This window comes from Pseudomonas sp. Pseusp11, assembly GCF_047304405.1.
GTDB lineage: Bacteria > Pseudomonadota > Gammaproteobacteria > Pseudomonadales > Pseudomonadaceae > Aquipseudomonas.
Window position 1 is genome coordinate 170692 of the sequence record NZ_JBGLZF010000005.1, and the last position, 55253, is coordinate 225944.

Here is a 55253-nt window from a genome sequence, read left to right on the forward strand (position 1 = left end):
GGGCGGCACTGCCGGAAAAGGGTTTGACCAATGCGGTCGGCAAGGCATCGACAAAGCGCGTGTCCCAACCGGCCCATTCCACCAGGTGACGAATCCCGTCCAGACCGAAATCCAGCGCTCCGGATGCTCGCAGCACACCCACGGCGCAGAGCATCGCCACCAGATACGGCAGCAGGTTCTTGGCGACGTCGAAGCCTTCTTTGGCGCCTTCGACGAATGCCTCGTAGACCTTCACCTTGCGTAATGCGCCGATGATCATAAACAGCATGATCAAGCCGAACAGCGTCACGTTGCCGAGGACCGATGACAGGCTCGCCAGCGCGGTCGCCGAGAGCGTCGCCAGCAGTGCCATGAAGCCGCCAAGGGCGAGGGCGCCGGGAATCAGGTACGCCAGCACCACCGGGTCCCAGATGCGCAGGCGTTGCATGAACGCTACGGTCAGGAAGCCGACGATGGTTGAGCAACTGGTGGCGAGCAGGATCGGCAGGAACACCAGCGTCGGATCGGGCGCGCCTTGCTGGGCGCGGTACATGAAGATCGTCACGGGCAGCAGGGTCAGGGAGGAGGCGTTGAGCACCAGGAAGAGGATCTGCGCGTTGCTGGCGATCGTCGCACTGGGGTTGAGCTCTTGCAGCGCCTTCATGGCTTTGAGGCCGATCGGTGTGGCGGCGTTGTCCAGGCCCAGGCCGTTGGCGGCGAAGTTCAGGGTGATCAGGCCGATGGCGGGATGGCCGGCCGGCACTTCCGGCATCAGGCGCAGGAACAGTGGCCCCAGCGCTTTCGCCAGCCACTCGACGATCCCGGCCTTCTCGGCGATCCGCAGAAAGCCCAGCCAGAGGGTGAGGGTGCCGAACAACAGGACCATGACCTCGACTGACAGTTTGGCCATGGCGAAAATACTTTCCACCATCGCCGCAAAGATCCCGGCGTTACCACCGATCAGCCACTGCGCCAGCGCCGATACGGCTGCCACGATGAAGAAGCCAAGCCACAGGCCATTAAGCATCAGTCAAATCCCCCGGAAGATGCGGCGAATGATAGCGGGGTAGGCAGAAACGACAAACCCCGGATTTCTCCGGGGTTTGTTTGGGGCTCTTGTGGGAGCGGGTATTAGTTGCTGGAGGTTTCACCAACCGGCAGCTTTTCCTTGCTGCGCCAGTGCGGCAGGGAGTTCCAGTAGCGCTGGCCCTTGGCGTCGTCGTACATGCCTTCCCAACGCGAGATGACCAGCACGGCCAAGGCGTTGCCGATCACGTTCAGCGCGGTACGGGCCATATCCATGATGCGGTCGACACCGGCGATGAATGCCAGGCCTTCCAGCGGAATACCGACGCTGCCCAGAGTGGCCAGCAACACCACGAAGGACACGCCCGGTACACCGGCGATGCCTTTGGAGGTGACCATCAGGGTCAGCACCAGCAGCAATTGCTGGCTGATCGACAGGTCGATGCCGTACAGCTGGGCAATGAAGATCGCCGCGATGCTCTGGTACAGGGTCGAACCGTCGAGGTTGAACGAGTAGCCGGTCGGTACCACGAAGCTGCAAATGGCTTTCGGCGCACCGTAGGCTTCCATCTTCTCGATCACGCGCGGCAGCACGGTTTCGGAACTGGCGGTGGAGTAGGCCAGGACCAGCTCATCCTTGAAGATACGCATCAGCTTGATCACCGAGAAGCCGAACAGGCGAGCGATCAGGCCCAGCACCACGAAGGCGAAGAAGGCAACGGCGAAGTAAACCAGGACGACCAGCTTGGCCAGCGGCAGCAGGGAGGCGAAGCCGAAGTTGGCCACGGTCACCGCGATCAGTGCGAACACGCCGATCGGGGCGTAGTTCATGATCATGTGGGTGACTTTGAACATGCTTTCCGACACGCCCTGGAACATTTTCACCAGCGGTTCGCGCAGGTCCGATTGCAGGCTCGACAGACCGAGACCGAACAACACGGAGAAGAAGATGATCGGCAGCATCTCGCCGCGCATCATGGCCGCAAAGATGTTCGACGGGATCAGGTTGAGGATGGTTTCGATGAACGCGTGTTCATGCTGAACCTCGGCAGCAGTGGCCTGGTACTTGGAAATATCCACGGTACCCAGGGTGCTCATGTCGATGCCGCTGCCCGGATGGACCACGTTGGCCAGCACCAGGCCGACCAGAATGGCGATGGTGGTGACGATCTCGAAGTAGATGATGGTCTTCAGACCGATACGCCCGAGTTTTTTCGCGTCCCCAACGCCAGCGATGCCGACGATCAGCGAGGAGATTACGATCGGGATCACGATCATCTTGATCAGACGGATAAAGATATCGCCTGCCGGTTGCAGGACGTTGCTGATCCACCAGGCCTTTTCAGCGCTGAAGTGGTTGAGCAGTGCACCTATTGCTATCCCCAGAACCAGACCGATGAGGATCTGCCAGGCGAGGCTAAGCTTTGCCTTCTTCATATCTTTACCCTTACTTGCGTTTGACTCAGGCCGATGCATGAACTGCAACGCTCAATGGCGAAGACGTCTTGCACCGACCCCCGTATAAGGTCCCCGCGAGCGAGCATTTACAGCTCTCTGGCAGCGAAAAAGGCGCAACTATTCCGATGCGGGGAAGCGCCGTCTAATGCCGTAAACGCCTACCCTATGCCGAATCGGCATGAGATCTTTTAACTGAAACCCACGTCCCAGCCGGTTCGAATGCGACATTTCGGCAGGCATAAGTGCCGTGAACCGGCCATTTCAGCGCAGGTTGATGTTTTTCGGATCAGTGAAAACTTAGGAAATGACCTACGTTTGAATGCGATTTTTCTTCTCGTGAAAGTCAGAGCTTTCTCGATATACGGTCACGAAGAAATAGCGCGAAACGGTTTTGCGGGGAATATGCAGCAAGAACAGATGAGCAGAATGCTCTAGATCAACGTTTTGCACGTTGAAGCTCTCCGCAAGTCCGTCGAGCCACTCTGGGCCGACGAACTTGCGTCGCAGCTTCACCTGACCCGGCCCTTGCGCGGGTACTCCCTGTACCCGTAGGTCACTCCGACCCTGAAGCAGTCAGAACGTCCCGACCCCTTGGTCATGCGTCTACCGTCCTCGGGTAGCGCAGTGGAAAGAAGCACCAGGCCTCTTTCGTGTTTCGAACTCGTGTCGCGTGGGCGGCCGCGATCGCCATGGCACTGCCGCCCAGAAGCAGGGCGGCTGCCGATGTCTTTAACGCAATGCCCATATCAACCTCGGCCGCGACGGCCAAAGAAGAAGGAAGCAATGAACATCACCAGGAATACGACAAAGAGAATCTTGGCGATACCCGTGGCGGTGCCCGCGATACCACCGAAGCCCAATACTGCAGCGATGATGGCAATGATCAGGAATGTGATTGCCCAGCTCAACATGGTGATTCTCCTTACGCTTCTATTTAAGGATGTTGCTTGTGGTGCTTTTCCCGGCGCGTTGAGCGCGCCAAGTTCGTTTGCTTAAAACACCCAACGTTCCTGGAAGGGCGTCTCGTCCACAGACCGGGCCTGGTCGACGCCCATCATTCGCATTGAGGCGTTGTCAGCCGGGTTGCTGCTGACGGCGCTGAAGTGGGTTTGGGGGGGATGTGGAATTGAAAGGTGCACTGGCGCCGGTTGCGCGCTTTGCTCCCAACGCATGTACTGCTGGCCACCAATCAGGGTGATCAACAACGCTAACAGGGCAAACAAGCCTTGCTGGACATGCAGTGGCGAAAGACGCAATTGGGCGGCGCTTTGGCGATTCATCCTGAAGTTCCTCCCATACGGGTAGTGATCTTTGGCGGGCGCTGGTTCATTAAATGCCCTGATTACCTAGACCATTGCAGCCTGCATGCCAGCTTTAATAAAGAATAAATACGATAAAAATCAAAAGGTTATTGTGTTTGTAGAAAACGTTTTGGACGCATCCTGCACGATGATCCGTTTGCAGTCGTGCGTAATGCACGATGAGTTCGCAGGCACTTTCAATATTTTTGGAATTGCGGGGAGGGCGTAGATGTCAGAAAGGGACGCAGGCAATCGCTGAAAGAATGGTCTGTAAATAAAAGTTCATATAAATCAGCGTATTAGCTTCACTTTGAGTAGATAGATAGCCTGTTTTGGCTGGAATCGACCAGAATCAATCATGCAACTTGCCCGATTTTTCCGGGACTAACCAAGAACACCTATTAAAGGAGCGTAGGAACATGGAATCAGCCACTGAGCATCAAGGCCGCATTCTGCTGGTGGACGACGAGTCCGCCATCCTTCGAACCTTTCGCTATTGCCTCGAAGACGAAGGCTACAGCGTGGCCACCGCGACCAGCGCCGCTCAGGCCGAAGCCTTGTTGCAGCGTCAGGTTTTCGATCTGTGCTTCCTCGATTTGCGCCTGGGTGAAGACAACGGCCTAGATGTGCTGGCGCAGATGCGGATTCAGGCGCCCTGGATGCGTGTAGTAATCGTTACCGCTCACTCGGCCGTGGACACTGCCGTGGATGCGATTCAGGCCGGTGCAGCCGACTATCTGGTCAAACCTTGCAGCCCCGATCAGTTACGTCTGGCCACTGCCAAACAGCTGGAAGTGCGGCAACTCTCGGCACGCCTGGAAGCCCTCGAAGGTGAAGTGCGTAAACCCAAGGAGGGGCTGGACTCCCACAGCCCGGCGATGAAAGTGGTGCTTGAAACCGCACGCCAGGTCGCCAGTACCGACGCCAACATTCTGATTCTCGGAGAGTCCGGCACCGGTAAAGGTGAGCTGTCACAGGCCATTCATGGCTGGAGCAAACGCCAGAAGAAATCCTGCATCACCATCAACTGCCCGTCCCTGACAGCGGAATTGATGGACAGTGAACTCTTCGGCCACAGCCGTGGCGCATTCACCGGTGCCAGTGAAAGCACCTTGGGTCGTGTCAATCAGGCTGATGGCGGAACGTTGTTTCTCGACGAGATCGGCGATTTTCCCCTGACTTTGCAGCCAAAGTTGCTGCGTTTCATCCAGGACAAGGAATACGAGCGTGTGGGCGACCCGGTGACCCGTCGCGCCGACGTGCGAATCCTCGCGGCCACCAACCTCAACCTTGAAGACATGGTCCGCGACGGTCGTTTTCGTGAAGATTTGCTCTATCGGCTGAACGTTATCACCTTGCACCTGCCGCCGCTTCGCGAACGCAGGGAAGACATTCTGAACCTGGCTGACCGTTTCCTGGCGCGCTTCGTCAAGGAGTACTCGCGTCCGGCCCGGTGTTTCAGCGATGAGGCCCGCGAGGCGCTGCTCAGCTACCGCTGGCCCGGCAATATCCGCGAGCTGCGCAACGTGGTGGAACGGGCGAGCATTATTTGTCCACAGGAGCGGGTCGAGATCAGCCACTTGGGCATGGCCGAAGCTCCGACCAACAATACGCCACGCATTGGCGCCGCGTTGAGCCTGGATGAGTTGGAGAAAGCCCACATCGGTGCGGTCCTTGCCACCGCCGATACCCTGGATCAGGCGGCCAAGACCCTGGGTATCGATGCCTCGACCCTGTACCGCAAGCGCAAGCAGTACAACTTGTGAGCCGCACCCGATGAAACTGGCGATGACGTTGCGCACCCGGTTGTTCCTGAGTATTTCAGCCTTGATCACCGTGGCGCTGCTCGGGCTGTTGCTCGGGCTGGTCAGCGTGATGCAGATGGCCGGCACGCAGGAGGCCCTGATCCGTGACAACTTCGTCAGGCTGGATCTGGGATTGAAGCTGCGCCAGACCCTGGGTGATCAACTGATCATCATGCTCGGCGAGAAGCCTGATCCCGCGGCGTTCGAGGCATCCAGACAGCATTACCTCGAATTGCTCGATGAAGGCATTGCTCACGAGCCGTCCGGCGAGGGCGCCCAGTACGGTTTCAAAAAGGCCAAGACTGATTACCAGAGCTTTCTACAGGCCTACGATCTTTCCCGCGATACGGCACCGGTGCTCACTGGGGGCGGGGATCTCACGGAAAAATTCAACACGCTGCGCAACGGCTTGATCGCCGAACAGAAGCGCGCGCTGGATAACATCAGTGAAACCGAACGTCAGGCCCGGGACCGCGCGTTGCTGATTGCCGGCCTGCTCGGGTTGATCGGGGTGGGGGTGCTGTTCATCGGGTTCATTACCGCCCATGCGATCGCCCAGCGTTTCGGAGCCCCGATCGAGGCCCTGGCGGCGGCCGCTGACAACATCGGCCAAGGCAATTTCGAAGTGACTCTGCCGATTTCCTCCGCAGTGGAAATGAACCAGCTGACCCGACGCTTCGGAATCATGGCCGAGGCCCTGCGACAGCACCAAGCCACTAATATCGACGAGCTACTCGCCGGACAGCAGCGTTTGCAAGCGGTGCTCGATAGCATCGACGACGGTTTGCTGATCATTGATCGTCAAGGTCAGCTCGAGCACCTCAACCCGGTGGCTCAGCGCCAGTTAGGCTGGGACACCGAGCGTCTCGGCCAAGGGCTGGGCACGGCACTTGAGCGCCCCGAACTGGATGAACAGCTGCACCTGGTGCTGCGCGGCGGCACCCTGGAACGAGTGCCGGACGACCTGAGCATCGAGGTTGACGGGGAGTCGCGATTGCTGACGTATAGCCTGACGCCGGTCAGCCATACCCAGGGTCATATTCTCGGCGCCGTGATGGTGTTGCATGACGTCACCGAGCAGCGTGCCTTCGAACGGGTGCGCAGCGAGTTCGTCTTGCGTGCATCCCATGAGTTACGCACGCCAGTCACCGGGATGCACATGGCATTCGGCCTGTTCCGCGAGCGGGCGCATTTTGCCGAGGATTCCCGTGAGGCCGACTTGCTGAACACCGTGAATGAAGAAATGCAGCGCTTGATGCAGTTGATCAACGACCTGCTGAATTTCTCTCGCTATCAGAACGGCCTGCAAAAACTCACCCTGGCGCCGTGCTCCATCGAAGATTTGCTGGAGCAGGCCCAGGCACGCTTTGCCGGCCCGGCGCAGGAGAAGGGCATTGAGCTGTTGGTGGAAGTGCAGGGAACGTTGCCGCGGCTGCAGGCCGATCAGGCGCAACTGGAGCGGGTGCTCGATAACCTGATCGACAACGCCTTGCGCCATACCTCCCGCGACGGGCTGATACGTTTGCAGGCTCGACGTCATGGGGAGCGGGTGATTATCAGTGTTGAAGACAACGGCGAAGGCATTGCCTACAGCCAGCAAGGAAGGATATTCGAGCCTTTTGTTCAGGTCGGCCGCAAGAAGGGCGGCGCCGGGCTCGGTCTGGCGCTGTGCAAGGAGATCGTGCAGTTGCACGGTGGGCGGATGGGCGTGTATTCACGGCCAGGGCAGGGGTCGCAGTTCTACATGGCGCTGGCGGTATAAGCCTGAACCTTCTCAGTCTTCGTCATCCAGACGCCGCGTTGCCTGTCGGCGACCACGGGTAATCAATTCGATGAATTGCACAGCGCTCAATGGGTGCGCGAACAGCCAGCCCTGACCGAACTTCACCCCCTCGCTGCTCAGAAACTCTGCCTGGGCTTCATATTCGATGCCTTCGGCAATCACCTTGAGTTGCAGGGCCTGGGCCATGCGAATGATGTGCGGTGCCACGCCGCTGCTGGCGGCGTCATGACCCAGCGCGTCGATAAATGCCTTGTCGATTTTCAGGCAGTCCACGGGCAGTGTTTGCAGGTAAGCGAGGCTGCAATAGCCAGTGCCGAAGTCATCGATCAGCACCTGATGCCCGACATCGCGCAAGGCCTGCAGGTTTTCTCTGGCCACCACGACATCAACCAATCCGCGCTCGGTCACCTCAAAGGCAATCTGTCTAGCGGCTACACGGTGCAAGGCCAGCAGGCGCGCCATCACCTGACCGATACGCGGCACCATGACGTCGCAGGCCGCCAGGTTGACCGAGATATACAACTGCGGATTGGCGCGCAACAGTTGTCCGAGCTGTTCCAGCAGGCGCTGTAATACGAAATCAGTCATCTGGCGGATCTGGCCGGTGTTTTCCGCCATGGGAATGAACAGCTCGGGGCTGGTCAAGGTGCCGTCCGGCCTTCGCCAGCGCAGCAAGGCTTCGGCTCCGACACAGTTGCGACTGTCGAGGTCGAAGATCGGTTGATACAACACCTGCAATTCGCCTCGCTGTATCGCGCCGTGCAGTTCAGCATCCAGTGATTGACGCTGGCGCACCAGCAGAAACACCAGAATGCCTACGCAGGCACTTAGCGCGAGGCTGGCCGGAAGCAGCCACCACCAAACGGCCGGCACATGCATCCCGGTGCGCGGGGTGATCAGCACCAGTTGGTATTCGGGAGTATTGGTCGGCATTCGGTAAATCAGGCGGGTAGGGGTGACTTGCAGTGCATCGTGATTTTTCGGGGGCCAGGGTTGCGTCGGGGGCCACTCCTGCTCGGCACCGAGCACGGGAATCGCGCGGGTGTCGTGGTCGAGCACCACCAGCAGGCTGCTCCCCGGAGACAGATCAACCATGTCGGTCAAATGCCCGCGAGACGTAGCCACCCGGAAATTGCCACGCCCCAGCATCAGTGCGGCGCGGTTCTCATCGGGTTCGGTGGTGGTGTTCAACCAATAGCTGTAGGTGGGGCCCTCGATGTCCGGTGGCCGGATCACCGACAGCCCTTCCTGGCGGGGGCGGTTGGAGCAGATTCCTGAAGCATCCATGTAAGCGGCTTCGTAAACGAAGCGGTAATTGAAGCTGACTTGCTGCAATGTGGCGATCATTTCATCATCGCAGCCCCGCAGCGGTTGAGCTTCAAGGTCGTCGAGGCTTTCGCGCAGTTGCCCGAACAGCTGCTCCAGACGGACCAGAAAGCGCTCCCCCTGGGCGTTCATCTCCTGGCTTTCGTTGTCCTCGACCTGATGCATCGCAATGAACAGACTGCCGGTCATCAGCAGCGTGGCACTCAAGGCAGCCGCCAGCGTCGCCAGAAACCAAGGGCGATAGAACCAGCTACGCAGCCTCTCTCGAGCAGCCGTCATCATGGAATATCCGAAGGATTACCAATGAGTTATAGCTGCTGATTGGGAAAAGGCCCTGACCGTCGGGCGGGCGTCATTATTTTGTCTGATTCAACACCTGGAGAAGCGCCGCGGTTTGCGCGTCCGGAGTGCCGTCGAAACGGGACGGGCGAAAATGCAGCTGAAAAGCCGCCAGCACATTGCGTGTCGCTACATCCAGTTCGCCGGTCTGTGGCGTGGCGTAGCCCAGGCGGGCAAGTTGTGCCTGAAACCAGCTGATGCTTGGCAGCTGCACGGCGAACTGCGCTTGCTGACGCGCCACAGCCTGCTCGTTCGGCCAGATTCCCAGGCCTTCGGCCGCCAGGCGTTTCCAGGGGAACAGCGGGCCAGGGTCGAGCTTGCGCATGGGGGCGATGTCGCTATGGCCGATGATATGGCGAGGGCTGATGCCCTGGCGCTTGCTGATGTCCTTGAGCAGAAAGATCATCGACTGAACCTGGGCTTCGCTGTAGGGATACCAGAGGCGCCCGGTCGGGGTGTCCTGGAAGCCTGGATTGACGATTTCGATGCCAATGGAACTGGAATTCAGCCAGGTCCGGCCTTGCCATTGGCTTTCGCCGGCGTGCCAGGCCCGAAGATTTTCATCCATCAGCTTATAGATGGTGGCGTGCTCGTCGTCGCCGATCAGGTAATGGCTGCTGACCTCGCCATGGGTCAGCAATTGCAGCGAGTCCACCAGGGATGCGGAGGTGTAATGCATCACCACGAACTGAATACGGCTGTCGTGATTGACTGAAGGGTGGCTGGTGTCAATCCGGGGACCGCTGGCGCAGCCGGCTAATACAAGCAGCGAAGCAATAAGAGCAAGAAATTTCATGGTGGAGGCAATACACGCGAGACAATAATGCAACAGTGTAACGTATTGCCTTGCGCGCCGACCGCAAAAGCGCGCCTTTAAACAAAATGGAACAATTAACTGTCAGCCCAGTTCTATCCGGTTGCGGCCGGTATTTTTCGCGCGATATAGCGCCTGATCGGCTCTTTTAAGCACCAGGTCGCTATGTTCGCTCGGTCTGAAGGCGGTCAGTCCCATGGAAATGGTGATAGTGACTCGCTCGCCCTTGAAGTGGAATGGGCAAGCTTCGATCGATGCGCGCAACGTTTCCAGCAGTTTCGCGCCGACCATCGGCGCCGTGGCAGGCATCAACAGCACAAACTCCTCACCGCCAAACCTGGCAATGAAGTCCGTCCCGCGCAGACGCTTGCGCAGCACACTGGCGATGATTTTCAGCACCTTGTCGCCCGCCAGATGACCGTAGTTGTCGTTGATGCGTTTGAAATGGTCGAGGTCGAGCATCGCCAGCAGCAGGGTGTTGCCGTGCTGTTGCCATTGACTGATTTCATGGTCCAGCCGTTCGCTCCAGGCCGCTCGATTCGGCAGGCCGGTCAACGGATCGATCAAGGCCTTCTGGCGCTGCTCTTCGAGATGCTCGCGGTAGCCCAGCGCTTCCTGCTCCATGTGGGCCACCCTTTCAGCCAGGCTTTGCAGGCGGGCCGCGACTTCCTGTTCGCGCTCGTCGCGTTGCTTCTGGTGCTGGTCCATGGTGCCGAGCAGGCCTTCGAGATGGTCTTCCAGCATGTGCTTGAGGTCATCGAGGTCCGCCGCTTCATGCATGCTGCTTTGCAGGCCGTCGACTTGCTCGCGAATCTGCGTGTCCATCTCCCGCGCGGCAGAGCGGTTGTCGGCGTGGCCTTCGCTGGCCGCTTGCAGGTTGCTCTGAAATGACTCAAGGCGTTCGTTGAGTCGCTGCAGATACGCTTCGAATTCGTGCTGACCGCTGTCGGTAATGGCCAGCATCAATGTTGCCAGATCATCGAGGATTGGCAGCAGTTCATACCAGTTCAAACCGTTTTGAAGACGATTGCGCATCGCTTCGGCTTGCGGTCGATGGCGCTCGGGCAGTGTCAGGTCGTCGAGAAGGCCCAGCAGGGTGTCTTCGATGTGCTTGGCCACAGAGCTGTAGGACGGTTCCGGCGAGTCCGGCAGGGCATACAGAATGTCGTGTTCTGGCGTTTGCGGATCGCTGGCCTCCGGGATCAGTTCATCCGGGTTGATTGCCGACGGAGCCTGGGTGGCCGGTACGGCGATCGATGGAACCGGCTCTTGCGGCTGTTCGAGGTTCGGCTGGGTTTGTGGCTCTGGGGCCTGGCTGCTCGTGGCCTCTGGCTCCAGGGCGGGCGGGACGAACGCCACGACTTCAGCTGTGGGTGCCGTTGTTGCTGTGGGCGCCGGAGTGTCCACGGGCGCAGCGGCGGGCAGGGCAGCTTCAACGGTTGGCATTACCGCTTGCGGTTTGTTGGCGGCTGGCGCGAGATTGACCGTCGCGAGTGAGAGCTCGGCCAGTGGAGCGGCAACCGGTTCGACAGGTTGCGGGGCAGGCATGTGCAATTCGGGGGCGGCGATCTGTGGCGCAGCCTCGTCTGCATCCCGGCTGCCGAACAGGCGCTGCAAAAAACCCGGACGACCCGGTTCCACAGGGTTCTCCAGCAGGCTCAAGGCTTTGCCTTGCAAGCCGCTCAGTTCGCTGAGCAGCAACGGGATTTCGCGAGCCTGGCCGACACGGCCGTCCAGCTGCTTGGCGAAACTCTTCAGTGGCCGGCTCACTTCCCGTGGCAGCGGCAATGCTTGCAACTGAGAGACCAGCGCCGTCAGTGCGGCGCTGACTTGATCAACCCGGGTTTCCCGGCGCTGCTCGGAGTCGAGCACGGCTTTCTCCAGACGCGGCAGCAAGGCCGCCAGGCCGGCGTCCATGTCGTCGGTGCGTACGACTTCGCGCATTTCCTTCATGCATTGGTCAACGGCGCGATCGGTACCTTCGGCAGCCAGGGTGCTGCGCACCAGCCCGCGACGCAGCAGGTCGAGCCGTGCGTCCCATCGACGTTCGAGCTTTTCCTGTTGTTCGATGCTTTTGAGGTATTTCTCTTTCCAGCGCTGTGCTTCGTCGCTCATTCAGGCAGGACTCAACGCGGGGAATGCATCGGCCGTGAGCGAGCCCGGCAGACGAATTTCTACCGCGACCGGCAGGTGATCGGAAATGGGTTGTGCCAGCACCTCGACCTTTTCAAGCGTCAGGGTGGGGCTGAGCAGAATGTGGTCCAGGCAGCGCTGTGGGCGCCAGCTGGGAAAGGTCGCTTCCATCTGCGGCGCGAGCAGGCCTAAATCGCGCAGCGGGGAATGTTGCAGCAAGTCACCGGCGTGGGTATTCATATCGCCCATCAGCACTTGGTGCTTATAACCGCCGATCAACTCGCGGATGTAAGCCAGTTGCATGCTACGGGCGCGAGCGCCCAGCGCCAGGTGCATCATCACCACCACGAGCGCCTCCGGACCTTCGCCGAAGCGCACCAGAATGGCCCCGCGACCCTTGGGCCCCGGCAGCGGATGATCCTCGATCGCCCACGGGCGCAGGCGGCTGAGCACGCCATTGCTGTGCTGGCCGAGATGACCGAGATTGCGATTGAGTTGTTGATACCAATAAGGGAAGGCGCCGAGCTGCGCCAGGTGTTCGACCTGATTGACGTAGCCCGATCGCAGGCTGCCGCCATCGGCTTCCTGCAAGGCGACCAGATCGAAGTCGCCCAACAGATTGCCGATTTTTTGCAGGTTGTCGGCACGCCCGGTGTGCGGCAACAGATGCTGCCAGCCGCGGGTCAGATAGTGCCGATAACGCTCGGTACTGATGCCGACCTGGATATTGAAACTGAGCAAACGCAGACGGCTGTCCACGGGCAACCCCGTCGATTCCAGGTGATGCTCGTTGACCCGCGGGTCGTGCAGGCCAACGATGCGTTCAGTTCTCCAGCGGCGCATGGCAGGTGCCGCGCTTAGTTGGCAACGGCCTTGGTTGCCGCTCGCTCTTTGGCGACCAGTTGGTCAGCCAGTTTCAACGCTTGTTCGGCGCCGCCGGCAGAACCGATGTCAAAGCGATACTTGCCATTGACGATCATGGTAGGCACGCCGGTGATTTCATATTTCTTGGCAAGCTCTTTGGCTTTGTTGATCTGGCCCTTGATGGCGAAGGAGTCGAAGGTGGCCAGGAACTTGTCCTTGTCTACACCTTGGGTCGCCAGGAAGTCCGCCATGTCTTCTTTGTCGGTCAGCTTCTTGTGTTCTTTCTGGATTGCGTTGAACACCGCAGCGTGAACCTTGCTCTCGACACTCATGGCCTCAAGCGTCAGGAACATCTGGCCGTGGGCATCCCAAGGGCCGCCAAACATTGCCGGGATACGCACGAAATTCACGTCGGAGGGCAACTTTTCAACCCATGGGTTGATGACGGGTTCGAAGGCATAGCAGTGCGGGCAGCCGTACCAGAACAGCTCCACGACTTCGATCTTGCCAGGCTCGGCCACCGGGACCGGGTTGCTCAGTTCGACATAGGGCGCTTCAGGTTTTTCGGCGGCTTGGGCAGTCATGCCGAACAGGCTGGCAGCGACGAGTGCGGCGCTGATGATCAGATTACGCATGCTTTACTCCTGGACAATTTGGGCGCCTCGCGCGACCTGTTTTCAGACAGATTCCGGCGGGCTTGAGTTCTGTAGTGTAACGGCAGCGGCCACAAAAAAGGGCAGCCAAAGCTACCCTTTTTATGTTTGCATCGACGGATTAATCGAGAGTTAACGTTGCAAGAGATGTACATCACTCACAACGCTCGATCACAGGCCTTAGTGCAAGCCTTGAATATAGCTGGAGACGGCGGCGATATCTTCGTCGCTCAGCTTTTTAGCGATGCTCTGCATTGGTTTGGTGTCGCCGTCGTTGGTCCGGCCACCTTCTTCTTTTCTGAATTCGGTCAGTTGCTTGCCGACGTACTGAGCATGCTGGCCGCCCAGGTGCGGGAAGCCGGCGGCTGCGTTGCCTGCGCCATTAGGCGAGTGGCAACCGGTGCAGGCTGGCAGCCCTTTGGCCAGGTCGCCACCACGGAACAGTGCTTCACCGCGAGCCACGACTTTCGGGTCGGCGGCACCGACGCTGCCTTTCTGGCTGGCAAAGTAGGCGGAGATATCAGCCAGGTCCTGATCGCTCAGGTTGGTCAGCAGGCCGGTCATTTCCAGTACCGTGCGTTTGCCGGACTTGATGTCGTGCAGCTGCTTGTTCAGATAACGCTCGCCCTGGCCTGCCAGTTTCGGAAAGTTAGGCGCCATGCTATTGCCATCCGGGCCATGACAGGCGCCACATACTGCGGCTTTCGCCTGACCAGCAGTCGCATCACCTGCAGCATGGGCAATACCGGAGATCCCCACGGTCAACAGCAGACTCACGATCAATTTGTTCATCAGCTAATCCAACTACGGCTAAGGGTTAAAGAGTTATGGGCCGGGTTTACTCGCTCATCCACTGGATGATGGCTCGGTAATCCTCGGCACTGCAGTCCATGCACAAACCACGCGGCGGCATCGCCTTGAAACCCTGGGTCACGTGTTGCACCAGCGTCTCCATACCTTTCGCCAACCTCGGCGTCCAAGCTTCCTGATCGCCCTTGCGGGGCGCCATGGGTAGTTGGCCGGAATGACAGGCACCACAAACACGGTTGTACACAGCTTCCGGATCCTGTGTAGCCTGAGCGCTGTAAAGCGGCATCAAGACACCGGCAGCTAGCAGCCATTTCGTCATAAAACGACCTTTTCAGGGTTGAGAGCGTGCTGCGTTCTAGTGCGCAATCAAGGTCAATCGCTCTCGTGAACTTCATCCTACGCTGGGACAAAGCGCACACAAAATCTGCGGCATTATATACTGGCGTCACTGAAACGGAAACGACACTGCTTGCCGCGTCCATTCCCGGCGCCGCCCACATCGGAAATCCCATGCAACTCAAGAATCCCATCCTCGGCCTGTGCCAACAGTCCACCTTTATGCTCAGCGCCGCCAAAGTCGACCAATGTCCCGACGACGAAGGCTTTGAAGTGGCCTTCGCCGGGCGTTCCAACGCCGGCAAGTCCAGCGCGTTGAATACTCTGACGCACGCCAGCCTGGCGCGGACCTCGAAAACACCGGGTCGCACACAGCTGTTGAACTTCTTCAAGCTAGACGATGAACGCCGTCTGGTCGACCTGCCGGGGTACGGTTATGCGAAAGTACCGATCCCGTTGAAGATGCACTGGCAGCGTCACCTGGAAGCTTATCTGGGTGGTCGCGAGAGTTTGAAAGGTTTGATTCTGATGATGGACATCCGTCATCCAATGACCGACTTCGACCTGTTGATGCTCGATTGGGCCGTCGCCAGCGGCATGCCGATGCATATCCTGCTGACCAAGGCCGACAAGCTGACCTACGGCGCGGCGAAAAACACGCTGCTCAAGGTTCAGTCGGAAATCCGCAAGGGATGGGGCGATACGATCACTATCCAGCTGTTTTCGGCCCCCAAACGCATGGGCCTGGAAGACGCTTACACCGTACTGGCGGGCTGGATGGAGTTGGCGGACAAGGGCGCCGAGGCTGCCGAGTAAGGCTCTCGAGACAAATTGGCAGGCAAAAAAAACCCCGGACTTCGTATGGGGAGGGAGAAGTTCCGGGGTTCAAGTTCCGGACCGCTAGGGCGGGGTCCAGATATCTGCCAACACTTAACACAACATAGGAGCATCGAAGGGCTTCACCAGCCATTCAGTATCTCTGAGTGGCGGTTCGCGGATTTAGTTCAGACTATTTTCAAAATCCTTTGGAAATAATCACTGTCGTTTTTCGCTCTATAGCCCTTCGTCATGTGCTGCGGCGCCAGGCCGCAGTACATACGTCTTTTCAGGCGGCTCAGTGCGCCTCATCCCAGTTGTTGCCTACGCCCACCTCGACCAGAAGCGGTACGTCCAATTGTGCGGCGTTGCTCATGTGCACGCGAATCTCCTCGCGTACCTGGTCGATCAGGTCCTCACGCACCTCGAGCACCAATTCATCGTGTACCTGCAGGATGACTTTGGCGTCCAGGCCTGACGATGCCAGCCAGTTGTCCACCGCCACCATGGCTTTCTTGATGATGTCCGCCGCGGTGCCTTGCATCGGGGCGTTGATCGCCGTGCGCTCGGCAGCTTTGCGCAGGGCCTGGTTTTTCGCGTTGATTTCCGGCAAGTACAGGCGACGACCAAAGATGGTTTCGACGAAGCCTTGCTCGGCGGCCTGGGCGCGCGTGCGCTCCATGTACTGCAGCACGCCGGGATAACGAGCGAAATAACGGTCGATGTAGGCCTGGGACTGTTTGCGGTCAACGCCGATCTGCTTGGCCAGGCCAAACGCGCTCATGCCGTAGATCAGGCCGAAGTTGATGGCTTTCGCACTTCGACGCTGATCGTTGGTGACCGCGCCTAACTCAACGCCAAACACTTCTGCGGCCGTGGCCCGGTGGACATCGAGGTTGTTGCGGAAGGCATGCAGCAAGCCTTCGTCCTTGGCCAGGTGCGCCATGATCCGCAGTTCGATTTGCGAGTAGTCCGCGGCCAGCAGTTTGTAGCCTTTCGGCGCGACGAACGCCTGACGAATCCGGCGACCTTCGGCGGTGCGAATCGGAATGTTCTGCAGGTTCGGGTCGATGGACGACAAACGCCCGGTGGCTGCGACGGCTTGCTGGTAAGACGTATGAATGCGCCCGGTGCGAGCGTTGATCTGCTCTGGCAAACGGTCTGTGTAGGTGCTTTTGAGCTTGCTCAGCGAGCGGTATTGCATCAGCACCTTGGGCAGCGGGTAGTCCTGCTCGGCCAACTCGGCCAACACGGCTTCTGCAGTCGAAGCCTGACCCTTGGCGGTTTTGCTGAGTACGGGCAAACCGAGCTTTTCGTAGAGAATCACCCCCAGTTGCTTCGGCGAGCCGAGGTTGAATTCTTCACCGGCAATGGCAAAGGCCTCACGCTCCAGGGCGACCAGTTTTTCGCCCAGCTCGACGCTCTGGATGCCCAGCAGGTTGGCGTCCACGAGTGCGCCCTGGCGCTCAATACGGGCCAGCACCGGCATCAGCGGCATTTCAATCTCGTTGAGCACTTTGACCAGGCTTGGCGTCGCGGCCAGTCTTTCCTGCAAGGCCAGATGCAGGCGGAAGGTGACATCGGCGTCTTCGGCGGCATAGGGGCCTGCCAGCTCAAGGGAAATCTGGTCGAAGGTCAGCTGTTTGACGCCTTTGCCCGCGATCTCCTGAATGTCGGTCTTGCTTTGGCCCAGGTATTTGAGCGCCAGGCTGTCCATGTCGTGGCGGGTGGCCGTCGAATCCAGTACGTAAGACTCGAGCATGGTGTCGTAGGCAACACCCTGAACAGTAATTCCGTTGCTCTGATCGCCACCGATGGCGCAATTGGCGAGGATATTGGTGTCGAACTTCGCATGCTGGCCGACTTTCAGTTTATTCGGGTTTTCCAGCAGCGGTTTCAACGCCAGCAGCACGGTGTCACGATCCAGTTGCTCCGGCACGCCCATGTAGGAATGGGTCAGCGGAATGTAGGCTGCTTCGTTGGTCGCGACAGAGAACGACAGGCCCACCAGTTGCGCGTGTTGGGCATCGCTGCCGTTGTTTTCGGTGACGAAGGCGATCAGTGGCGCCTTGTCGAGCTTGTCCAGCCAGGCCTCGAAGCGCTTTTGATCGAGGATGGTTTCGTATTTCGCTTCGGCGGCACCCGGCTGCTCCTGAGCGACCTCGACGATGTCCTGACCCGAGCGCTTGGCGTCGCGCTGGTTCTCTTCGAACCAGCTTTTGAATTCCAGCAGGGAATAGAGCTCGGCAAGCTTGTCGTGATCCGGTGGGCCCATTTGCAGGTCGTCGAGGCCGATGTCCAGCGGCACATCGATCTTGATGGTTGCCAATCGATAAGAAAGAAAGGCCATTTCCTTATGCTCTTCGAGCTTGGCCGGCAGGGTCTTGGCGCCGCGAATCGGCAGGGTCGGGACGATATCGAGCTGCGCATAGAGCTCGGTCAGGCCGCCATTCACGCCAACCAGCAGGCCGGAAGCGGTCTTCGGACCGATACCCGGAACGCCCGGGATGTTGTCGGACGAATCGCCCATCAACGCCAGATAATCGATGATCTGCTCGGGAGCGACGCCGAATTTCTCCTTCACGCCCTCCACGTCCAGCGCGCTACCGGTCATCGTATTGACCAAGGTAATGTGCCCGTCGACCAGTTGTGCCATATCCTTGTCACCGGTGGAAATCACCACCGGGCGGTTGGCGGCCGCGCTGCTGCGGGCCAGGGTGCCGATCACATCGTCAGCTTCGACGTTGTCCACGCACAGCAATGGAAAGCCCAAGGCCTTGACGCTGGCGTGCAGCGGCTCGATCTGGACCCGCATATCGTCAGGCATGCTCGGACGGTTGGCCTTGTACTCGGCGAACATCGCGTCGCGGAACGTCCCGCCCTTGGCGTCGAACACCACGGCGAACGGGCTGTCCGGGTACTGCTTGCGCAGACTCTTGAGCATGTTCAATACGCCCTTGACCGCACCGGTCGGCAGGCCTTTGGACGTGGTCAGCGGTGGCAGCGCATGAAAAGCGCGGTACAGGTAAGAAGAACCGTCCACCAGGACGAGGGGGGCTTGGCTCATGAGCAGGATCAACCTTTTCGGCGGGTCCGGCGCTAGAATAGCGGGACCGTTGACGACAAAGGGACAAGGTTATCATGCGCACACTAAATCGCTTGTTGCTGGCTGGCTTCTTTGTAATCACCCCATTGGCAGTGATGGCGGCAGATGATTCGCCATCGGCGGAACCGCAAGTCACTATCCGCACGGAAGGCGATAAAACCATTCAGGAGTACCGGCAGAACGGTTTCCTGTATGCCATCAAGGTCACTCCGAAGGGCGGTAAACCGTACTTCCTGGTGCGCGCTGATGGCTCGGAGGGTAACTATATCCGCTCGGATCAGCCGGATATGCTGATCCCTGCGTGGGAAATCTTTAAGTGGTAAGCGGTTCTTAACTTTAATCGGCGCTTGCTATGTAGCGGCGCCCGTACTGGCAGTTTTAACCATGTCTGTGTTCACCCCCCTGGCTCGGCCCGAGCTGGAAACCTTTCTCGCCCCTTACGGGCTCGGCCGCCTGCTTGATTTCCAGGGGATCGCCGCCGGTAGCGAAAACACCAATTTCTTTATCAGCCTGGAGCAGGGCGAGTTTGTCCTGACCCTGGTCGAGCGCGGTCCGGTGCAGGAGATGCCGTTCTTCATCGAACTGCTCGACGTGCTGCACGACGCCAACCTGCCGGTGCCTTATGCCCTGCGCACCACCGACGGCGTTGCGTTGCGCGAGCTGGCCGGTAAACCTGCGCTGTTGCAGCCACGCCTGGCGGGTAAGCACATCAAGGACGCCAACGCCCAGCATTGCGCTCAGGTCGGCGAACTGCTGGCTCACCTGCACCTGGCGACCCAGGCCAATATGATCAAGCGCAAAACCGATCGCGGCCTGGACTGGATGCTGGAAGAGGGCACGCAGTTTCTCTCGCACCTGAACGCCGAACAAAGCGATTTGCTGCAACGTGCCCTGGAAGAAATCACCCAGCAAAAGACGAAAATTCTGGCGCTGCCGCGGGCCAACATCCATGCGGATCTGTTCCGCGACAATGCGATGTTCGAAGGCACGCACCTGACCGGGTTGATCGACTTCTACAACGCTTGTTCAGGGCCGATGCTCTATGACGTGGCAATTGCCTTGAACGACTGGTGCTCGGATGAGCAAGGGCAGCTCGACGGGGCTCGGGCGCGGGCGTTGCTGGGCGCTTATGCCGCGCTGCGACCGTTCACCGCTGCCGAAGCTGAGCTGTGGCCGACCATGCTGCGCGTGGCGTGCGTGCGGTTCTGGTTGTCGCGGTTGATTGCCGCGGAGTCTTTCGCCGGGCAGGACGTGTTGATTCACGATCCGATGGAGTTTCAACTGCGCTTGGCGCAGCGGCAGAAGGTCGACACGCCGCTGCCTTTCGCCCTTTAAAATGTGGCGTGGGGGCTTGCCCCCGTTGGGGCTGGCGCTCCAGTGCGAAGCGCTCCCCTGCAATTCATTGTGCAGGCCTGTTTGGGGCTGCTTTGCAGCCCGACGGGGGCAAGCCCCCTCGCCACAGGGTCTATGGGATGCTTACAACGACTCCAGGCACCCGGCCAAATCATTCCCCAACTTTTCCAGCACCTGCTCATACCCCTGGGCGGTCGCTGGCGTGTACCCGCCCAGCGCGTCCAACTCCGCCAGTTTCACCGGCAGCCCGGTCACCAGGGTTTCTGCCAGGCGCGGGCGCAGCGGCGGTTCGCTGAACACGCAGGTTTTGCCGACTTCCTGCAACCGCGTGCGCATCGCCGCAACGTGCTGGGCACCGGGCTGGACTTCGGCTGCGACACTGAATACGCCGGCGTGTTTGAGGCCGTAGGCGTCTTCAAAGTAGTCGAAGGCTTCGTGGAACACGAAGTAAGGCTTGTTCGCGATCCCTGCCAGGCGAGCCTTCAGGCGTAGGTCCAGGGCATCCAGGCGTTCATCGAAGGCTTTGAGGTTGCTCTGATAGCGCGCCGCGTTAGCCGGATCGGCGGCGCTCAGATCGGCCGCCATTTTGCTGGCGATCACTCGGGCGTTGATCGGCGACAACCACAAGTGCGCATCCAGGCTGCCGGGGCGATGATCGTGGTCATGCTCATCGGCTTCCTCAGCGTGGGAGTGGCTGTCTTCGGCGAAACGTCGCAGCTTCAGGCCAGGCAAATCCTGCACTGCGACGCTGGGCAGCGTGCGACCTTTCAGTACGCGAGGCAGAAAACCCTCCATGTCCGGACCGATCCAGTAAACCAGGTCCACCGACTGCACCTTCCGTACGTCGGATGGGCGCAAGGCATAGTTATGCGGCGATGCACCGGGTGGCAGCAACACTTCCGGAATCGCCACACCCTCCTGCACCGCAGCAGCAATCAGCTGCAGCGGCTTGATGCTGGTAAGGACGTTGACTTCGGCCTGGGCTGATCCGATCAGCAGAAAACTTGCGACAAATGCGACAAAGATAGAAAAAAGTCGGGACACGATGACCACTCGAAGAGGCGAGAACGGGTAACATAATAACGTCTCTCACAACACTCGTCGCCGCTCATGCCTAAAACACCGATTGCCAGTCGTCCCCACGACCACTCTCATTGCGTCCATAGCGCATTGTCTGAGGCCGATGCCTTGTGCGCACGTCAGGGGCTACGCCTGACCGCTTTGCGCCGGCGGGTGCTGGAACTGGTCTGGCAAAGCCATAAACCGCTGGGTGCCTACGACATTCTGGCGGTGCTCAGCGAGCAGGACGGCCGCCGAGCTGCGCCGCCGACCGTGTATCGTGCGCTGGATTTTCTGCTGGAAAACGGCCTGGTACACCGCATCTCCTCGCTGAACGCCTTCGTCGGCTGCAATCACCCGGAACACGCTCACCAAGGCCAGTTCCTGATTTGCCGTCAATGCCACGCCGCCATCGAGCTTGAACAGAAGTCCATCAGCGACGCGATCGTCGGCAGCGCCAGGGACGTCGGATTTATCGTCGAGGCCCAGACCGTTGAAGTCATCGGTCTCTGCTCGGGTTGCCAGGGGGCTTAATGAGCAATGCGCTGATCCGTCTTGAGCAGGTGGCCGTCACCTTTGCCGGGCAAAACGTGCTGGATAACATCGAACTGAGCGTCGAGCCGGGGCAGATCGTTACCCTGATCGGCCCCAATGGCGCCGGCAAAACCACGCTGGTGCGCGCGGTGCTCGGTCTGTTGAAGCCGGACAGCGGCAGCGTCTGGCGCAAGCCGAAGTTGCGCGTCGGTTACATGCCGCAAAAACTCCATGTCGATCCAACCCTGCCGTTATCAGTGCTGCGTTTCTTGCGTCTGGTCCCTGGCGTGGACCGCGCTCGGGCCTTGGCCGCCCTCAAGGAAGTCGGCGCCGAGCAGGTAATCGACAGCCCGGTGCAAAGTGTTTCCGGTGGCGAAATGCAGCGAGTACTGCTGGCCCGGGCATTGCTGCGCGAGCCGGAGTTGCTGGTGCTCGATGAGCCGGTGCAAGGCGTCGACGTGGCCGGTCAGGCCGAGCTCTATAGCCTGATCACACGTCTGCGCGACCGTCATGGTTGCGGTGTATTGATGGTCTCTCACGATTTGCATCTGGTGATGAGCACCACCGACCAGGTGGTGTGCCTGAATCGCCATGTCTGCTGCTCCGGGCATCCCGAGCAGGTCAGCGGCGATCCCGCGTTCGTCGAACTGTTCGGAAAGAACGCACAAAGCCTGGCGATTTATCACCACCATCACGACCACGCTCACGACCTGCATGGCTCGGTGGTCATTGCGACCCCGTCGGCCCATACCCACGTTCATGGAGATAGCTGCAAGCATGGCTGATTTTCTGCTCTTCGCCCTGCTTGCAGGTCTGGCCCTGGCGCTGGTCGCGGGCCCGCTGGGTTCGTTCGTGGTCTGGCGGCGCATGGCATATTTCGGCGACACCCTGTCCCACGCCGCACTGCTTGGCGTGGCGCTGGGCTTTCTGCTGGATGTCAGCCCAACCGTGGCTGTCACCGTAGGCTGCCTGTTGCTGGCAGTGTTGCTGGTGACGCTGCAACAGCGGCAGCCATTGGCGTCTGACACGCTGTTGGGAATTCTCGCACCGAGCACGCTCTCCCTGGGCCTGGTGGTACTAAGCTTCATGCATGAAGTGCGGATCGACCTGATGGCCTATCTGTTCGGCGACCTGCTGGCGATCAGCCCGACCGATCTGGCCTGGATCCTCGGCGGCAGCGCGGCGGTGCTGGTGTTGCTTGTCACGCTGTGGCGACCCTTGCTGGCGATCACCGTGCATGAAGAACTGGCCAGGGTGGAAGGTTTGCCGGTGGCGGCGTTGCGTCTGGTCCTGATGTTGCTGATCGCCGTGGTGATTGCGGTGGCGATGAAAATCGTCGGCGTGTTGCTGATTACTTCGTTACTGATTATTCCGGCGGCTGCGGCACAGCGTCACGCCCGCTCGCCGGAGCAGATGGCACTGGGCGCGAGCCTGCTGGGCATGCTCGCGGTGTGTGGCGGGCTGGCGTTGTCCTGGTTCAAGGACACCCCGGCCGGCCCGTCGATTGTGGTGGCGGCCGCCGCGCTGTTTCTGCTGAGTTTTGTCCTGCCCCGCCGAGGGGTGTAGACTTGCTCGTTTTTTGCGCAAATAGAGAGTCGCAGGAATGAAGCCGTTCGCCTCCCGTTATCTGCTCCTTGTCGCATTTTCGCTGCTACTGGGTGCTTGCCAAAGCACGCCACCGGCGGCCACCGAGGTCCCCGATGCGCGGGCCACGGCTATTGCACAACTGGAACAAAGCCTGGCCAGCAGTGAGCTGGCCACCGCCGAGGATCAATTGGCGGCCTTGCAGGCCGAGTCGCCCAACGATCAATCCCTTGAGCAATACCAGCGGCAATTGGCCGAAGCCTATTTGCTGCGCAGCCAGATCGTGTTGCAAAAAGGTGATGTGAATGCCGCGGCCACTGCCCTCAGCCGTGCCCGGGTATTGATGCCCAAGGCCCCGGCGCTGACCGGTGGCGTTAACAATGCCATCGTTCATGCACGCAAGGCTGAACTGGATAAAGCCGAAGCGGCCCTCAAGGCTGCCGAAGCCAAACCGCAGGCCAAAGTGATCGACCCGACGGCTGAAAGCACCACGGTAGCGTTAAACGTCACCGATATGAGCAAACTTCGTCGTCAACTCGATGCCATCGCCGCCGATGTGGTGAATTATCAGTGCGATGTGAGCATTCAGGTTCCCCGTACTCAGGACTACCCATGGTTGGCCACGTTGCTGACCAAACGGGTGAAGAAGCTGGATTCGGGGTTTGATCTGAAGCTGGAGAAACAGATTCTGCGCAATATTCCGGCGCAGATGGTTTTGAGCCCTCGCAAGCCATAAAGAAAAGATCGCAGCCTGCGGCAGCTCCAACGGACCGTTTAGGAGCTGCCGCAAGCTGCGATCTTTTGCTTTTTCTAAATGCATCAGGCCGGAATTGCCTTGGTCCCAGGTTCCTACCTTTGATCGCCTTATTGCCAAATCGCTGGTTGAAGGCGAAATAAATGCTAAGAACCTCTATACGGACAGGCTAAAATGCGCGCCCGGCTAACCGCTGATCCTTTTCTAACGCGCCCCACAAGGTTCGCTACGTGATCGAGTTTCAAAACGTCCACAAAACTTACCGCGTCGCCGGTAAGGATATTCCCGCCCTGCATCCGACCAGTCTGACGATTGAGAACGGTCAGGTCTTTGGCCTGATCGGCCATTCCGGTGCGGGAAAAAGTACCCTGCTGCGCCTGATCAACCGCCTGGAAAACTCCAGTGGCGGCAAGATCATCGTCGATGGCGAAGAAGTTACGGCGCTGGATGCCAATGGCTTGCGGCGTTTCCGTCAGCAGGTCGGGATGATTTTCCAGCACTTCAACCTGCTGGCGTCCAAGACCGTGGCCGATAACGTCGCGCTGCCGCTGACCCTCGCCGGTGAGCTGTCACGCAGCGAAATCGACCAGCGTGTGGCGCAGTTGCTGGCGCGGGTTGGCCTGGCCGACCATGCGAAAAAATACCCGGCACAACTGTCCGGTGGTCAGAAGCAGCGTGTCGGCATCGCCCGTGCCCTGGCAACCAAGCCGAAAATCCTGCTGTGCGATGAAGCCACCAGTGCTCTCGACCCACAGACCACGGCGTCGGTTCTGCAACTGCTGGCCGAGATCAATCGCGAGCTGAAGCTGACCATCGTCCTGATCACCCACGAGATGGACGTGATCCGTCGGGTCTGCGATCAGGTGGCGGTGATGGATGCCGGTGTGATCGTCGAGCAAGGTTCGGTGGCCGAGGTGTTCCTGCATCCCAAGCACCCGACCACCAAGCGCTTCGTCCAGGAAGACGAGCAGATCGACGAGAACGAACAGCGCGACGACTTCGCTCATGTGCCGGGCCGTATCGTGCGTCTGACCTTCCAGGGCGAAGCGACCTACGCACCATTGCTGGGTACCGTCGCCCGGGAAACGGGCGTGGACTACAGCATCCTGGCCGGTCGTATCGATCGCATCAAAGAGGTTCCCTACGGCCAGTTGACCCTGGCCGTCACCGGTGGCGACATGGAAGCGGCGTTTGCTCACTTCACCGCAGCTGATGTCCACATGGAGGTGCTGCGCTGATGGAAGTCCTGATGAGTTTCTTTGCCAATATCGACTGGTACGAAATCTGGCTGGCCGCCGGCGACACCCTGCTGATGCTTGGCGGTTCGCTGTTGTTCACCGTGCTGCTGGGGTTGCCGTTGGGCGTGCTGTTGTTCTTGTGCAGCCCGCGTCAGTTGCTGGAAGCCAAAGGCGTCTACGCGATGCTATCGCTGGTGGTGAACATTCTGCGTTCGCTGCCGTTCATCATTTTGCTGATCGTGATGATTCCGTTCACTGTGTTGATTACCGGCACTTCCCTTGGTGTCGCCGGTGCGATTCCACCGCTGGTGGTGGGCGCCACGCCGTTCTTCGCGCGACTGGTGGAAACCGCCCTGCGTGAAGTGGATCGCGGCATCATCGAGGCGACCCAGGCGATGGGCGCGACGACCCGTCAGATCATCACCAACGCCTTGCTGCCGGAGGCCCGTCCGGGCATCTTCGCGGCGATTACGGTGACAGCGATTACACTGGTGTCCTACACAGCGATGGCCGGTGTGGTCGGCGCTGGCGGCTTGGGCGACCTGGCGATCCGTTTCGGTTACCAGCGTTTCCAGACCGACGTGATGGTGGTCACCGTGGTGTTGCTGCTGGTGCTGGTTCAAGTGCTGCAAACCGTCGGCGACAAGCTGGTGGTTCATTTCTCCCGCAAATAAACAGTTTTCGTCACTTAAGACATGAGCCGGCCATTCGCTGGCAGGCGCCGAAGACTGGCGCCTCACAAGGAGTTAGCTGAATGAAAAAACTACTCGTCGCGTTCGCTGCCGTTGCAGCCTTTTCCGCCCACGCTGCCGACACCCTGACCGTTGCGGCAACCCCGGTGCCGCACGCGGAAATCCTCGAATTCGTTAAACCGGCCCTGGCCAAAGAAGGCGTGGACCTGAAAGTCAAAGTCTTCACCGACTATATCCAGCCGAACGTACAGGTAGCCGAGAAGCGTCTGGACGCCAACTTCTTCCAGCACCAACCGTACCTGGATGAATTCAACAAGGCCAAGGGCACCAACCTCGTCAGCGTTGCCGGTGTGCACCTGGAGCCGCTGGGCGCTTACTCCAGCAAGTACAAGAAACTGGAAGAGCTGCCGGGCGGCGCCAACGTGGTGATCCCGAACGACGCCACCAACGGCGGCCGTGCGCTGTTGCTGCTGGCAAAGGCTGGCCTGATCAAGTTGAAGGATTCGAACAACATCCTGTCGACCGTCAAGGACATCACCGAGAACACCAAGGACCTGAAATTCCGTGAACTGGAAGCCGCGACCATCCCGCGCGTGCTGACTCAGGTCGACCTGGCGCTGATCAACACCAACTACGCGCTGGAAGCCAAACTCGATCCGTCCAAGGACGCGCTGGTCATCGAAGGCAGCGACTCGCCGTACGTGAACATCCTCGTTGCCCGTCCGGACGACAAGGACAGCGCGGCAATGCAGAAACTGGTTGCTGCCCTGCACAGCCCGGAAGTGAAAGCCTTCATTCTCGAGAAGTACAAAGGCGCGGTATTGCCAGCGTTCTGACTTGAAGGGGACGCCCAAAGCGTCCCCTTCCAGCGAAAAGCAAAAGATCGCAGCCTTCGGCAGCTCCTACAGGAATACGCATTCCTCTGTAGGAGCTGCCGAAGGCTGCGATCTTTTTTGTACCTCAAAAACTATTGGCGGTTGAGCATCACCGGCAGCTGCGCCACCAGTTTCTGGTTATTCAGCGGTGCACGAATGAACCCGCGTTGAGTCCCGTCCGGTCCGATCACCGCGAGGTTGCCGCTGTGATCGACGGTGTAGTTCGGCTTGCTGGTGTCCGCCGGAATGAACGGAATGCTCACCGCGTTGGCCATTTTCTGAAGGTCTTCGACCGAGGCTGCGGTCAGCCCGATGAATTGCGGATCGAAGTAGCCCAGGTACTGCTTGAGTTGCTTGGGCGTATCGCGGTTCGGGTCGACGCTGACCAGGATGACCTGCAACTTGTTCACCGCATCCGCCGGCAGTTCACTCTTGATCTGCCGCAGCTGGGCGAGGGTGGTCGGGCAGATGTCCGGGCAGAAGGTGTAGCCGAAGAACAGCAAACTCCACTTGCCTTTCAGTTCGTTGATCGCCACTGGCTTGCCGTCCTGATCGGTCATCTTCACGTCCGGCAGATTGCGGCTTTGGGGCAGCAAGATGATCCCTGCATCGATCAGCGCCGTCGGGTCGCCCTGGTTTTTCCCGGTCAGTACTTTATTGACGGTCAGGCCCAGGATCAGCGCAATCAGGGCAACGAGGATGAAGACGGTTTTCTGGGTTCGAGTCATAGGATCAACAGTAAGTAGTGGTCTACGAGCAGCGCGATAAACAGCAGGAACAAGTAGTAGATAGAGTACTTGAACGTGTTGATCGCCGCGTGCGGTCGAGTGCCACGGTACAGCACCACGGCCCATTGCAGAAACCTGGCGCCCAGTAAAAGGGCACACATCAGGTAGAGCACGCCGCTCATGTGGATCACGTAGGGCATCAGGCTGACGGCCAGCAACGCAAAGGTATAAAGCAGGATGTGGACTTTGGTGTAGTGCTCGCCATGGGTCACCGGCAGCATCGGAATGTCAGCCTTGGCGTATTCCTCCTTGCGGTGAATCGCCAGCGCCCAGAAGTGCGGTGGGGTCCAGGCGAAGATGATCAGCACCAGCAACAATGGTTCGGCGCCGACATGACCGGTGGCGGCGGTCCAGCCGAGCAGTGGCGGGGCAGCTCCGGCGAGGCCGCCGATGACGATGTTCTGCGGCGTCGCGCGTTTCAGGAAACCGGTGTAGACCACGGCATAACCGAGCAAGGAGGCGAGGGTCAGCCACGCCGTCAACGGGTTGGTGAAAGTCAGTAGCAAGGCCTGGCCGAGCATCGCCAGTATCAGGGCGAAGGTCAGCGCGGCGGCTGGAGATACCCGGCCTTCGGCCAGGGGCCGTTTGTGGGTCCGGGCCATGACCGCGTCGATGCGCCGGTCCACCACATGATTGACCGCCGCGGCACCGCCGGCACACAGGGCGATCCCCAGATTGCCGAACACCAGTACCGTCCATGGCACCCCGGCGCGGGTCGCGAGGAACATGCCGACCAGCGAGGTGATGAGCATCAGCACCACCACTTTCGGCTTGGTCAGTTCCAGGTAGTCTCGCCAGATGGCCTGACTGTGACGTTCGCCGATCAGAGTCGCCATGGCATCTCTCCTTTTATTGTTATGGGCCCGGCCGAGTGTTTACGCAGGCGTAGACGCCAGCGCCGAGGGGGCTGATGCTTGACCCGAACCAGGCTGGTTCGCGCGTGATAATTGACCAGCACCATCGTCAGCAACAGCGCCGCACCGCCGGCGTTGTGGGCGACGGCCACCGGCAGCGGTAAGTGGAACACCACGTTGCTGATGCCCAGGGTGATTTGTGCGGCAAGGGCGATCAGCACCATGACGGCCAGGCGCGTCATGCCGACGACCTTCAGTTGCCAGGCCAGACCGAGCAGAACAAAGGTGACCAGTAATGCGCCGATGCGGTGAGTCAGGTGAATCGCGGTGCGGGCATCGCTGTCCAGCTGCCCGCCCAGATAATTCGGGCCGATGTGTTGGGTCAGGTGAAAGCCGTTGGCGAAATCAGCCGGTGGCAGCCATTGGCCGTGGCAGGTCGGAAAGTCGATGCAGGCTACCGCCGCGTAATTGGAGCTGACCCAGCCACCGAGAGCAATTTGCAGGATCACCAGCAGCAAGGCGGCGGTTGCCCAGTATTGCAAACGTCGAGGCACGGTCAGCGCCGGCAACACGCCGGACAGGCGCAAGGTCAGCAGAAACAACAGGCTCAGGGTCGCAAATCCGCCGAGCAAATGCCCGGTGACCACTTGCGGCCAAAGCTTGAGCGTCACCGTCCACATGCCGAAAGCCGCTTGGCCAATGACCAACGCCAGCAAGAACAGCGGCAACTTCACCGGCTGCCCCGGATGATGACGATGGACCCAGGCGCGGCCCGCCAGCACCGCGATCAGCAGCCCCAGCGTGCCGGCGAAGTAGCGATGGACCATTTCGTTCCAGCCCTTGTGGGCTTCCACCGGGGTGTCTGGAAAATGCAGTTCGGCATGAGCCAGCTGGGCTTCGCTTTGCGGCACGCTGATAAAACCGTAGCAGCCGGGCCAGTCCGGGCAGCCGAGGCCGGCGTGGGTCAGGCGTGTGTAAGCGCCGAGCAACACCACAATCAGTGCCAGCAAGGTGGCAAACAGCGCGAGGCGAAATCCAGGTTTGGCCATGACGATGCCCTTATCCGATGTTCGACAGTTTCAGCAGGTGGCGCAGGTCGTTGAGCAGATCCTTGCCCTTCACCGTCGGGTCGTAACGCAGCACCAGATTGCCGTGAGGGTCGATGATCCACAGGTGCGGCGTGTCATTGCTCTGCGCGCCTTTGATGTAGGACGGCAGGTCCAATGAATAGCGTTGCAACTGTGGGTACTCGCGTTGAAGTTTAGTCTCGTAATCACTGTTCAGCGGCTGCGCGATGGCCAGCGCATGGCTGGCACGGGCGGCATCGCGACCGAGGCCGATCTGGATCTGCCGCGCCAGATAAACCAGCTGCTGGCAATCCACCGAGCAGTCCTTGGGCGCCGTCACCAGCAACTGCCAGCGGTCTTCCTGCACCTGTACGCCAATGTCGGCGCGAGTCTGGCCGTTGCCGATCAGTTCACCGTGATAACTGCGGCCTTCGGGTACCCAGAACTGCAATTTGTACATGCCGGTGGCGAGGATCATCGGACCGATCACCCCCAATAGGATCAGCAGCAACTGCAAGCGTCCGCGCCGCCGATTCACCGGTGTTTTCGCCTCAGACATGCCGGGTGGATTCATGGCCACTCCCATTATTGTTCTCCTTTGCGTTGTGCCATCCGAGATAGAGATAAAGGCCGAACAGCGCGATCGCCAGGGCGAACCACTGCACGGCGTAAGCCAGGTGCTTTTCCGGCCCCATGGCCACCACCGGCCAATCGGCCCGGTAGGTCGCAGGGCCACTTTGCGCGCGTAATTCGTAGGCGAAACCGTCACGTTCAAGCGCCGTCCACAGCCTGGCCGGTTCAACGGCGGTGATCAGTTGTGGCCAGGTCGTGGCGTTGGGGTCAGCGTGCAACTGGAACGTTGCGCCGGGGGAGACATAGACCCAGGCGTCGAGGCTCAACACCTCAGTCGGTGTGGTGAATGACGGCGGTGTGCGCCGATCCGGCCACGGCAGCCAGCCGCGATTGACCAGCAACCAGAGCCCGGTGGCCTGATCCTGAAACGGTTGCAACAGCTCGAGCCCGATCTTGCCGTCGCGCTGCCGGTTATCCAGCAGCAGGCTGTGTTCGGCATCGAACTGGCCGTGCAGGCGAACCCGGCGGAAGGCCGGATCTGCGGTGTGTTGCAGTTCGGTGCTGGCCATCGGTTCGGCGGCCCGGCGCTCGGCGTAATTTTGCAGCAGCGCGCTTTTTTCCGCGCCCCGGCTCAACTGCCAGAACCCGAGCGACACCAGCAAGGGCAGCAGCACCGCGACCACCAGAGTCGGCACAAGGCCCAGCCGGAAGCGCTTCATGGCGTCGCCAGAAAGTCGGTCATCGCGATAGCTATACTCACATGCATCGCCTGTCCCCCGGAGTGTCACCATGCTCAAAGCAGCCATCGTCCTGATGCTGATTGCCACGGTTGTCAGCCTGTTCAGCGGCCTGTTTTTTCTGGTCAAGGACGACAGCAGCTCGAATCGCCTGGTCATCGCCTTGAGTATTCGTGTTGCGCTGGCCGCCATTACTGTCGGCTTGATCGCCTGGGGTTTTTTCAGCGGCCAGCTGGTGTCCCACGTGCCTTGGTAGTCATGAGTACCAGGCTCAAAGTACGTAGACGAAAACGAACAACCCGATCCACACCACATCCACAAAGTGCCAGTACCAGGTCGCCGCCTCGAAGCCGAAATGGTGGTCTGCATTGAAGTGCCCGCGCATGATGCGCATCAGCATCACGAACAGAATGATGGTGCCGATGGTCACGTGGGCACCGTGGAAACCGGTGAGCATGAAGAACGTTGCGCCGTAGATACCGGAACCCAGGGTCAGGCCCAGCTCGTGGTAGGCGTGCAGGTATTCTTTGGCTTGAAAGCCCAGGAAGCCGCAACCGAGCAACACGGTCAGTGCCAGCCAGATTTTCAGCGCCCCGCGATGGCCTTTCTTCAAGGCGTGGTGAGCGATGGTCACGGTGACGCTGGAACTCACCAGCAGCACGGTGTTGAGCAGAGGCAGGCCCCAGGGGCTGATGACTTCCTTGGGGGGAGGAAAGAGTTTCGAGTCCGGGTTGTTCAGCAGCGGCCAGGTGAACTCGAACGTCGGCCACAGCATGTGGGCGATGCCTTTGGTGCCTTCACCACCCAGTGCCGGGCCCGCGATGTTGCGCACATAAAACAGCGCACCGAAAAAGGCCAGGAAGAACATCACCTCCGAGAAAATGAACCAGCTCATGCCCCAGCGGAACGAGCGGTCGAGTTGCGGGCTGTACAACCCCGCGCGACTTTCCTTGACCACCGTCCCGAACCAGCCGAACAGCATGTAGGCCAGCAGCAGTCCGCCGACGAAAAAGATCAGCGGGCCATGGGATTCCGGCCGCGCAGCCTTCAGGTCATTGAACCAGGTGCCCAGGCCGAACACCGTGACCAGCATGCCGACCGTGGCGATGATCGGCCATTTGCTCTGGGCTGGAACGTAATAATGTTCATGAGTTGCCATTTATTGTTCTCCTTATCGGGCACGCTTTAACGCCTAGCCACCTGTGCTTGCTGCAACAGCTACAGGCGGATGACGTGCGGTGATATCGAACAGCGTGTAGGACAGCGTCAGGTGCTTCACATCCTTGGGCATGTCGCGGTCAACGATGAACCGTACTGGCATCTCGATGCGTTGACCGGGCTGCAGCACTTGCTGGGTAAAGCAGAAACATTCGGTCTTGTGGAAGTACGCCGCGGCTGCACTCGGCGCGATACTCGGCACTGCCTGGGCGCTCATCGGCCGGTCGGTGGGGTTGTGGGCGATAAAAATCATCTCGTTCACCGCCCCGGGGTGCGCGGTCAGCTCATCCGTCTTGGGATAGAAATCCCAGGGCATGTCAGCGGCGTTGGTCGACAGAAACTGCACGCGAACCTGCCGCGAGGCGTCGACCGTTTGCTCGCCTTCATACTGCCCGGCGGTTTTGCCATTGATGCCGAATGCCTTGCACATCACGTCGTAGATCGGTACCAGGGCAAAGCCGAAGACAAACATCGCCGCCACCACCAGCAACAGGCGGGTGACCAGTTTCTTCATCGAGATCGAGTCAGCCATGGCTTCGAACCTTTACGCATAACCCGCTAGGAGCAGGCCCTTGTGGCGAGGGAGCTTGCTCCCGCTGGGTCGCGAAGCGGCCCCAAAAGTTTTGCGTCTGCTTCGCAGCCGAGCGGGAGCAAGCTCCCTCGCCACAAAAGCTCGCTTCCACAAAGGCCAGGGCGTTCATTTCACTTCCGGCGGTGTGGTGAAGGTGTGATACGGCGCGGGCGATGGAATGCTCCATTCCAGCCCTTCGGCACCATCCCACGGCTTGGCCGGTGCCGGCTCGCCGCCGCGAATGGTCTTGATCACGATGAACAGGAAGAAGATCTGCGTGGCACCAAACATGAACGCGCCGATCGACGACACCATGTTGAAATCGGCGAACTGCAGGTTGTAGTCCGGAATCCGCCGCGGCATGCCCGCCAGGCCCACGAAGTGCATCGGGAAGAACGCCATGTTCATGCCGATGAAAGACAGCCAGAAGTGCAGCTTGCCGAGGGTTTCGTCGTACATGTGGCCGGTCCACTTTGGCAGCCAGAAGTAAGCCGAGGCGAAGATCCCGAAGATCGCCCCCGGCACCAGCACGTAATGGAAGTGCGCGACCACGAAGTAGGTGTCCTGGTACTGGAAGTCCGCCGGGGCGATGGCCAGCATCAACCCGGAGAATCCGCCAATGGAGAACAGGATCACGAACGCCACGGCGAACAGCATCGGCGTCTCGAAGGTCAGCGAGCCTTGCCACATGGTGCTGGCCCAGTTGAACACCTTCACGCCGGTCGGTACCGCGATCAGCAGGGTGGCGTACATGAAGAACAACTCGCCCACCAGCGGAATGCCGACCACGAACATGTGGTGCGCCCAGACGATGAATGACAGGAAGGCAATACTGGCCGTGGCATAGACCATCGAGGTGTAGCCAAACAGCGGCTTGCGCGAGAACGCCGGAATGATCGAGCTGACGGCACCGAAGGCCGGCAGGATCATGATGTACACCTCGGGGTGACCGAAGAACCAGAACACGTGCTGGAACAGCACCGGGTCTCCGCCACCGGCGGCACTGAAGAAACTGGTGCCGAAGTGGATGTCCATCAGCATCATGGTCACGCAGCCGGCCAGTACCGGCATCACCGCGATCAGCAGGAACGCGGTGATCAGCCAGGTCCAGACGAACAGCGGCATTTTCATCAACGTCATGCCGGGGGCGCGCAGGTTGAGGATGGTCGCGATCACGTTGATCGCGCCCATGATCGAACTGATCCCCATCAAGTGGATGGCGAAGATGAAGAACGTCACGCTTTCCGGCGCGTAGGTGGTCGACAGCGGTGCGTAGAAGGTCCAGCCGAAGTTCGGCCCGCCACCGGGGGTGAACAGGGTCGATACCAGCAGCAGGAACGCGGCCGGCAAAAGCCAGAAGCTGAAGTTGTTCATTCGCGGCAGGGCCATGTCCGGCGCGCCGATCATCAACGGGATCATCCAGTTGGCAAGGCCGACGAAGGCCGGCATCACCGCGCCGAAGACCATCACCAGACCGTGCATGGTGGTCATCTGGTTGAAGAACGCCGGTTCGACGATTTGCAGTCCCGGCTGGAACAGCTCGGCACGGATCACCATGGCGAACGAGCCGCCGAGCAGAAACATGGTGAATGCAAACCACAGGTACAGCGTGCCGATATCCTTGTGGTTGGTAGTCAACACCCAGCGCATCAGGCCTTTGGCAGGGCCGTGGGCGTGGGCGGTATCGGTATGAACATGGTCATCGACTACAACAGTCATGTCCTGTCTCCTGCAAACGGCTGGGCTGGGCGAACCGGGACGTCATGCCCCGACCGATTCCTTGAGTACGCAATAGACCGGGTCATTTGCTTTCCGCCTGTTTCAGCTCCAGCACTTCTTTAGGGGTGACCATGTCGCCTTTGTTGTTGCCCCAGGCGTTACGTTCGTAGGTCACGACCGCCGCGATATCGACTTCCGAGAGCTGCTTGCCGAACGCCGCCATCGCGGTGCCGGGCTTGCCATGGAAAACCAGGCTCAGGTGAGCCTCTTTCGGCCCGGTGGCGATTTTCGAGCCCTTGAGTGCCGGGAACATCGGCGGCAGGCCCTGGCCTTCGGCCTGGTGACAGGCCACGCAAGTGGTGTGATAAATCTTGTCGCCGCGCTCCTTGAGCTCGTCGAGGGTCCATTCCTTGCTGGTCAGCTCTTTGAGTTGCGCGGCTTCCGCCTTGCGCTCGCCCAGCCATTTTTCGTAGTCGGCCTTTTCCTTGACCTCGACCACGATCGGCATGAAGCCGTGGTCCTTGCCGCACAGCTCGGCGCACTGGCCACGGTAGATGCCGGGCTTGTCGACACGGGTCCAGGATTCATTGACGAAGCCCGGAATCGCATCGCGCTTGACTGCGAAGGCCGGCACCCACCAAGAGTGGATGACGTCGGCGGAGGTCACCAGAAAACGCACCTTGGCACCGATCGGCAGCACCAGTGGCTTGTCGACCTCCAGCAGGTAATGTTCGCCCTTGGCTTCCTTGTTGTGGATCTGATCGGCGGGGGTAGTCAGGTTGCTGAAAAATTCGACGTCCTGACCCAGGTATTTGTAATGCCACTTCCACTGATAGCCGGTGACCTGGATATCGATATCCGGCTCAGTGTTGTCGTACATCTTGATCAGTGTGGCGGTTGCGGGGACCGCCATGGCCACCAGAATAAGCAGGGGCACGATGGTCCAGAGGATTTCAACGGTGGTGCTTTCATGAAATTTTGCGGCCACCTGCCCGGTCGAGCGGCGGTGGATCATCATCGACCAGAACATGGCGCCGAAGACGATGATGCCGATCACCACACAGATCCAGAAAATGGTCATGTGCAGATCGAATACTGCGTGACTGATCTCAGTCGCTCCAGGCGCCATATTGACAGTCCAGGCCGCTTGCGCCTGACTGAAAATCGACCACAACAGGAGGCCCATCCAGACATGTGGATGTCGCATCATTGCGGGTTCCCCTTATCGTTCTTGTTATCCCGTAGGCGTAACGCCTGCGGCAAGGGAGCGGCTTTTTCAGACCACGAACTTGAATCGCCGAGCCTTGCTGCATATGCAGTCGGGTGTCATCAGCTAACTCCATTCAGAACCGAGTATAGACAGCGAGTGCCACCTCGCAACGCGATGGGGTAAATCAGCTGAAACAGGTTGGACTTGCGTTCCAGGTCACGAATGGAGAAGGATGCAGACGAGTGGTGGCAAATCGATATAACGCAGGCGTCTCAAGAATGAAATAATTATGACAAATGCGTCTTAGCCTTTTTCCTGAGCCAGCTAAGTTATGTCTTCCCTATTTCATTGCCTTTGTTTCCTGGAGTTTTCATGAACACCGCCGCATTGCGCGAGCAGATCCAAAAAGCCCTGCAACACGAGGCCGAGACCGGCCTGCTGACTCGTCAGCTTGAAACCCAACTGCCGCACCTTCACTCCGCCATCCAATTGCCGGATGTCGACGCCAACGGCGTGATGACGCGTTTTGTGGCCGCGTATATAGAACAAGTGCCAGACCTGCTGGATGCAGCCAATGAAGTCGCCAGGGAAGCGGGCATCGAATCGCAGATCAAGCCGGTGCTGACAATCGCCGAGCAGTTCTTCCTCCAGCCGCCGGCGATCATGGCCGGTCACGTTGGCCTGGACAGCCTGCTGGACGAAGCTTATCTGGCGCACCGCCTGGTCGAAGAGGTCAACGACCTGTACATCAAGCATTTTGGCCAGCCATTGATCCCCTTGGACATGACTGTCGCCAACCTGATTGCCCACCAATTGATTGGCGAGGAATTTGCCAACCAACTGGATGAGGCGGTGCATCACGCCGTGGACGAGATGCTTGACGATGAAAGTTTCGCGCTGGAGTCGGTGGAGGCCTACCGCGAGAAACTCAACAGCCCGGACACCGGCGCCGCGTGGAAGCGCTGGCCGTGCCTGTCGCGCCAATTGGGCGTGGAACTGGAGCTGGATCAACCAGCCGCATAATCTGGACTTCTTAAAAGATCGCAGCCTCCGGCAGCGCCCAACGGGCGCGTAGGAGCTGCCGAAGGCTGCGATCTTTTGCTTTATATCCCGGTGGAACCTACGCCCGTCGTGGTCCGCAACCGTCCTTCCAATCTGCGCTTCAACCCCCGCGCTTCAATCAACAGCTTCGAACCCTTGGCCGCATTGGCCCGGCCCCACTCCTCCAGCAACTCAAGGCACGAGTGATCGATGTAGCTCAGGTTATTGAGCGGCACATGCACCGTCGCGCCTGCCGGGATGCTCCCCAGCACCTGGGTCAACGCCGGCACCTTGAGGAAGGTCGCCGCCCCCACCAGTCGAAGTTCCATCTCGCCGTCCGCCGGCAGATCGATCAGGCTGATTTTCAGTCGCGAAGCCTTCCAGGCCAGTTTGGCCAACGTCAGGCCGAAGCCGATCAGCACACCGGTCAGCAGGTCGGTGAAGATGATTGCCAGTGCGGTCGCCGCATAGGTGAACATCGGCATCCGGCCATAACGGCCCAGGCCGCGAAAGGCCTTGAGGTCTACCAGTTTGAAACCGGTGTAAACCAGCACGCCCGCCAGGCTCGCCACCGGAATGCTTTGCAGCACGCTCGATAGCAGCAGCACGAAAGCCAGCAGCCACAGGCCATGGAACACTGTCGACAGACGGGTGGTGGCGCCGGCTTGAACGTTGGCCGAGCTGCGTACGATCACTCCGGTCATCGGCAGCGCGCCGAGCAGACCACACAACATGTTGCCCACACCTTGCGCCGACAATTCGCGGTCGAAGTCAGAGCGTTGACCGCTGTGCATGCGATCCACGGCGGCGGCCGAGAGCAGGGTTTCGGCGCTGGCGATAAAGGCCACGGCGAAGGCGGCGATCAGCAGGGTTGGGTCAGCCAGGTTGAGCAGATCCGCCGGACGTAGCCAGTCGATGGCCTCCGCGAGGTTAGCCGGAACCTCCACACGTTTGACCTGCAAGGCGAGCGCCAGGCTGGCGATCGTTGCCAGACTGACCCCGAGCAATGCACCGGGAACGAAACGCAATGAGTGCGGGCGGAATTTTTCCCACAGCCACATCACGGCAATGGTCGACAGCCCGAGCAAACCCGCTTGCCAGCCAAACGAAGGCAAAGCCTGAATCACCGCAGCGGGGAAAGCCGCCAGGTTATCCAGACCCGAGGGCTTGGGCACGGCATCGAGCATTACGTGCACCTGTGACAGCACGATCAACACACCGATGCCGGCGAGCATGCCGTACACCACAGCCGGCGCCGTGACCCGAAACCAGCAACCCAGTTTCAAACGCCCGGCTACCAATTGCAGAAAACCCGCCAGTAGCAGGATCGGCCCGAGCATGGCGATACCATGTTGGCGCACCAGTTCGAACACCAATACCGCCAGACCGGCCGCCGGGCCGCTGACTTGCAACGGTGAACCGGCAAGCCAGCCAACTACAAGCCCACCGATGATGCCGGTGATCAGGCCTTTGGCCGGTGGCAGCCCGGAGGCGATGGCGATGCCCATGCACAAAGGCAGGGCAACCAGAAACACAACCACCGAAGCCAGCAGCTCCCGTGGCAGAACAGCTTTTAATTGAGCGGCACGCATGGTGACTCTCCCGAAGTTTTCTTCAGGCATGGCAAAGCCGGGCTGCCTGATCAGCAGCCTCGGCTAAACCACACAGGGATCTGTTGACCTGTCTCGCAAACGTTGTTGTGAGACAGGCTACGAAGAGGATTTAGAAGCGCGCTTTGGGCGTCGCCACCGGAATCGGATGGCTGCCATCGAGCGGCAGGAAACAACCCTGATCCGCGTCGTAAGCCTGGATTTCGCTGGTTTCGATGTTGTACACCCAACCATGGATAAACAGCTGACCGTTGGCCATGCGCGAGGCCACCGACGGGTGCGTGCGCAAATGTTGCAACTGAGCGATCACATTCTCTTCGGTAAGGATGTGCATGCTCTCGCTTTCATTCGAGCAATGGCAGTTGTCCTGAACCATGGTTTTCGCCACTTCCGCATGGCGCAGCCAGGCTTTGACCGTAGGCATCTTTTCCAGGCTCTGCGGGTTGAGTACTGCGCGCATGGCGCCACAGTCGGAGTGGCCGCAGATGATGATGTGCTGCACGCCGAGCGCCAGCACTGCGTATTCGATGGCTGTGGAAACACCACCGTTCATTTGCCCATAAGGCGGCACGACGTTGCCGACGTTACGGGTGACGAACAGGTCGCCGGGGGCGCTTTGGGTGATCAGCTCGGGAACAATGCGCGAATCGGCGCACGCGATGAACATCGCCCGAGGCCGCTGGGCCGTGGCGAGTTTTTTGAAGAGTTCTTCCTGCTGCGGAAAGATCTCGTGATGAAAATGCAAAAAGCCGTCAACGATATGCTGCAGCGCTGCATCGGCGGTTTCCGCCTCGGGTTGGGCTGAAGCCGACGCAGCCAAAGGCTGTTTATCCTTGTCACTCATGATTCATCCTCTTTGGCGGAGTAAGGGAATTTTCCCGTTTTGTCCGATGTGAAGCCAGTGGCTGTATAAAAAACGTCCAGGTCGAAAAGCAGACCAGTCAGTCACTCGATGAACAAGGTAGCGGCCGAAGCTTAACTCAAACTGAATCAAGCGCTCTAGAACGTACGTTCCAGGTCATAAGAAATATGACCAGCTTGAACGCGACGTACTTTTTTCACTACTCCACCATAGGTCCAATTGTCCTTAAATCAATGACATCTGGCGACCCGGCGGACAAAAGGCTTTGCAGTCCAGATCGAAACCTTCCCGACGGTTGAGCCCCAGGCGCTTGATGGTTTTGGCAAAACGCTGCGCCAGCAGATCGGCAAATGGTCCTTCACCGCGCATACGGGCGCCAAACCGGCTGTCGTAAAGCTCCCCACCACGGCTCTGGCGGATCAGGCTCAACACATGAGCTGCACGCTGAGGATAGTGGGCGGCCAGCCACTCTTCGAACAGCGGCGCCACTTCCAGCGGCAGGCGCAACATCATGTAAGCCGCAGTTTGCGCTCCGGCCGCATGGGCTTCAGTCAGCAGGCTTTCGAGTTCGCTGTCGTTGATCATCGGAATCATCGGTGAACACAAGACACCCACCGGAATCCCCGCTTCACGCATTACCCGGATCGCCCGCAGTCGTGCCTTGGGCGCAGCCGTACGGGGTTCGAGGATGCGTTTGAGCTCATCGTCCAGAGTGGTGAGGCTGATCATTACCGCCACCAGTCGTTGCTCGGCAAGTTCGGCCAGCAAGTCCAGATCGCGCAGAATCAGCGAGCCCTTGGTGATGATGGTCACCGGATGGCGATAGCGCAGCAGCACCTCGAGGGTCCTGCGGGTGATTTTGTATTCACGCTCGATCGGCTGATAAGGATCGGTGTTGGAGCCCAGGTTGATCGGCGCGCATTGATAGCCGCGTTTGGACAGTTGCTCTTCCAGCACATCGGCGGCGTTGGTCTTGGCGATCAGTCTGGTTTCGAAATCCAGCCCTGGCGACATGTCCCAGTAGGCGTGGCTGGGCCGAGCGTAGCAATAGATACAGCCATGCTCGCAGCCACGATAGGGATTGATCGAGCGGTCGAAGGGCAAGTCCGGCGAGTTGTTGCGGGTAATGATGGTCTTCGCCGTCTCGATGCGCACCTCGGTGCCTTGGGTGATCGGCGCTTCCTGATACCAGCCGTCATCCTCGGCCACCGAACGGTTCGGTGCGAAACGGTTGTGCGGGTTGGTGGCGGTGCCGCGACCGCGGGGTGGCAGAGGCGTGTTCATCGATAAAAACCCATTGACTGTATGTGTATACAGTATCAAGGGGGCAAGCGACAAGCCAGTGCCGTTCGGCGAGTGAATGTCGGAGATTATATAAAGGAACTAACAAGACAAGTTTATGGATCAAACGCATCGCGCAACTGTCATCACCGGAAATATATATCAAGTAGCGCAATTACAAAGGCTGTTAGTACTATCCTCGTCGCACGAAGTTGTCGTGAATTATTAATTAAAAGGATTTAGTCATGTCGTTTTTTAATCAGCGTGGTATTTTTTTGCAACTGTTGGCGCCCAGCATAACCAATCCTCGCGAAGCACAAGTATCGATGCAGCTTGCCCGTAAAGAGCTGGGATGGGATGCGGTAAATGAAGTGCAGACAGAGGCACTGGTCGATTCCGTCTATGTGACAGCGGTTTCCAGCGATGGTGGTCAGTCCTTCACGATCAAGACCATTAACAGCGATGTGGACGGTGATGGCGATATCGATGGTGACGACAAGGCAAAACTGCTGGCCTTGGCCAAGGCTTATTCCAGTATCGTAAATCCCTGAAGTTGATAGTTGTTGCCAGGCCTGCATGAGACTCCATGCAGGCCTGGTTTTATCGGTGTCTATTAACTCAAGGTCTTGCCGGATAGTGTCTCTCAGTCAACTAGCGATGTCGGACAGTCCGGCTGATCTGAATGACAACCAGCCTCGGGCATTTGCTGTTCTATTCACGATTCTTTGACAGTGCCCTCACAGGTCTTTGACTGTCCCGAGTTCAGGCTATCGATCACTTATCCATCACTTCACGGTCGCCTGAGCATGTCCCTACTGCGCCTTCTACCTGCGACGTTTCTTTTGTCGCTGGCCGCACTTTTCCACCTGACGCTGGCCCACGCTGATGACGCTGCTCTATCCCGGCCTGCGGACTGGGCTCAATCGGTGGAGGTTCAGTACAACCTTTATCAGATGTCCCCGACCCTCTATCGCAGTGCGTTGCCGGACAAGGGGGCGGTGCCGTTGCTGGAAAAACTCAAGGTCGCTACCGTAATCAACTTCCTGCCTGAACCGGACTCAAGCTGGTTGTCCAACCCCGGAATCACCCAGATACAGCTGCCCTACCGCACCAATCACGTAGATGACAGTGATGTGCTCAAGGCCATTCGCGCGATTCAGAGCGCCGAGGCCAAAGGGCCTGTGCTTATGCACTGCAAACACGGCTCGGATCGCACCGGCCTGATGGCGGCGATGTACCGGGTGGTGGTGCAGGGCTGGAGTAAGGAAGATGCGCTGAGTGAAATGACTCAGGGCGGTTTTGGCGATAGCACCCACTTCAAGGACGGTATTCGCTACATGATGCAGGCCGATGTCGACAAACTTCGTACGGCGCTGGCCAATGGTGAGTGCAGCACAAGCCCGTTTGCCATGTGTTCGATGAAGAGTTGGTTCAACTCGGCTCACATCGAGTAATCGCGCCTCAGCTACCTACTGCGACTGGGAAAAGATCCTCGGCAAGTGGCCGTTCCAGAAACGCCTCTAGAGATAACAACAGAGAGTGTGAATCCCCAGGTGAAAAAATGGCTTCGCGAAAGGCCTTACCTGTTTGGATATTGAAAACCCAATCCCGCTCAAAGCGTTTGAAGGCTTCGGTGGCTAGTACATCTGACCAGTTGTAGGCGTAAACCGAGGCGCCGTAACCGGTCACCATATAATCGAAACTGTTGGCGAGCCGGCTATAGGAAGACAGTTTCAAGTGAGGAATTTCCCGCTGTACGTCTTCGAATACCCGCTGAACGCTACGGCCATCACCCTGAGAGCGGTGCAATTGGAAATCAAATAAGCCAGCTATCAGCAATCGGGCTGTCTGCCAGCTGCTATGGGCTTGAAGCGATGTCAGTGCTTTATCGATTTGAGCCTCGGTCAAGCGTTCACCGGTGCGGTGGTGGGCCGCCAGCCACTGTAGAAACTCTCGTGAGAAACACCAGCGTTCGAATAGTTGGCCGGCAAATTCCGCCGTGTCGCGTCCCAGCTGGGAGATGCCTGAAAGGGTGTAATGCGGTGAACGAGTCAGGGTGTGGTGCAGGCAGTGGCCAAATTCATGGAAAAGTACCCGCAGATCCAGATGGGTCAGCAAACAAGGTTGATCAGCCAAGACCTCCGTGAAGTTGGCGTGAATAACGGCAATTGGCAGGGTCAACCGGCCTTCGGCGTCCACTCGCCGGTTGCGCGGCGTTGCGGTCCATGGAAAGTCAGGAGCCTCCTTGCGATGGAACGGGTCGAGGTAAATATGCCCGACCACCTGCCCGTGCTCGCTGACTTCAAACAGACGGACACTGTCATGCCAGCGACTGAACGTTGTTTGTTCAACGATCCGAATTCCGAACATACGCTCGCTGAACAGGCAGATTCGGCGCAGGGTTGCGTCCAGGGGAAAATAATCGCGCAGGCTTTTCAGGGGCGTATCCAGGTATTGTTGACGCAGCTTTTCGGCGAGAAACTCGTGGTCCCAGGGCTGTACCTCAGCGATACCCTGGCTGGCCGCGAAAGTCTTGAGCGTTTGCGCATCCTCCTCGAAACTCGATGTTTTAAGCGCCACTTGTCGACGCAGGAATCCGCTGACCTGTGCGGTTGAGTCCGCCATCCGGTTCGCCAGGCTCAATTGGGCAAAGTTTTCATACCCTAGCAGTTGGGCTTTGCGATGACGCTGAACCAACAGCGATTTCAATACCGGTCCATTATCGAATTGTCCGGCGTGCGGGCCCTGATCGGAGGCTCGAGTGTTGAAGGCAACGAAATACTCTTCACGCAGGGGGCGGTCTTCGGCATAGGCCATGACTTGATTGCAGGTGTCCTGATCCAGGGTTATCAGCCAGCACTCATGCCCAGCCTGCCGTGCGTTGAGTGCCAGACGATCTTTGGTCGCCAGGGGTAAACCGTTGAGTTGAGCGACATTGTCGATACGCTTGCTCCAGGCCGAACTTGCATTCTCCAGGTTCTTTAGAAACAGGCTCTCGAGCGCGCTGATTTCGCGATTCAGGTGAGCAAGTTGTTGCTGTCGATCGAGGGGCAACTCGATTCCGGAGAAACGAAACCTGCGCAGAATCTTGTTCAGCACGGCTTTGCGAGACTCATCGAAACTTGCGGCGATCGGGCTTTGTGCAAGCCTTTGATAGGCCCGGAACAGTGCCTGATTGCTCATTTTTTCGGTTTTGTACTGCGCCACGGCATCACGACATGCACCGCTTGCCAACTCCCAGGTGTCACCGTCGTGCTTCACCATGGCGAGGGTTTCGATGATTCCCATGGCTTCATCCAGGCGTGCATCGGTGTCATCGACCGCCAGCACAAGGTCGTCCCAGGTCGGGAATGTTGATTGGCTGGCGATGATGTCGGAAATGGCCTGACGGTTGTCGCTGACGATTTTTTCGATGGCCGGCACGAGATGCTCGGCGCGAACGTGCGAATAGGGCGGCAGGTCCCAGTGCTGCAGAAGCGGATTGGTATCTGGCATGGTGTCTTCCTTGACTGGAGGCTGAATGTGCTCAGCCTAAAAGGAAGCGCAGGGGAAAGGTGGTAGATAGATACCACCTTCCACGGGAGTGAAAGGTGGTGCTCCAGTCAGTTTTGCTCGTCAGGCTTTTTCTTCAGCTTCGGGTTCGGGAAAAACTGCACGGCCTGAACCTTGGCGTCTGGCACCTTGAGTGCCGAGGTGTTAACCCGGGTGCCCAATTCCTTGGGCACCGACAGGCCTTGTTCATTCAGCGTGTCGGAATAACCGCAGGCCACACACTCGCGATGTGGAACGGTATCTTCGTTCCACATCATCAATTTGTCCGGCTCGCTGCAGGCCGGGCAAACCGCCCCGGCGATAAAGCGTTTTTTGGTAATCACAGGTCCCTCACTCATGCTGCCGCGTCCTCGGTCAGGCCGCTGTGGCGCAAGAGTGCGTCAATCGATGGCGCACGGCCACGGAAGTCGACGAACAGCACCATCGGTTCCTGGGAACCACCTCGTGCCAGGATCGCTTCGCGGAAGGCACGACCGGTCTGGGCATTGAGCACGCCGTCTTCTTCGAACTTCGAGAAGGCATCGGCCGACAACACTTCAGCCCACTTGTAGCTGTAGTAACCCGCAGCGTAACCACCGGCGAAGATGTGAGCGAAGCTGTTGGGGAAACGGTTGTAGGCCGGTGGACGCATGACCGAAACCTCATCACGCACGCCTTCGAGCACTTGCAGCACGCTGCGGCCGTCGCCGTGGGTGGCGTGCAGCTCGAAGTCGAACAGCGAGAACTCCAGTTGGCGGACCATCATCAGGCCGGACTGGAAGTTCTTCGCTGCGAGCATTTTCTCCAGCAGATCCTGAGGCAACGGTTTGCCGGTTTCGTAGTGACCGGAAATCAGTGCCAGACCTTCCGGCTCCCAGCACCAGTTTTCCATGAACTGGCTTGGCAGCTCGACCGCATCCCAGGCCACGCCGTTGATGCCGGACACGCCAGCGTGCTCGACACGGGTCAGCAGGTGATGCAGGCCGTGACCGAATTCATGGAACAGGGTGGTCACTTCGTCGTGGGTCAGCAGGGCTGGTTTACCGCTGTCGGCCGGGGTGAAGTTGCACACCAGGTTCGCCACCGGGCTTTGCAGCACGCCATTGATTGTGCGGCGGTGATCGCGGGCGCCGTCCATCCAGGCACCGCCACGCTTGTTGGCGCGGGCATAGAGGTCGAAGAAGAAGCGGCCGACGTGCTGGCCGTTTTCCTTGATTTCGAACAGGCGAACATCCGGGTGCCAGGTATCGAAGCCTTTCAGCTCGGCGATCTCGATGCCGTACAGACGCTGGACGATGGCGAACAGCCCACCCAGAACCTTGTCGATCGGGAAGTACGCGCGAAGGGTTTCCTGGGCGACGCTGTAGCGTTGCTCGCGAAGTTTTTCACCGTAGAAACCGCTGTCCCAGCTTTGCAGGTCCGGGCAACCCTGTTCGGCGGCGTAGGCCTTGAGCTGCTCCAGATCCCGGACGGCGAACGGCTTGCTGCGCTTGGCCAGGTCGCGCAGGAAGCTGAGTACCTGATCGCTGGATTCGGCCATTTTGGTCGCCAGGCTCAGCTCTGAGAAGCTGGTGAAACCCAACAGTTTTGCCAGTTCCTGACGCAGGTCGAGGATTTCTTCCATGATCGGGCCGTTATCGTTCTGACCGGCATTCGGGCCTTGGTCCGACGCACGGGTGCAGTAGGCGGCGTAGACTTCTTCGCGCAGGGCACGGTCCTGGGCGTAGGTCATCACCGCGTAGTAACTCGGGAATTCCAGGGTGATCAGCCAGCCGTCGAGGTCTTTGGCTTGCGCGGCGGCGGCCATTTGCGCCTTGGCCGAATCGGTCAGGCCGGCGAGGGCGGCTTCGTCAGTGATGTGCTTGGTCCAGGCCTGGGTGGCGTCGAGCAACTGGTTGGAGAAGCGACTGCCCAGCTCCGACAGTTTGCTCTGCACGTCGGCATAACGCTTTTGTTCGGCTTCAGGCAGGTCGATACCCGACAGGCGGAAGTCACGCAGGGCGTGCTCCAGGATGGTTTTCTGCGCCACGTCGAAACCGGCGGCCTCAGGACTGTTCGCCAGCGCTTCATAGGCCTGAAACAGTTCACGGTTCTGGCCCAGCTCGGTGGCGTAGGCGCTCAGGGCCGGCAGGCAGGACTCGTAAGCCTCGCGCAACTCAGCGCTGTTGCACACGGCATTGAGGTGGCTGACCGGGCTCCAGGCGGCGCCCAGACGATCGTTGAGTTCGTCCATCGCCAGTACCAGGCCGGCCCAGGTCGGTTGTTTGGCCTGGGTCTTGAGGATTTCGACAATGGCGGCGCGGTTGTCAGCCAGAATCTTTTCAATGGCCGGTTGCACGTGTTCGGCACGGATCGCCGAGAACGGCGGCAGGTCGTAGGACTGCAGAAGAGGGTTGTTCACGCTCACGGTTGGCACCTTGGCTGGAAAACATGCGGGAAGAAACATGCGCCCATCTTAATTACAATCGACGCTCACCGCAGCTATCGGCAACAGAGAGAAACCCTATCGTGACCCTTCGCAAGTATCAGAACTACACGCCGCTGCTGGGCAAAGGCGCTTTTGTCGACGGCTCGGCAGTGGTGATCGGCGACGTCGAAATCGGCGAAGACAGCTCCGTCTGGCCGCTGACGGTGATCCGCGGCGACATGCATCGCATCCGGATCGGTGCGCGCACCAGCGTGCAGGACGGCTGCGTGTTGCACATCACCCATGCAGGGCCATTCAACCCCGATGGCTTTCCGTTACTGATCGGCGACGATGTGACCATCGCGCATAAAGTCATGCTTCATGGTTGCGCCGTGGGCAACCGGATTCTGATCGGCATGGGCAGCATCGTCATGGACGGTGCGGTGGTCGAGGACGATGTGATCATCGGCGCCGGTAGCCTGGTGCCACCGGGTAAGCGCCTGGAAAGCGGTTTTCTTTATGTCGGGAGCCCGGTGAAGCAGATCCGGCCGCTGACGGAAAAGGAAAAAGCCTTTTTCACCTACAGCGCGGCGAATTACGTGAAGCTCAAGGACCTGCATCTGGCCGAAGGTTACGACCAGCTCTAAGCCTCTTGATAACGGAAAGCGTCTCGCTATTGCTCAGGAATTTCCATGCATTACCAAACCGTATTGTTCGACCTCGATGGCACGCTGACCGACCCGCGCGAAGGCATCACCCGCTCCATCCAGTTCGCCCTGAGCAAACTGGGTATCGATGAACCGGACCTGACCAGGCTCGAACATTTCATTGGCCCGCCATTGTTGCAGGCGTTCATGCAGTTCTATGACTTCGACGAACCCAAGGCCTGGGAGGCAGTGAACTTCTATCGTGAACGCTTCAAGGTCACCGGCCTGTATGAAAACCGCGTGTTCGACGGCGTCACGCCTCTACTGGAAACCCTCGGTGGACAAGGGCGGCAGCTGTACATCGCGACCTCCAAGCCATGGGTTTTCGCCCGGGAAATTGCCCGGCACTTCGACTTCGCCAAGCATTTCAAGATGATTTACGGCAGTGAGCTGGATGGCACGCGGACCAACAAGGTCGAGCTGATTGCACACTTGATGGCCGAAGAAGGTCTCGACCCGGCCAATACGCTGATGATCGGCGACCGTAAGCACGACCTGATCGGTGCCCGCAGCAATGGGCTGGACGCGGCAGCGGTGGGTTATGGGTTTGGCAGCCGGGAAGAATTGAGCGCCGAGGCACCGGCGTATCACTTCGAGACGCTGGGTGAGTTGCATCAGGCGTTTCTGCAGCGCTGATCAAATCCCTTCGCGGGCAAGTCGGATCGCCGCACCGCCTGCGAAGGGGCCCGTTCAGCCACCGGAATTCGCTGATCCTGCCAACGCCCTCAACGCCGCCTTGCGCTCCCCAACCGGCAACGTGCCCACCTTCTCCACTGCCGCATAAAACCTCACCCAATCACCATCGACCTGCCTGAACAGTGTGGTAAACGCTGGCACCCACTGGTCATACAAACCAAACGGCAATAATCGGGCGTTGTTCATCGGGGCGTTGATCCATGCATCGTAGCGATTGTTGCCAGCCCATTGGCTGTCACGCAGGCTCCTGTACTCACGGCGCAATTGTTCGAACTCGGCCGCTTTTCGCTCACGCATTTGGTCGGCCGGCAGCGGCAGGGCGTAAAGCCGTTCAAGCCGGGTGCGGGTGTCCAGAATCAATTGGATGAACTGGTCGCGTTGGCGTACCAACGCTCCATTATCCGGCGGCATGTCTCGGAATGCGCGCCATTGGCGAGTGCCTTCCTGTTCGACGAACGTGGCGAAGGACTCGTTGAACTCGGTGTCGTCTTTCACATAAAAACGTTGGTGCGCGAGTTCGTGAAAAATCAGCGTGGCCAACCGTTCGTCGCCCCACGCCATCATCGAGCTAATAATCGGATCGTTGAACCAACCGAGCGTCGAATAGGCCTCGACGCCGCCGATCGACACGTCCATACCTTGCAGGCGTTGCAAGGCGGCCTCGCCGCGAGCAGCGCTCTGACTGTAAAAACCGCGATAAGCGACGCAGCCGGCAACGGGGAAGCAATGGTTCTGTGGCTTCAGCGAAAACTCCGGCGTGGCGAAGACATTCCAGACCACATATGGCCGGCCGATGTCGGCGTACAAGCGGTAGCTCTGGTTGTCCGGCAGATGCAGGTGTTGGCTGGCGAACGTTCGGGCCTTTTGTGACTGGGCCAGATGCGCACGCAATTGCCGATCGCGGGCGGGATCGGCAATCACATTGGCAACCGGCTCCCGAGCCCGCAGCAAGTGCAGCTGACCACTGGCCAATTGGCCGTAATAGCTGACGCTCGTGCAGCCGTTGAGCGACAAAAGAAAAACACCCGGAAACAAAATGCGTAAAACGCGATCAAGTAACCCAAGGCTTGGACGCGGCCTGATCAAAATAAAAAAATCCCTGGAAAGTCTGCCCGCAAGACTATCCCGCCTATTGGAGCTCCGCTATGCGCAAATTGATGCTGACGGGAGGCCTGCTGATGCTGGCCGGCTGTGCCGGATTGCCCACCCCTGATCCTTCGCAGGCCTGGATCGATCTGGACTCACGGCAGGAAGATACCGCGCTGCAAGCGCTGGAAGTCGATGACAAGACTTCCATCGACAAGCGCTACTTCCAGGTGCAGCCCGGCAGCCATGAGCTGAAGGTTCGCTACTTATTCGCGGTCCAGCCGACCAACATTGGCCCCGACGCAGAGCCGCTGTGGCGCGACTGCCAGTTGAATGTGAAATTCAAGGACTTCAACGCCGGGCAGCGGTATCAGCTGCAAGCGGGGAATATCGGCTTTCGGCCGTGGGCAAAGCTTTATGATCAGCAGCGAAAAGTGATTGGGCAGGGTAAGCCAGCGGGCTGCCAACGCACCTGATCGGCGCTATGCTGAATGACCAGTCCTTGGGATATTCATCATGCGCAGGTTGTTGCTGTTGCTCGCTGCAGGTGCCTTTGTTGGCTGTGCGAGCCCGTTGCCGGCGGTCAATCCGCAAATGGCCTGGGTCGACTTCGCCACGCCAAGCCCCGGCGGGAAACTACTGATGGCCGAACGGCTGGACAACCAGCGGTTGCGCGATGGTCGTTACTTCCAGGTCACCCCGGGTAGCCATGAGCTGATAGTGCGTTTCGATTTTGAAGTATTTAGCGGGGGCTTGGGCTTGATGAACGCTCCGCTCGAGCGGTTGTGCTACCTGACCATCAATTACGACCATTTCGAGGCCGGCCAGCGTTATCTGCTGGAAGCTCGCTCCATAGCGCTCACCCCCAGCGCCCGGCTGTATAACGCCAAGCGGGAGATTGTCGCCGAAGATCGCGAGAGCTACTGCCTCATGTGAGGCGAATCAACTGTCATTTTTTTGGTAGATGACTTTCTTCGTGCCACTTTCGCACGTGCCGACCACCATATTCTGATCGTGCACTTCGTCGTTGGTGACGATTTCCAGGGTGTAGGACGAAACGTTATTGGCCTGGATCTTGGCTTCGATCTCGGCCTTGAGTTCTTCACAGGATTTCGGTGCCGCGAGAGCCGATGTGGCCAGCGTGCAACAGATAACCGCCAAGGCAAAACGTTTCATGGTTGAAGCTCCCTTGAGGCAGCGCGCACGGTGATGCGCTAAAGCTGCTGTCATTTATTCGACCACAATTACGCCAGCCAGGTTTTGTTTCAACGCAAAAAAGATCGCAGTTTTCGACAGCGCCTACCGATCAATCAATAATCCAGGCGCTGCCGACGGCTGCGATCTTTTATCGGTTTAGCTGACCAACGTCGCATCCAGGCTGATTTTCGCATTCAGTACCTTGGACACCGGGCAGCCCTCTTTGGCCTTGTTGCTCAGTTCTTCGAATTGCGCCTGGGTCGCCCCGGGGATTTTCGCCTTGAGGATCAGTTTCACCGCGGTGATTGCAAAGCCGCCGTCCACCTGGTCCAGGGTGACTTCGGCATTGGTGTCAATGCTGTCGGCCTTGAGGCCGGCCTCACCGAGAATCATTGAAAACGCCATGGAGAAACAGCCAGCGTGGGCTGCGCCGATCAACTCCTCGGGATTGGTGCCTTTACCGCCTTCGAAACGGGCCTTGAAGCCGTAGGGCGCTTCTCTGAGTACACCGGTTTCCGTGGAAATCGAGCCGATGCCGGTCTTCAGATCACCTTCCCAATGAGCCGATGCTTTCTTTGTAATAGCCATGTCTGCCTCCTCAAGATCCGGCGCTAAACGTCGCGCCTTCGTGGTTTTTCGGTTGCCAGGGTTCTGAGGATAGACCGTCGGGCAAAGTTCACCTCATCTGATCAGTCCTCTAATTGCACAGGAATTTTGTCTCTCCTATTGAAACTCGGGTATATGCCCTCATTGCAGAGAACACGCTTATAGACTCGGCAGGTTTTCGTTCCTGAAAGAACCTGCTTACCCATTGGAGAAGCAGGTTATGAAACAACTGTCTGAGATCAAGTTTTCGACCCTCGATCTGGTGCCCGTGCGCGAGAACGGCAGTGCGGCCCAGTCTCTGCGCAATTCCCTGGACCTGGCGCAGCACGTCGAAAAATTCGGCTACAACCGCTTTTGGGTCGCCGAACACCACAATATGGACGGGATAGCCAGTTCGGCGACCTCGGTCCTGCTGGGCTATCTGGCCGGTGGCACTTCGACCATTCGTGTCGGTTCGGGTGGCGTGATGCTGCCCAACCACGCGCCGCTGGTGATCGCCGAGCAGTTCGGCACCCTTGAAAGCCTGTATCCAGGCCGGATCGACCTGGGCCTGGGGCGCGCGCCCGGCTCCGATCAAATGACCGCCCGTGCCTTGCGTCGCGAGCGTTCCGGAAGCGCCGACGATTTCCCGGAAGACGTGGCCGAGTTGGTGCGCTACCTCGGCCCACGCACGCCGGATCAGCGGATCATTGCCATGCCGGGTACCGGCACCAATGTCCCGGTCTGGTTGTTGGGTTCGAGCCTGTTCAGTGCGCAGCTGGCCGGTGAGCGCGGATTGCCCTACGCCTTCGCTTCACATTTCGCACCGCGCTTCATGCATGAAGCGATTCGCGTCTACCGCAACCACTTCAAGCCATCAGCGGTGTTGGATAAGCCTTACGTGATGCTCGGTGTGCCGCTGGTGGCGGCAGACACCGACGAGCAGGCCGATTACCTGGCCACTTCGGTGTACCAGCGGATTCTTGCGTTGATGCGTGGCCAGAGCCTGGTGCAACGCCCACCCGTGAAGACCATGGACGGCCTGTGGCTGCCCCATGAGAAAGAAGCGGTCGGTGATTTCCTGGGGCTGGCGATGGTCGGCAGCCCGCAGAAAATCCGCGCCAAGCTTGAGGTGCTGATCGAACAGACGCAGGCGGATGAACTGATTTTCACCTGTGATCTGTATGAACATGCCGATCGCGTGCACTCCTATGAACTGTTGGCGCAGGTCATGAAGGGCTGACACTTGAACGGCCTCCACAAAAAGCCGACGCCATGGCGTCGGCTTTTCGTTATCGGCTTTTCGTTATTGAGGCAAGTCAGCCCTGTTTGTAGACGATTACCTTGGAGCCCTTCTCACATTTCCCGACGACTTTTCCGCCGGCAGCAGTGCCTTTGTCGACGATCTCCAGCGTGTAATTGGAAACACCCTTGGCGTCCAGTTTTGCAGCGATTTCGGCTTTCAGCTCTTCACACGACTTGACTTGGGCAAAGGCTGTTCCCGCAAGGCTCAACAAACCTACCGCCAGAATAAACTTCTTCATGGGTTGCACTCCTTGGTCGGATCAATAGAGGAGGGCATCCAGCTACCGGATGCGCTCACTCTGTAGCACTTTGCTGTTTCCTATGGCATTCAGTCATCGCGCAAGTTCAGCCGGCTGGTTCAAACTCAGCTGCTGGCAATCCGGAACCCGACTTTGAGTGTCACCTGGAAGTGTGCAGCTTTGCCGTCCTTGATATGCCCGCGAGTTTCGGTCACTTCAAACCATTCCATGTACTTGAGGCTTTTGTTGGCTTCGGCCAGGGCGTTGTTGATGGCGTCTTCAATGCTGCTGGTGGACGAGCCAACCAGTTCGACTTTCTTGTAGGTGTGATGGTCAGACATGGCGTTCTCCTTGAGGTGTGAAATACAGCCTAGCAGTGATTTTTCTTATTTCTTCTGTCGACCAATCCGTAGCGACGTTCAGATTTACTGCACTTTCTCGAACCCCTGAAGTCCCAACCAACACACGTCACTCATCAACAATGCAGGAGAGCCATCATGGCCAACACGTCGTTACGCAACGCCTCATTGCAAAGCATGGAAGCCGAGATCGAGAGTCTGTTGAAATCGTTGGAAAGCTTGAAGGACGACGCCTCGGACGAGTCGCGTAAAACTCTCAAGACGTTGAAAAGCAACGCCGAGAACGCGCTGAAACACTCACGCCATCTGCTCGCCGATGCCTATGAAGAGGTCAAGGTCAAAACCCGTGAAACCGGGATCGCGACACGTGACTACGCCCAGGAACACCCTTGGACTACAGCCGGTGTTGCCGTTGGTGCGCTGGGATTGCTCGCGGCCTACTTATTGTTCAAGCGCGGTCATTAAGGTGTCTGGCGCAGTTCGTTTTTAAGCCACTGCGCCAACTGCCGAGCGCGCCCGTCCGCGGCGCGCTTGGGGAGCCACAACGCCAGTTGCGCCGGGGTTTCACGGAAGCCCCATGGCGCAACCAGGCGACCGGCCTTCACGTCTTCGGCCACCAGCGGCTCGGGCGCGATGGCGACGCCCAACCCGGCCACTGCTGCTTCCAGCAAATAATACAAATGCTCGAATCCCTGACCGTACTTCAGCGCCTTGTCATCGAGGCCGCTTTGCTGTGCCCAGCTCGGCCAGGCTTGCGGGCGTGAGGTGGTGTGCAGCAATGGTTCGCTCAACAGTGTGCTTGCCGGTGCGTCTCGTAGCCTTTCGTAACCGGCAAATCGAGGGCTCATGACCGGACCGATTCGTTCGCTGGCCAATTCGTAGACCTGCATATCCGCCGGCCACGGCGGCTCCGCAAATACCAATAAAGCATCCAGGCCGGGCCGTCGTGGATCAAGATCGCCTTCGCCAGCCGACAGGTGCAAACGCAGATCCGGCAGGTCCGCATTCAGGCGCCCCAAACGCGGAATGAACCAGCGCGCCAAAAGACTGCCCGAGCAGCCGAGCACGAACGGCGCATCGGCGGTGCTTTGGGTCAGCTCGGCGCAAACGCTGCGCAAACGCTCGAAGGCTTCGCCGCTGGCATCGCGCAAACGAACGCCGGCATCTGTGAGTTTAAGGCCGCGTCCATCCTTGATGAACAGGCTCACGCCGAGGTGTTCTTCCAGCACCTTGAGTTGCCGGCTGACCGCACCATGGGTGACGTGCAGCTGTTCGGCAGCCTGACTGACGCTGTTCAGGCGGGCAGTGGCTTCGAAGGCGCGAAGCGCGTTCAGCGGGGGGAGGTCATGGCTCATGGGATCTGTGAGTTTTCCTGACAGGTTGCGGCGATCTTATCGGTTTTCAGCGTGGGATGTCAGGGGTAGAGTGAACCCCATCGTCACCTCTCGAATACAACTGGAGCGACCCATGACCCAGACTAATCTGCGCAACGGCCCCGACGCCAACGGCCTGTTTGGCGCGTTCGGTGGCCGTTACGTCGCCGAAACCCTGATGCCGTTGATCCTCGATCTGGCCCGCGAATACGAAGCAGCCAAGGAAGATCCGGCATTCAAAGAAGAATTGGCCTACTTCCAGCGTGATTACGTCGGACGTCCAAGCCCGCTGTATTTCGCCGAGCGCCTGACAGAGTTCTGCGGCGGCGCGAAGATTTACCTCAAGCGCGAAGAGCTGAACCACACCGGCGCGCACAAGATCAACAACTGCATCGGCCAGATCCTGCTGGCGCGGCGCATGGGCAAGAAACGCATCATCGCCGAGACCGGCGCCGGCATGCACGGCGTGGCGACCGCCACCGTGGCCGCGCGTTTCGGCCTCGATTGCGTGATCTACATGGGCACCACTGACATCGAACGTCAGCAAGCCAACGTGTTTCGCATGAAGCTGCTGGGCGCCGAAGTGATCCCGGTGGTCGCTGGCACCGGCACCCTCAAAGACGCAATGAACGAAGCCCTGCGTGACTGGGTGACCAACGTCGACAGCACTTTCTACCTGATCGGCACCGTGGCCGGCCCGCACCCGTACCCGGCCATGGTTCGCGACTTCCAGGCCGTCATCGGCAAGGAAACCCGTGAGCAGTTGCAAGCCCAGGAAGGCCGTCTGCCAGACAGCCTGGTGGCGTGCATCGGCGGTGGTTCCAATGCGATGGGCCTGTTCCATCCGTTCCTCGATGACAAGAGCGTCGAGATCATCGGCGTCGAAGCGGCCGGTTACGGCATCGAAACCGGCAAGCACGCGGCCAGCCTGAACGGCGGCGTACCGGGCGTGCTGCACGGTAACCGTACGTTCCTGTTGCAGGACGATGATGGCCAGATCATTGACGCGCACTCGATTTCAGCCGGTCTCGACTATCCAGGCATCGGCCCTGAACACGCCTGGTTGCATGACATCGGCCGCGTCCAGTACACCTCAGTGACCGACGACGAAGCCCTCGACGCATTCCATAAGTGCTGCCGCCTGGAAGGGATTATTCCTGCACTGGAAAGCGCCCATGCCCTGGCCGAAGTGTTCAAGCGCGCACCGACCCTGCCGAAAGATCACCTGATGGTGGTCAACCTGTCCGGCCGTGGCGACAAAGACATGCAAACCGTGATGCACCACATGGAAAACTCTCAACAAGTGCAGTCCAAGCAGGAGAAACACTGATGAGCCGCCTGCAAACGCGTTTTGCCGAACTCAAGGAACAGAACCGCGCCGCCCTGGTGACCTTTGTGACCGCCGGTGACCCAAGCTATGACACGTCCTTGGCGATCCTCAAAGGTTTGCCCGGTGCTGGTGCTGATGTGATCGAGTTGGGCATGCCCTTCACCGATCCGATGGCCGACGGCCCGGCGATCCAGCTGGCCAACATCCGTGCTCTGGGCGCCAAACAGAACCTGGCGAAAACCCTGCAAATGGTTCGCGAGTTCCGCGAA

General features: G+C 59.1%; 59 protein-coding genes (2 of these 59 only partly in view). 24 read left to right on the forward strand and 35 right to left on the reverse strand.

Going from position 1 to position 55253, the window contains the following annotated elements; all coding sequences use genetic code 11:
- From ACCC96_RS06170 to ACCC96_RS06190, 5 genes are all read right to left on the reverse strand, one after another.
- A protein-coding gene (locus ACCC96_RS06170) for a nucleoside recognition domain-containing protein (RefSeq protein ID WP_258671806.1) crosses the window boundary here: on the reverse strand, window positions 1-1006 show its 5' portion. It extends 224 nt beyond the left edge of the window; the window shows 1006 of its 1230 coding nt (coding positions 1-1006); its start codon is at window positions 1004-1006; its stop codon lies beyond the left edge, outside the window.
- A 104-nt stretch (window positions 1007-1110) separates the two neighbouring features.
- Complete coding sequence (gltP, locus tag ACCC96_RS06175) at window positions 1111-2442, reverse strand: glutamate/aspartate:proton symporter GltP (RefSeq protein ID WP_413695223.1); 1332 nt, start codon at window positions 2440-2442, stop codon at window positions 1111-1113.
- 330 nt (window positions 2443-2772) lie between these two features.
- On the reverse strand, window positions 2773-2976 hold the full coding sequence (locus ACCC96_RS06180) for a hypothetical protein (RefSeq protein WP_177324972.1): 204 nt from the start codon (window positions 2974-2976) through the stop codon (window positions 2773-2775).
- A 233-nt stretch (window positions 2977-3209) separates the two neighbouring features.
- Window positions 3210-3374 (reverse strand): DUF1328 domain-containing protein, encoded by a 165-nt coding sequence (locus ACCC96_RS06185; protein WP_003177151.1) that lies wholly within the window; start codon window positions 3372-3374, stop codon window positions 3210-3212.
- Window positions 3375-3455: 81 nt separating this feature from the next.
- The gene (locus tag ACCC96_RS06190) at window positions 3456-3743 is read right to left on the reverse strand and encodes a hypothetical protein (RefSeq protein WP_413695224.1); all 288 of its coding nucleotides are present in this window, start codon (window positions 3741-3743) and stop codon (window positions 3456-3458) included.
- A 440-nt stretch (window positions 3744-4183) separates the two neighbouring features.
- Here ACCC96_RS06190 and algB point away from each other — a divergent pair, with 440 nt between their 5' ends.
- Both algB and ACCC96_RS06200 read left to right on the forward strand, forming a co-directional pair.
- A complete protein-coding gene (gene algB, locus ACCC96_RS06195; RefSeq protein WP_018927282.1) occupies window positions 4184-5530 on the forward strand; it encodes a sigma-54-dependent response regulator transcription factor AlgB in 1347 nt (448 codons plus the stop codon).
- Between the two features lie 10 nt (window positions 5531-5540).
- Window positions 5541-7331, forward strand: a complete 1791-nt coding sequence (locus ACCC96_RS06200) for a KinB sensor domain-containing domain (protein ID WP_413695225.1) — start codon at window positions 5541-5543, stop codon at window positions 7329-7331.
- Window positions 7332-7343: 12 nt separating this feature from the next.
- Here ACCC96_RS06200 and ACCC96_RS06205 read toward each other — a convergent pair whose 3' ends face one another.
- The 7 genes from ACCC96_RS06205 to ACCC96_RS06235 all read right to left on the reverse strand — a co-directional run bounded on the left by ACCC96_RS06205 (window position 7344) and on the right by ACCC96_RS06235 (window position 14610).
- A complete protein-coding gene (locus ACCC96_RS06205; protein WP_413695226.1) occupies window positions 7344-8960 on the reverse strand; it encodes an EAL domain-containing protein in 1617 nt (538 codons plus the stop codon).
- A gap of 73 nt (window positions 8961-9033) precedes the next feature.
- Window positions 9034-9813 (reverse strand): N-acetylmuramoyl-L-alanine amidase, encoded by a 780-nt coding sequence (locus ACCC96_RS06210; protein WP_413695227.1) that lies wholly within the window; start codon window positions 9811-9813, stop codon window positions 9034-9036.
- Between the two features lie 102 nt (window positions 9814-9915).
- Window positions 9916-11946 (reverse strand): diguanylate cyclase, encoded by a 2031-nt coding sequence (locus tag ACCC96_RS06215; protein WP_413695228.1) that lies wholly within the window; start codon window positions 11944-11946, stop codon window positions 9916-9918.
- Complete coding sequence (locus ACCC96_RS06220; protein ID WP_413695229.1) at window positions 11947-12807, reverse strand: endonuclease/exonuclease/phosphatase family protein; 861 nt, start codon at window positions 12805-12807, stop codon at window positions 11947-11949.
- A gap of 14 nt (window positions 12808-12821) precedes the next feature.
- Window positions 12822-13463 (reverse strand): thiol:disulfide interchange protein DsbA/DsbL, encoded by a 642-nt coding sequence (locus tag ACCC96_RS06225; protein ID WP_413695230.1) that lies wholly within the window; start codon window positions 13461-13463, stop codon window positions 12822-12824.
- Between the two features lie 198 nt (window positions 13464-13661).
- Window positions 13662-14273: a c-type cytochrome gene (locus tag ACCC96_RS06230; RefSeq protein ID WP_413695231.1), complete on the reverse strand. Its 612-nt coding sequence runs from the start codon at window positions 14271-14273 to the stop codon at window positions 13662-13664.
- 46 nt (window positions 14274-14319) lie between these two features.
- Window positions 14320-14610 carry a c-type cytochrome gene (locus tag ACCC96_RS06235; RefSeq protein WP_003196231.1) on the reverse strand — a complete coding sequence of 97 codons (291 nt, stop codon included), beginning with the start codon at window positions 14608-14610 and terminating at the stop codon, window positions 14320-14322.
- A gap of 191 nt (window positions 14611-14801) precedes the next feature.
- Here ACCC96_RS06235 and yihA point away from each other — a divergent pair, with 191 nt between their 5' ends.
- The gene (yihA, locus tag ACCC96_RS06240; RefSeq protein WP_030127882.1) at window positions 14802-15443 is read left to right on the forward strand and encodes a ribosome biogenesis GTP-binding protein YihA/YsxC; all 642 of its coding nucleotides are present in this window, start codon (window positions 14802-14804) and stop codon (window positions 15441-15443) included.
- Between the two features lie 298 nt (window positions 15444-15741).
- Here the strand turns inward: yihA and polA are convergent, their stop codons facing one another.
- Complete coding sequence (polA, locus tag ACCC96_RS06245; protein ID WP_413695232.1) at window positions 15742-18510, reverse strand: DNA polymerase I; 2769 nt, start codon at window positions 18508-18510, stop codon at window positions 15742-15744.
- 74 nt (window positions 18511-18584) lie between these two features.
- On the opposite strand from polA, the gene ACCC96_RS06250 reads away from it, so the two are divergent.
- Both ACCC96_RS06250 and ACCC96_RS06255 read left to right on the forward strand, forming a co-directional pair.
- On the forward strand, window positions 18585-18872 hold the full coding sequence (locus ACCC96_RS06250; RefSeq protein ID WP_019651211.1) for a DUF2782 domain-containing protein: 288 nt from the start codon (window positions 18585-18587) through the stop codon (window positions 18870-18872).
- Between the two features lie 61 nt (window positions 18873-18933).
- Window positions 18934-19884: a homoserine kinase gene (locus tag ACCC96_RS06255; RefSeq protein ID WP_018927273.1), complete on the forward strand. Its 951-nt coding sequence runs from the start codon at window positions 18934-18936 to the stop codon at window positions 19882-19884.
- Between the two features lie 141 nt (window positions 19885-20025).
- On the opposite strand, the gene ACCC96_RS06260 is transcribed toward ACCC96_RS06255, so the two are convergent.
- The gene (locus ACCC96_RS06260) at window positions 20026-20946 is read right to left on the reverse strand and encodes a zinc ABC transporter substrate-binding protein (RefSeq protein WP_413695233.1); all 921 of its coding nucleotides are present in this window, start codon (window positions 20944-20946) and stop codon (window positions 20026-20028) included.
- Between the two features lie 66 nt (window positions 20947-21012).
- Between ACCC96_RS06260 and zur the strand changes: the two genes are divergently transcribed.
- The 7 genes from zur to ACCC96_RS06295 all read left to right on the forward strand — a co-directional run bounded on the left by zur (window position 21013) and on the right by ACCC96_RS06295 (window position 26599).
- Window positions 21013-21495 carry a zinc uptake transcriptional repressor Zur gene (zur, locus tag ACCC96_RS06265; RefSeq protein WP_026286509.1) on the forward strand — a complete coding sequence of 161 codons (483 nt, stop codon included), beginning with the start codon at window positions 21013-21015 and terminating at the stop codon, window positions 21493-21495.
- Window positions 21495-22280, forward strand: coding sequence for a zinc ABC transporter ATP-binding protein ZnuC (gene znuC / locus ACCC96_RS06270; RefSeq protein ID WP_007940713.1), 786 nt, complete (start codon window positions 21495-21497; stop codon window positions 22278-22280). Before zur ends, znuC begins: the two co-directional genes overlap by 1 nt.
- Window positions 22273-23061, forward strand: a complete 789-nt coding sequence (znuB, locus tag ACCC96_RS06275) for a zinc ABC transporter permease subunit ZnuB (protein WP_019580298.1) — start codon at window positions 22273-22275, stop codon at window positions 23059-23061. Before znuC ends, znuB begins: the two co-directional genes overlap by 8 nt.
- A gap of 37 nt (window positions 23062-23098) precedes the next feature.
- Window positions 23099-23815, forward strand: a complete 717-nt coding sequence (locus tag ACCC96_RS06280) for a PA5502 family lipoprotein (RefSeq protein WP_019651208.1) — start codon at window positions 23099-23101, stop codon at window positions 23813-23815.
- Between the two features lie 248 nt (window positions 23816-24063).
- Window positions 24064-25071, forward strand: coding sequence for a methionine ABC transporter ATP-binding protein (locus tag ACCC96_RS06285; protein WP_007940716.1), 1008 nt, complete (start codon window positions 24064-24066; stop codon window positions 25069-25071).
- A complete protein-coding gene (locus ACCC96_RS06290) occupies window positions 25071-25745 on the forward strand; it encodes a methionine ABC transporter permease (RefSeq protein ID WP_413695234.1) in 675 nt (224 codons plus the stop codon). The genes ACCC96_RS06285 and ACCC96_RS06290 overlap by 1 nt, the downstream gene beginning before the upstream one ends.
- 80 nt (window positions 25746-25825) lie before the next feature.
- On the forward strand, window positions 25826-26599 hold the full coding sequence (locus ACCC96_RS06295; RefSeq protein WP_204125570.1) for a MetQ/NlpA family ABC transporter substrate-binding protein: 774 nt from the start codon (window positions 25826-25828) through the stop codon (window positions 26597-26599).
- Window positions 26600-26730: 131 nt separating this feature from the next.
- Here ACCC96_RS06295 and ACCC96_RS06300 read toward each other — a convergent pair whose 3' ends face one another.
- The 5 genes from ACCC96_RS06300 to ACCC96_RS06320 are packed head-to-tail and all read right to left on the reverse strand — an operon-like array spanning window position 26731 to window position 30639.
- Window positions 26731-27366, reverse strand: coding sequence for an SCO family protein (locus tag ACCC96_RS06300; protein ID WP_019651205.1), 636 nt, complete (start codon window positions 27364-27366; stop codon window positions 26731-26733).
- A complete protein-coding gene (cyoE, locus tag ACCC96_RS06305; RefSeq protein ID WP_018927265.1) occupies window positions 27363-28262 on the reverse strand; it encodes a heme o synthase in 900 nt (299 codons plus the stop codon). Before cyoE ends, ACCC96_RS06300 begins: the two co-directional genes overlap by 4 nt.
- The gene (locus tag ACCC96_RS06310; protein ID WP_019651204.1) at window positions 28250-29329 is read right to left on the reverse strand and encodes a COX15/CtaA family protein; all 1080 of its coding nucleotides are present in this window, start codon (window positions 29327-29329) and stop codon (window positions 28250-28252) included. The genes cyoE and ACCC96_RS06310 overlap by 13 nt, the downstream gene beginning before the upstream one ends.
- A gap of 10 nt (window positions 29330-29339) precedes the next feature.
- Complete coding sequence (locus ACCC96_RS06315) at window positions 29340-29933, reverse strand: hypothetical protein (RefSeq protein WP_026346030.1); 594 nt, start codon at window positions 29931-29933, stop codon at window positions 29340-29342.
- A complete protein-coding gene (locus ACCC96_RS06320) occupies window positions 29899-30639 on the reverse strand; it encodes an SURF1 family protein (RefSeq protein WP_413695235.1) in 741 nt (246 codons plus the stop codon). Before ACCC96_RS06320 ends, ACCC96_RS06315 begins: the two co-directional genes overlap by 35 nt.
- A 70-nt stretch (window positions 30640-30709) precedes the next feature.
- Between ACCC96_RS06320 and ACCC96_RS06325 the strand changes: the two genes are divergently transcribed.
- Window positions 30710-30913, forward strand: a complete 204-nt coding sequence (locus ACCC96_RS06325; RefSeq protein ID WP_018927261.1) for a twin transmembrane helix small protein — start codon at window positions 30710-30712, stop codon at window positions 30911-30913.
- Window positions 30914-30928: 15 nt separating this feature from the next.
- Here ACCC96_RS06325 and ACCC96_RS06330 read toward each other — a convergent pair whose 3' ends face one another.
- From ACCC96_RS06330 to coxB, 4 genes are all read right to left on the reverse strand, one after another.
- Window positions 30929-31816: a cytochrome c oxidase subunit 3 gene (locus ACCC96_RS06330; protein ID WP_019580291.1), complete on the reverse strand. Its 888-nt coding sequence runs from the start codon at window positions 31814-31816 to the stop codon at window positions 30929-30931.
- A 33-nt stretch (window positions 31817-31849) separates the two neighbouring features.
- Entirely contained in the window at window positions 31850-32407 is a 558-nt protein-coding gene (locus ACCC96_RS06335; protein ID WP_018927259.1) for a cytochrome c oxidase assembly protein, read from the reverse strand.
- Window positions 32408-32572: 165 nt separating this feature from the next.
- Window positions 32573-34165: a cytochrome c oxidase subunit I gene (gene ctaD / locus ACCC96_RS06340; protein ID WP_018927258.1), complete on the reverse strand. Its 1593-nt coding sequence runs from the start codon at window positions 34163-34165 to the stop codon at window positions 32573-32575.
- 82 nt (window positions 34166-34247) lie between these two features.
- Window positions 34248-35375, reverse strand: a complete 1128-nt coding sequence (gene coxB, locus ACCC96_RS06345) for a cytochrome c oxidase subunit II (protein ID WP_019580289.1) — start codon at window positions 35373-35375, stop codon at window positions 34248-34250.
- A 372-nt stretch (window positions 35376-35747) separates the two neighbouring features.
- Between coxB and ACCC96_RS06350 the strand changes: the two genes are divergently transcribed.
- Window positions 35748-36398 (forward strand): hypothetical protein, encoded by a 651-nt coding sequence (locus tag ACCC96_RS06350; RefSeq protein WP_019580288.1) that lies wholly within the window; start codon window positions 35748-35750, stop codon window positions 36396-36398.
- An 80-nt stretch (window positions 36399-36478) separates the two neighbouring features.
- On the opposite strand, the gene ACCC96_RS06355 is transcribed toward ACCC96_RS06350, so the two are convergent.
- The 3 genes from ACCC96_RS06355 to ACCC96_RS06365 form a co-directional block, all read right to left on the reverse strand.
- Window positions 36479-38008, reverse strand: a complete 1530-nt coding sequence (locus ACCC96_RS06355; protein WP_413695236.1) for a SulP family inorganic anion transporter — start codon at window positions 38006-38008, stop codon at window positions 36479-36481.
- 130 nt (window positions 38009-38138) lie between these two features.
- A complete protein-coding gene (locus ACCC96_RS06360) occupies window positions 38139-38870 on the reverse strand; it encodes a carbonic anhydrase (RefSeq protein ID WP_018927254.1) in 732 nt (243 codons plus the stop codon).
- 243 nt (window positions 38871-39113) lie between these two features.
- Entirely contained in the window at window positions 39114-40172 is a 1059-nt protein-coding gene (locus tag ACCC96_RS06365) for a PA0069 family radical SAM protein (RefSeq protein ID WP_019651195.1), read from the reverse strand.
- A gap of 242 nt (window positions 40173-40414) precedes the next feature.
- Here ACCC96_RS06365 and ACCC96_RS06370 point away from each other — a divergent pair, with 242 nt between their 5' ends.
- Together ACCC96_RS06370 and ACCC96_RS06375 are read left to right on the forward strand one after the other, a co-directional pair.
- Complete coding sequence (locus ACCC96_RS06370) at window positions 40415-40720, forward strand: hypothetical protein (protein ID WP_019651194.1); 306 nt, start codon at window positions 40415-40417, stop codon at window positions 40718-40720.
- A gap of 255 nt (window positions 40721-40975) precedes the next feature.
- Complete coding sequence (locus ACCC96_RS06375) at window positions 40976-41623, forward strand: dual specificity protein phosphatase family protein (RefSeq protein WP_413695237.1); 648 nt, start codon at window positions 40976-40978, stop codon at window positions 41621-41623.
- 7 nt (window positions 41624-41630) lie between these two features.
- Here the strand turns inward: ACCC96_RS06375 and ACCC96_RS06380 are convergent, their stop codons facing one another.
- The 3 genes from ACCC96_RS06380 to prlC all read right to left on the reverse strand — a co-directional run bounded on the left by ACCC96_RS06380 (window position 41631) and on the right by prlC (window position 46107).
- Window positions 41631-43664: a M3 family metallopeptidase gene (locus tag ACCC96_RS06380; protein WP_413695238.1), complete on the reverse strand. Its 2034-nt coding sequence runs from the start codon at window positions 43662-43664 to the stop codon at window positions 41631-41633.
- 107 nt (window positions 43665-43771) lie between these two features.
- Window positions 43772-44059 (reverse strand): YheV family putative zinc ribbon protein, encoded by a 288-nt coding sequence (locus ACCC96_RS06385; protein ID WP_019651191.1) that lies wholly within the window; start codon window positions 44057-44059, stop codon window positions 43772-43774.
- Window positions 44056-46107, reverse strand: a complete 2052-nt coding sequence (prlC, locus tag ACCC96_RS06390) for an oligopeptidase A (protein WP_413695239.1) — start codon at window positions 46105-46107, stop codon at window positions 44056-44058. The genes ACCC96_RS06385 and prlC overlap by 4 nt, the downstream gene beginning before the upstream one ends.
- Before the next feature lie 101 nt (window positions 46108-46208).
- Here prlC and ACCC96_RS06395 point away from each other — a divergent pair, with 101 nt between their 5' ends.
- Together ACCC96_RS06395 and ACCC96_RS06400 are read left to right on the forward strand one after the other, a co-directional pair.
- Window positions 46209-46754, forward strand: a complete 546-nt coding sequence (locus tag ACCC96_RS06395; protein WP_019651189.1) for a gamma carbonic anhydrase family protein — start codon at window positions 46209-46211, stop codon at window positions 46752-46754.
- A 45-nt stretch (window positions 46755-46799) separates the two neighbouring features.
- A complete protein-coding gene (locus tag ACCC96_RS06400) occupies window positions 46800-47450 on the forward strand; it encodes an HAD family hydrolase (RefSeq protein WP_258671833.1) in 651 nt (216 codons plus the stop codon).
- Between the two features lie 54 nt (window positions 47451-47504).
- Here the strand turns inward: ACCC96_RS06400 and ACCC96_RS06405 are convergent, their stop codons facing one another.
- Window positions 47505-48596 (reverse strand): aminopeptidase, encoded by a 1092-nt coding sequence (locus tag ACCC96_RS06405; protein ID WP_413695240.1) that lies wholly within the window; start codon window positions 48594-48596, stop codon window positions 47505-47507.
- 59 nt (window positions 48597-48655) lie between these two features.
- On the opposite strand from ACCC96_RS06405, the gene ACCC96_RS06410 reads away from it, so the two are divergent.
- On the forward strand, window positions 48656-49072 hold the full coding sequence (locus ACCC96_RS06410) for a hypothetical protein (protein ID WP_413695241.1): 417 nt from the start codon (window positions 48656-48658) through the stop codon (window positions 49070-49072).
- A gap of 40 nt (window positions 49073-49112) precedes the next feature.
- Complete coding sequence (locus ACCC96_RS06415) at window positions 49113-49532, forward strand: hypothetical protein (RefSeq protein ID WP_258671836.1); 420 nt, start codon at window positions 49113-49115, stop codon at window positions 49530-49532.
- Window positions 49533-49538: 6 nt separating this feature from the next.
- On the opposite strand, the gene ACCC96_RS06420 is transcribed toward ACCC96_RS06415, so the two are convergent.
- On the reverse strand, window positions 49539-49772 hold the full coding sequence (locus ACCC96_RS06420; RefSeq protein WP_019580280.1) for a DUF1161 domain-containing protein: 234 nt from the start codon (window positions 49770-49772) through the stop codon (window positions 49539-49541).
- Window positions 49773-49949: 177 nt separating this feature from the next.
- Window positions 49950-50381, reverse strand: coding sequence for an OsmC family protein (locus tag ACCC96_RS06425; RefSeq protein WP_007940742.1), 432 nt, complete (start codon window positions 50379-50381; stop codon window positions 49950-49952).
- Window positions 50382-50619: 238 nt separating this feature from the next.
- Between ACCC96_RS06425 and ACCC96_RS06430 the strand changes: the two genes are divergently transcribed.
- Window positions 50620-51621 carry an LLM class flavin-dependent oxidoreductase gene (locus ACCC96_RS06430; RefSeq protein ID WP_413695242.1) on the forward strand — a complete coding sequence of 334 codons (1002 nt, stop codon included), beginning with the start codon at window positions 50620-50622 and terminating at the stop codon, window positions 51619-51621.
- Window positions 51622-51697: 76 nt separating this feature from the next.
- Here the strand turns inward: ACCC96_RS06430 and ACCC96_RS06435 are convergent, their stop codons facing one another.
- Window positions 51698-51922, reverse strand: a complete 225-nt coding sequence (locus ACCC96_RS06435) for a DUF1161 domain-containing protein (RefSeq protein ID WP_018927241.1) — start codon at window positions 51920-51922, stop codon at window positions 51698-51700.
- A 125-nt stretch (window positions 51923-52047) separates the two neighbouring features.
- A complete protein-coding gene (locus ACCC96_RS06440) occupies window positions 52048-52263 on the reverse strand; it encodes a dodecin (RefSeq protein ID WP_018927240.1) in 216 nt (71 codons plus the stop codon).
- Between the two features lie 156 nt (window positions 52264-52419).
- On the opposite strand from ACCC96_RS06440, the gene ACCC96_RS06445 reads away from it, so the two are divergent.
- Complete coding sequence (locus tag ACCC96_RS06445) at window positions 52420-52746, forward strand: DUF883 family protein (RefSeq protein ID WP_019651183.1); 327 nt, start codon at window positions 52420-52422, stop codon at window positions 52744-52746.
- Here the strand turns inward: ACCC96_RS06445 and ACCC96_RS06450 are convergent.
- A complete protein-coding gene (locus ACCC96_RS06450; protein WP_019651182.1) occupies window positions 52743-53636 on the reverse strand; it encodes a LysR family transcriptional regulator in 894 nt (297 codons plus the stop codon). The two genes, ACCC96_RS06445 and ACCC96_RS06450, sit on opposite strands and share 4 nt — an antisense overlap.
- 112 nt (window positions 53637-53748) lie before the next feature.
- Between ACCC96_RS06450 and trpB the strand changes: the two genes are divergently transcribed.
- Entirely contained in the window at window positions 53749-54984 is a 1236-nt protein-coding gene (trpB, locus tag ACCC96_RS06455) for a tryptophan synthase subunit beta (RefSeq protein ID WP_007940749.1), read from the forward strand.
- Window positions 54984-55253, forward strand: the 5' portion of a protein-coding gene (gene trpA, locus ACCC96_RS06460) for a tryptophan synthase subunit alpha (protein WP_258671839.1). The gene runs 543 nt beyond the window's last position; only the first 270 of its 813 coding nucleotides appear in the window; its start codon is at window positions 54984-54986; the stop codon falls past the right edge of the window. Before trpB ends, trpA begins: the two co-directional genes overlap by 1 nt.

Bases quoted from the DNA above. Each gene is read 5' to 3' on its own strand.
- gltP (WP_413695223.1), bottom strand. From the start codon at position 2,442: ATGAAGAAGGCAAAGCTTAGCCTCGCCTGGCAGATCCTCATCGGTCTG.
- ACCC96_RS06185 (WP_003177151.1), bottom strand. From the start codon at position 3,374: ATGTTGAGCTGGGCAATCACATTCCTGATCATTGCCATCATCGCTGCA.
- ACCC96_RS06190 (WP_413695224.1), bottom strand. From the start codon at position 3,743: ATGAATCGCCAAAGCGCCGCCCAATTGCGTCTTTCGCCACTGCATGTC.
- algB (WP_018927282.1), top strand. From the start codon at position 4,184: ATGGAATCAGCCACTGAGCATCAAGGCCGCATTCTGCTGGTGGACGAC.
- ACCC96_RS06200 (WP_413695225.1), top strand. From the start codon at position 5,541: ATGAAACTGGCGATGACGTTGCGCACCCGGTTGTTCCTGAGTATTTCA.
- ACCC96_RS06205 (WP_413695226.1), bottom strand. From the start codon at position 8,960: ATGATGACGGCTGCTCGAGAGAGGCTGCGTAGCTGGTTCTATCGCCCT.
- ACCC96_RS06210 (WP_413695227.1), bottom strand. From the start codon at position 9,813: ATGAAATTTCTTGCTCTTATTGCTTCGCTGCTTGTATTAGCCGGCTGC.
- ACCC96_RS06215 (WP_413695228.1), bottom strand. From the start codon at position 11,946: ATGAGCGACGAAGCACAGCGCTGGAAAGAGAAATACCTCAAAAGCATC.
- ACCC96_RS06220 (WP_413695229.1), bottom strand. From the start codon at position 12,807: ATGCGCCGCTGGAGAACTGAACGCATCGTTGGCCTGCACGACCCGCGG.
- ACCC96_RS06225 (WP_413695230.1), bottom strand. From the start codon at position 13,463: ATGCGTAATCTGATCATCAGCGCCGCACTCGTCGCTGCCAGCCTGTTC.
- ACCC96_RS06230 (WP_413695231.1), bottom strand. From the start codon at position 14,273: ATGAACAAATTGATCGTGAGTCTGCTGTTGACCGTGGGGATCTCCGGT.
- ACCC96_RS06235 (WP_003196231.1), bottom strand. From the start codon at position 14,610: ATGACGAAATGGCTGCTAGCTGCCGGTGTCTTGATGCCGCTTTACAGC.
- yihA (WP_030127882.1), top strand. From the start codon at position 14,802: ATGCAACTCAAGAATCCCATCCTCGGCCTGTGCCAACAGTCCACCTTT.
- polA (WP_413695232.1), bottom strand. From the start codon at position 18,510: ATGAGCCAAGCCCCCCTCGTCCTGGTGGACGGTTCTTCTTACCTGTAC.
- ACCC96_RS06250 (WP_019651211.1), top strand. From the start codon at position 18,585: ATGCGCACACTAAATCGCTTGTTGCTGGCTGGCTTCTTTGTAATCACC.
- ACCC96_RS06255 (WP_018927273.1), top strand. From the start codon at position 18,934: ATGTCTGTGTTCACCCCCCTGGCTCGGCCCGAGCTGGAAACCTTTCTC.
- zur (WP_026286509.1), top strand. From the start codon at position 21,013: ATGCCTAAAACACCGATTGCCAGTCGTCCCCACGACCACTCTCATTGC.
- znuC (WP_007940713.1), top strand. From the start codon at position 21,495: ATGAGCAATGCGCTGATCCGTCTTGAGCAGGTGGCCGTCACCTTTGCC.
- znuB (WP_019580298.1), top strand. From the start codon at position 22,273: ATGGCTGATTTTCTGCTCTTCGCCCTGCTTGCAGGTCTGGCCCTGGCG.
- ACCC96_RS06280 (WP_019651208.1), top strand. From the start codon at position 23,099: ATGAAGCCGTTCGCCTCCCGTTATCTGCTCCTTGTCGCATTTTCGCTG.
- ACCC96_RS06290 (WP_413695234.1), top strand. From the start codon at position 25,071: ATGGAAGTCCTGATGAGTTTCTTTGCCAATATCGACTGGTACGAAATC.
- ACCC96_RS06295 (WP_204125570.1), top strand. From the start codon at position 25,826: ATGAAAAAACTACTCGTCGCGTTCGCTGCCGTTGCAGCCTTTTCCGCC.
- ACCC96_RS06300 (WP_019651205.1), bottom strand. From the start codon at position 27,366: ATGACTCGAACCCAGAAAACCGTCTTCATCCTCGTTGCCCTGATTGCG.
- cyoE (WP_018927265.1), bottom strand. From the start codon at position 28,262: ATGGCGACTCTGATCGGCGAACGTCACAGTCAGGCCATCTGGCGAGAC.
- ACCC96_RS06310 (WP_019651204.1), bottom strand. From the start codon at position 29,329: ATGGCCAAACCTGGATTTCGCCTCGCGCTGTTTGCCACCTTGCTGGCA.
- ACCC96_RS06315 (WP_026346030.1), bottom strand. From the start codon at position 29,933: ATGGGAGTGGCCATGAATCCACCCGGCATGTCTGAGGCGAAAACACCG.
- ACCC96_RS06320 (WP_413695235.1), bottom strand. From the start codon at position 30,639: ATGAAGCGCTTCCGGCTGGGCCTTGTGCCGACTCTGGTGGTCGCGGTG.
- ACCC96_RS06325 (WP_018927261.1), top strand. From the start codon at position 30,710: ATGCTCAAAGCAGCCATCGTCCTGATGCTGATTGCCACGGTTGTCAGC.
- ACCC96_RS06330 (WP_019580291.1), bottom strand. From the start codon at position 31,816: ATGGCAACTCATGAACATTATTACGTTCCAGCCCAGAGCAAATGGCCG.
- ACCC96_RS06335 (WP_018927259.1), bottom strand. From the start codon at position 32,407: ATGGCTGACTCGATCTCGATGAAGAAACTGGTCACCCGCCTGTTGCTG.
- ctaD (WP_018927258.1), bottom strand. From the start codon at position 34,165: ATGACTGTTGTAGTCGATGACCATGTTCATACCGATACCGCCCACGCC.
- coxB (WP_019580289.1), bottom strand. From the start codon at position 35,375: ATGATGCGACATCCACATGTCTGGATGGGCCTCCTGTTGTGGTCGATT.
- ACCC96_RS06350 (WP_019580288.1), top strand. From the start codon at position 35,748: ATGAACACCGCCGCATTGCGCGAGCAGATCCAAAAAGCCCTGCAACAC.
- ACCC96_RS06355 (WP_413695236.1), bottom strand. From the start codon at position 38,008: ATGCGTGCCGCTCAATTAAAAGCTGTTCTGCCACGGGAGCTGCTGGCT.
- ACCC96_RS06360 (WP_018927254.1), bottom strand. From the start codon at position 38,870: ATGAGTGACAAGGATAAACAGCCTTTGGCTGCGTCGGCTTCAGCCCAA.
- ACCC96_RS06365 (WP_019651195.1), bottom strand. From the start codon at position 40,172: ATGAACACGCCTCTGCCACCCCGCGGTCGCGGCACCGCCACCAACCCG.
- ACCC96_RS06370 (WP_019651194.1), top strand. From the start codon at position 40,415: ATGTCGTTTTTTAATCAGCGTGGTATTTTTTTGCAACTGTTGGCGCCC.
- ACCC96_RS06375 (WP_413695237.1), top strand. From the start codon at position 40,976: ATGTCCCTACTGCGCCTTCTACCTGCGACGTTTCTTTTGTCGCTGGCC.
- ACCC96_RS06380 (WP_413695238.1), bottom strand. From the start codon at position 43,664: ATGCCAGATACCAATCCGCTTCTGCAGCACTGGGACCTGCCGCCCTAT.
- ACCC96_RS06385 (WP_019651191.1), bottom strand. From the start codon at position 44,059: ATGAGTGAGGGACCTGTGATTACCAAAAAACGCTTTATCGCCGGGGCG.
- ACCC96_RS06400 (WP_258671833.1), top strand. From the start codon at position 46,800: ATGCATTACCAAACCGTATTGTTCGACCTCGATGGCACGCTGACCGAC.
- ACCC96_RS06410 (WP_413695241.1), top strand. From the start codon at position 48,656: ATGCGCAAATTGATGCTGACGGGAGGCCTGCTGATGCTGGCCGGCTGT.
- ACCC96_RS06415 (WP_258671836.1), top strand. From the start codon at position 49,113: ATGCGCAGGTTGTTGCTGTTGCTCGCTGCAGGTGCCTTTGTTGGCTGT.
- ACCC96_RS06420 (WP_019580280.1), bottom strand. From the start codon at position 49,772: ATGAAACGTTTTGCCTTGGCGGTTATCTGTTGCACGCTGGCCACATCG.
- ACCC96_RS06425 (WP_007940742.1), bottom strand. From the start codon at position 50,381: ATGGCTATTACAAAGAAAGCATCGGCTCATTGGGAAGGTGATCTGAAG.
- ACCC96_RS06430 (WP_413695242.1), top strand. From the start codon at position 50,620: ATGAAACAACTGTCTGAGATCAAGTTTTCGACCCTCGATCTGGTGCCC.
- ACCC96_RS06435 (WP_018927241.1), bottom strand. From the start codon at position 51,922: ATGAAGAAGTTTATTCTGGCGGTAGGTTTGTTGAGCCTTGCGGGAACA.
- ACCC96_RS06440 (WP_018927240.1), bottom strand. From the start codon at position 52,263: ATGTCTGACCATCACACCTACAAGAAAGTCGAACTGGTTGGCTCGTCC.
- ACCC96_RS06445 (WP_019651183.1), top strand. From the start codon at position 52,420: ATGGCCAACACGTCGTTACGCAACGCCTCATTGCAAAGCATGGAAGCC.
- ACCC96_RS06450 (WP_019651182.1), bottom strand. From the start codon at position 53,636: ATGAGCCATGACCTCCCCCCGCTGAACGCGCTTCGCGCCTTCGAAGCC.
- trpB (WP_007940749.1), top strand. From the start codon at position 53,749: ATGACCCAGACTAATCTGCGCAACGGCCCCGACGCCAACGGCCTGTTT.